This window comes from Faecalibacterium sp. An58 (assembly GCF_002161515.1).
In the GTDB taxonomy this organism is placed as follows: domain Bacteria; phylum Bacillota; class Clostridia; order Oscillospirales; family Ruminococcaceae; genus Faecalibacterium; species Faecalibacterium avium.
The window spans coordinates 1-46,734 of sequence record NZ_NFHX01000018.1 but is presented as its reverse complement, the minus strand read 5'-3'; the positions used below and the strand labels follow the sequence as shown (position 1 = coordinate 46,734).

The following is a 46,734-nucleotide window of genomic DNA, read 5'->3' as shown; positions in this document are numbered from 1 at the left end:
ACCGATAGCAGCGAAAGAATAATCTGATTGGAAATCTGGGTTGTTTGGTCTTTTTACTTGATCTACGTTTGGTTATTTCCGCTGAACCCCAAATGGTTTTTTCAGCTGAACGCTAACACCAGGTATTGAGTTTTAATTTAGGTTTAATATCCCTTTCATAAAGCTTTGCGAACTGCTCGAACGTCATATTGATGTCAGCCCGCTTTGACATTAAAAATTGACGTTCCCATTCCTGCGCTTCTCTTTTGGTCGCAAATCCTCGCTTGAGTTTTTGCTGACGTTCCCCTTTCCAGTCGGTGTATCGAAACTGAACATACCAGGTACCGTTTTTCTTATTTTTAAATGCTCCCATACTTACCCTCCTGTTTCATTTTCGCTGTAGCACAGCTTCTTCATGAAATACTTCCGATTGATTCGGCCTGAGACGGTGATATATCCCATCTGGGCCATTTCTTTGTTTAGTTGGTGAACAATCTTATAGGCGTGAGATTTGGAGATTCCCAAAGTCTCCGCCACCTCGTCTACTCGCATAAAAATCTTTTCTTCGCTCATTTGGATTCCTCCTGTTTTTTGGATGCCGCTGGTTTCCCTTCAGCGGCTTTTGTGGGTTTGGTTCGGTCGGTTTGGCTTCCACCAGGCTGCCGGTAGTGGGCCGGCACTCATTTTTCAATCTCCGATTGACTTACGGAACCTCTCACCCTATCGCCTGCGACGGTTGTGATCTCGCTCGGGCTGTAGCTGGTGGGGAGTCTCTTTTCCCTGTCCTCGTCGCCTCCTCCGGGGACTGCCCGGATTCTTCGGGGTTCGGGTTCGCTCGTTCCTTGCGGAAGTCCTGGCGTCCCCTCCCCGATCTGGCTCTTACAGAGAAATCGTTGTCTGGTGGATCTTCATTCAGTTTTCAAGGTCCAAATACACTAAGCATTTTTGATTATGATCATTATACTATACAATTTTGCTTAAGTCAAGAGGCCAGGCGTGATATATTAAACTTTTTTGTTTCATTTTCTCTTGACTATCTTAAGCATATCTGTTATACTCTGGTTGTAACAAACCGACGAATGGAGATGACTCTCATGGCAATAGGTGAACGCATCCGCTTTTTCCGCATGTTAAGGGGAATGACCCAGAAATACCTCGGAATGACCGTCGGCTTCCCGGAAAAGTCTGCCGATGTCCGGTTGGCCCAGTATGAAAATGGCTCCCGGTCGCCCAAAGCAGACCTGACCGCGGCCCTGGCTGAAGCGCTGGGTGTCTCCCCTCAGGCTCTCTCTGTGCCTGACATTGACTCCTATACCGGCCTGATGCACACCCTGTTCACCCTGGAAGACCTCTATGGGCTCAAGGTCCGCGAACTGGATGGAGAGATCTGCCTCACCGTGGATGTTCGCCAGAACAAGGACGCTGCCCGCCTCCATGAGATGCTGTGCAGCTGGCGGGAGCAGGCTGCCAAGCTTGAGGCTGGTGAGATCTCCAAGGAGGACTATGACAAGTGGCGGTATCACTATCCTGACTTAGATACCTCTTCCATTCGACAGAAGGTCGGTCCGTCTCAGGGACTGAGCGATCTGCTGACAGATGCACTCAAAAATGGAGACTAAACAAAAAAGGTCTAACTGATTCGCAAAAATCAGTTAGACCTTTTTCTTTTGGATGAATGGTTCACACACCTGCAAGCCACCCGTTCCCTGCTGATAAACCCAGCAAGTGCGGATTGGAAGGGTGCTATCATTCTGCTATCAAAATAGAAATTCCAGATGGAAAAAGTGAGTGTTCATGCGGGTTTTTACGCCATCAAAAGCACATTTTAGTTATTCCATCTCGATCGTCGCAGGCGGCTTGCCGGTGCAGTCATAGAACACGCGGTTGACGTGTTTGACCTCATTGACGATGCGGCTGGTAACCGTGCCCAGCACGTCCCAGGGGACGTTGTAGCTCTCGGCGGTCATAAAGTCGGTGGTGGTCACGGCCCGCAGGGCTACGGCGTAGTCATAGGTACGCTCGTCTCCCATCACGCCTACGCTGTGCATATTGGTCAGCGCCGCATAATACTGGCTGATCTCTTTGTCCAGGCCGGCTTTGGCGATCTCCTCACGCCAGATGGCATCTGCATCCTGCACGATGGCCACCTTCTCGGGGGTCACTTCGCCGATGATGCGGATCGCCAGCCCGGGCCCGGGGAAGGGCTGACGGCTGACAAGATATTCCGGCAGACCCAGCTCACGGCCAGCCTGGCGCACTTCGTCCTTGAAGAGGTTGCGCAGAGGCTCCACCAGCGCCTTGAAGTCCACATGGTCGGGCAAGCCGCCTACATTGTGGTGGCTCTTGATGACCGTGGACTCACCGCCCAGGCCGCTCTCCACCACGTCGGGATAAATGGTGCCCTGGGCCAGGAAATCCACATGGCCGATCTTTTTGGCCTCTTCCTCAAAGACCCGGATGAACTCCTCACCAATGATCTTGCGCTTGCGCTCAGGCTCGGTGACGCCGGCCAGCCTGCCAAAATAGCGGGCGCGGGCGTCCACGCACACAAAATTGATATCAAAGTTGGGGTTGCCGGGGCCAAAGACCGCGCAGACCTCCTCCTTCTCGTTTTTGCGCAGCAGGCCGTGGTCCACAAAGACACAGGTCAGCTGTTTGCCCACTGCCTTAGCCAGCATGGCCGCCAGCACCGAGGAATCCACGCCGCCGGACAGGGCGCACAGCACCTTGCCGTCGCCGATCTGCTCCCGCAGGGCCTTGACATTGCTCTCCACAAAGGAATCCATCTTCCAGTCGCCGGTGCAGCCGCAGACGTTGTAGACAAAGTTGCGCAGCATCTTCTTGCCCTCGGCGGTGTGCAGCACCTCAGGATGGAATTGCACCGCATACAGGCCCTTTTCGGCGTTCTCCATGGCAGCCACCGGGCAGTTGGCCGTATGGGCGGTCACCTGGAAGCCGTCGGGAGCCTGCTGGATATAATCGTTGTGGCTCATCCAGCAGATGGTAGAATCGTGCACGCCCTGGAACAGCTTGCTGGAGGTATCCACAAAGACCTCCGTTTTGCCGTATTCACGCTCGGGGGCCCGGCTCACCTTGCCGCCCAGCAGATGGGTCATCAGCTGGCTGCCATAGCAGATGCCCAGGATGGGCACGCCCCAGGTAAAGATCTCGGGGTCGCAGCTGGCCGAGTCCTCCAGATAGACGCTGTTGGGGCCGCCTGTAAAAATGATGCCCTTGGGGTTTTTGGCACGGATCACCGACAGGTCGGTCTTATAGGAATAGATCTCACAGTAAACATTGTTCTCACGCACCCGGCGCGCGATCAGCTGATTATACTGGCCGCCAAAGTCCAGTACGATCACCGTTTCATGCTGCATGCTGTTTCCTCCTGCATTCTCCAGAAAAATGTATCGTTATCGAATAGTATACCATATTTCCAAAAGAAAATCGACTCTTTTCACCGAATTATGGAAAGTTCTCTCCCCACATCAAAACAAAAAGCCCCTCCCTGCCCAAAAGGCAGGAAGGGGCGGATGGCTTAGGGTTTTATCCCCTCAGACCGCAGCAGATCACTCAACGATCTTGCTGACGACGCCGGAACCAACGGTACGGCCACCCTCACGGATAGCGAAACGCAGGCCCTCTTCCATAGCGACAGCGGTCAGCAGCTCAACGCTCATGACAACGTTATCGCCAGGCATGCACATCTCAGTGCCCTCGGGCAGAGTGATGATGCCGGTCACGTCGGTGGTGCGGAAGTAGAACTGAGGACGATAGTTGGAGAAGAAGGGGGTGTGACGGCCGCCTTCTTCCTTGGTCAGGACGTAGACCTGAGCCTCGAACTTGGTGTGGGGGTGCACGGAACCGGGCTTAGCCAGAACCTGGCCACGCTCGATCTGGGTGCGGTCCACGCCACGCAGCAGAGCGCCGATGTTGTCGCCGGCCTGAGCGTAATCCAGGCTCTTGCGGAACATCTCCAGGCCGGTGATGGTGGTGGACAGACGCTCGGGACGGATGCCAACGATCTCCATCTGATCGCCAACCTTGGCGGTGCCGCGCTCGACACGACCGGTAGCGACGGTGCCACGGCCAGAAATGGTCATGACGTCCTCAACGGGCATCAGGAAGTCCTTGTCGGCCAGACGGTCGGGAGTGGGGATGTACTCGTCGACCGCATTCATCAGCTCGTTGATGCACTCGTACTCGGGTGCGTTGGGATCGGTGGAGGTGGACTCCAGAGCCTTCAGAGCAGAACCACGGATGATGGGGGTGTCGTCGCCGGGGAAGTCATACTCGCTCAGCAGCTCACGGATCTCCATCTCGACCAGGTCCAGCAGCTCCTCGTCGTCGACCATGTCGCACTTGTTCATGAAGACAACGATATAGGGCACGCCGACCTGACGGGCCAGCAGGATGTGCTCGCGGGTCTGGGGCATGGGACCATCGGTAGCAGCCACGACCAGGATAGCGCCGTCCATCTGAGCAGCACCGGTGATCATGTTCTTGACGTAGTCAGCATGGCCCGGGCAGTCAACGTGAGCATAGTGACGCTTGTCGGTCTGGTACTCAACGTGAGCGGAGTTGATCGTGATACCACGAGCGCGCTCCTCGGGAGCCTTATCGATGTTGGCGTAGTCCATGAAGTCTGCGTCACCCTTCAGGGCCAGAACCTTGGTGATGGCGGCAGTCAGAGTGGTCTTGCCGTGGTCAACGTGACCGATGGTGCCGATGTTAACATGCGGCTTGGAACGGTCAAATTTTGCCTTTTCAGCCATTGGAATATCCTCCCTTTAAAACGGTTTCTGTTGGTTATAACAGCCTCGCGCCTGCAAGATTGCATTGCAAGGCTATTCTACTAGATTATCCCTATAAAATCAAGAGATTTTCCAGAAATTTTGCTGCTGAACACAAAGTTCAGCCATTTTGCAGCCCTTACTGCTTGGTACGGCCTGCAATGATCTGGTCGGCAATGTTCTTGGGCACCGGCTCGTAGTGAGACGGCTCCATGACATACTGGCCACGGCCCTGGGTCTTGCTGCGCAGGTCGGTGGCGTAGCCGAACATCTGGGCCAGAGGCACCATCGCGTTGACACGCTGGGTACCGGCCATAGCCTCCATTCCCTGGATCTGGCCGCGGCGAGCATTCAGGTCGCCGATGACGTCGCCCAGGTACTCGTCGGGAACGATGACCGCCACCTTCATGATAGGCTCGGTGATGATGGGGTCAGCCTTGCGCATAGCCTCCTTGAAGGCCATGGAACCGGCGATGGAGAAAGCCATTTCGGAAGAGTCGACCTCGTGGTACGAACCATCCCACAGGGTGACCTTGACGTCCACCACGGGATAACCGGCCAGCACGCCCGCCTTCATAGCACCCTGGATACCGTTGTCGACAGCCGGGATGTATTCCTTCGGGATAGCGCCGCCCACGATGGCGTTGACGAACTCGTAACCCTTGCCGGGCTCATTGGGCTCGATCTTGATCTTGACGTGACCATACTGGCCCTTACCACCGGACTGACGAGCGTACTTGGTCTCCTGGTTGGCAGCCTTGCGGATGGTCTCACGGTAAGCAACCTGGGGTGCGCCCACGTTGGCTTCCACCTTGAACTCGCGCAGCAGGCGGTCCACGATAATCTCCAGGTGCAGCTCACCCATGCCGGCGATGATGGTCTGACCAGTCTCCTCGTCGGTGTAGGTCTTGAAGGTGGGATCTTCCTCAGCCAGCTTGGCCAGGGCAATGCCCATCTTCTCGTTGCCGGCCTTGGTCTTGGGCTCGATGGCCACGCGGATGACGGGCTCGGGGAACTTCATCGACTCCAGGATGATGGGATGGTTCTCATCGCACAGGGTGTCGCCGGTGGTGGTGTTCTTCAGGCCCACAACAGCCGCGATATCGCCTGCATAGCAGCAGTCGATATCCTTGCGGTGGTTGGAGTGCATCTGCAGGATACGGCCCATGCGCTCGCGGCAGTCCTTCACCGAGTTGTAGACGGTGGTGCCTGCCTCGACCTTGCCGGAGTAGACGCGGAAGTATGCCAGCTTGCCGACGAAGGGGTCGGTAGCGATCTTGAAGGCCAGAGCGGCGAAGGGTGCGTCGTCGGAAGACGGACGGGTCTCGGGCTCCTCGGTCTCAGGATTGACGCCCTTGATATCCTCGATATCGGTGGGGGCGGGCATATAGTCCACGATCGCGTCCAGCAGCTTCTGGACGCCCTTGTTCTTATAGGAAGAGCCGCAGACCACAGGCACCAGGGTGTTGGCGATGGTCTCCTTGCGGATGGCAGCCTTCAGCTCATCGCGGGTGATCTCCTCGCCTTCCAGGTACTTTTCCATCAGGGCTTCGTCGTTCTCGGCGACAGCCTCCACCAGGATATTGTGGTACTCCTCGGCCTGCTCCTTCATGTCGTCGGGGATCTCCTCGACGCGCATGTCGTTGCCCATATCGTCGTAGTAGACCTCAGCCTTCATGTCCACCAGGTCGATGATGCCCTTGAAGGTATCCTCGCAGCCGATGGGCAGCTGGATCGCCACGCCGTTGGCGTGCAGGCGGTCATGCAGCATCTTGATGCAGTTGAAGAAGTCGGCGCCCATGGTGTCCATCTTGTTGACGTAAACCATGCGGGGGACCTTGTATTCGTCTGCCTGACGCCAGACCGTCTCGGACTGGGGCTCGACGCCGCCCTTGGCAGCCAGAACGGTAACGGAACCGTCCAGCACGCGCAGAGAGCGCTGCACCTCAACGGTGAAGTCCACGTGGCCCGGGGTGTCGATGATGTTGATACGATGACGGTTCTTCTTGTAGGCCACGGGATCCTTCTGGGTCTCGCTGTGGCTCCAGTAGCAGGTGGTGGCTGCCGAAGTAATGGTAATGCCGCGCTCCTGCTCCTGGACCATCCAGTCCATCGTGGCTGCGCCCTCATGCACCTCACCGATCTTGTGGGTGATGCCGGTGTAGTAGAGGATGCGCTCGGTGGTGGTGGTCTTACCGGCATCGATGTGGGCCATGATGCCGATGTTTCTGGTCATCTGAAGAGAAACTTCTCTGGGTGTAGCCATCAATGTACCTCCAGCAGATCAATAGCGGAAATGAGCGAAAGCCTTGTTGGCCTCGGCCATCTTATGGGTATCCTCGCGCTTCTTCACGGCGGCGCCGGTGTTGTTGGCGGCGTCCATGATCTCGGCGGCCAGACGCTGGCTCATGGTCTTTTCACCACGATTGCGGCTGTAAGTGGTCAGCCAGCGCAGGCCCAGGGTCTCGCGGCGGGCAGGGCTGACTTCCAGGGGGACCTGGTAGTTGGCGCCGCCCACGCGGCGGGTCTTGCACTCGAGGCTGGGCATGATGTTCTCCATGGCCTTCTCAAAGACCTCCAGGGGATCGTTGCCTGTCTTCTCCTGGATCATGGTGAAAGCATCATAAACGATCTTCTGAGCAACGCCCTTTTTGCCGTCCAGCATGACGCTGTTGACAAGGCGGGTAACCATCTTGGAATTGTAAATAGGATCAGCTAAGACATCGCGCTTAGCAATGTTACCTCTTCTAGGCATCTTTCTTCCCTCCTTCACAGAATGATATCATCGGTACTCGAAAGTATTAAACTCCCGTTGTGTCACAAAGAGCTGACCTTACATAAACCGTTGCCATCTACCGTGTTACGCGCAGACTTGTTATTTATATATGGAAAGCCGTTTATGGCGGTTCAGGTTTTATTACTTCTTAGCAGCACCGGCCTTGGGACGCTTTGCGCCGTACTTGGAGCGGGCCTGGTTGCGGCCTGCAACACCCTGGGCATCCAGAGTGCCGCGGATGATGTGGTAACGCACACCGGGCAGGTCCTTGACACGGCCGCCGCGGATCAGAACGACCGAGTGCTCCTGCAGGTTGTGGCCGATGCCGGGAATGTAAGAGGTGACCTCGATACCATTCGTCAGGCGGACACGAGCAACCTTACGCAGTGCAGAGTTGGGCTTCTTGGGGGTCATGGTACGGACGGCAGTGCAGACGCCACGCTTCTGGGGGCTGTTCAGATCAGAATACTGTTTCTTCTGAGAATTGTAGCTCTTCAGCAGGGCGGGAGCAGTGCTCTTGGTAGCCAGGACATCGCGGCCTTTGCGTACAAGCTGGTTAAAAGTAGGCATTGTGTTTCTCCTTTCCTATAGTTTTTCCTGCCGGGCGGTCTGCCCGGCACATTTTGCCGCACTTCGCCCTAAAGCGAAGCGCAACATGATTATTGTACACAGAAACACCCGTGATGTCAACAGTTTTTCCAGAAAAATTTTATTTTATACACGGATGTTACTTTGCCTTTCCATTCCCCTCTTCCATGCCAAAAACGCCCCCTCTGCACCGGGGCGCAGAAGGGGCGTTCAGCTATGCTTTTACGGGGTCAGGAAACGGCGCTCACTGGTTGACGACCTTGGCAGCTTCGGCCTCGGCGGTCAGCTCCTGATCCAGTTCCTGCTCGCGGCGGACCAGATCCTCCCGGACCTCCGGCAGGCCGGTACCCGCAGGGATCAGCTTGCCGATGATGACGTTCTCCTTCAGGCCGGTCAGTTTGTCTTCCTTGCCCTTGATGGCGGCCTCGGTCAGCACGCGGGTGGTCTCCTGGAAGGAAGCGGCGGACAGGAAGGACTCGGTGGCCAGGGCGGCCTTGGTGATGCCCAGCAGCACCTGCTGGTACTCCACCAGTTTCAGGTCGGTCTCCCCTGCCTCGATGCGGGCCTTCAGTTCCTCGTTGACGCTCTCCACATCCAGACGGTTGGCCAGAGCGCCGCCGATCAGGTCGGAAGAACCGGCGTCGGTCACCCGCACCTTGCGGCACATCTGGCGGATGATGACCTCGATGTGCTTGTCGTTGATCTCAACGCCCTGCAGGCGGTAGACCTTCTGGACTTCGCTGATCAGATAGTTCTGCACAGCGTCCAGGCCCTTGACCGCCAGGATATCCTGGGGATACAGGACGCCTTCACGGGTGATGATATCGCCCTTCTCCACCCGGTCGCCGGGCATGACCCGTGCATGCTGGGTAAAGGGGATGGAATAGCTCTTGACCACTTCGGCGCCGGTCTCGTCCTTGCCGGTGACCTTGATGACCACGTTCTTCTTGGTGTCGTCCTGCGAGACAACGCCCGAGATCTCGCTCATGATGGCCATGCTCTTGGGACGGCGGCTCTCAAACAGCTCCTCGACGCGGGGCAGACCCTGGGTGATATCTTCCGCAGAGGCGATGCCGCCGGTGTGGAAGGTACGCATGGTCAGCTGGGTGCCCGGCTCGCCGATGGACTGGGCCGCGATGATGCCGACCGACTCGCCCAGCTGGACCGGATCGCCGGTGGCCATGTTGGAGCCATAGCAGCGGGCGCAGACACCGGTCTTGGCCCGGCAGGTCAGCAGGCTGCGGATCTTCAGGTGGGTGATGCCTGCGGCCTCGATCTTCTCGGCGTCGTACAGGTCCATCATCTTGCCCTCGGGCACGATCACTTCTCCGGTGGCGGGGTTGACCACATCGCCCACGGCGTAGCGGCCGATCAGACGTTCACGGAAGGACTCGATCTTCTCCTTGCCCTCGTGGATCTCGGACACCTCCAGGCCATCGGTGGTGCCGCAGTCCAGCTCACGGATGATGACATCCTGGGAGACGTCCACCATGCGGCGGGTCAGATAACCCGAGTCGGCGGTACGCAGAGCGGTATCGGCCAGGCCCTTGCGGGCGCCGCGGGCCGAGACGAAGTATTCCAGAATGTTCAGGCCTTCACGGTAGTTGGCGCGGATGGGCATCTCGATGGTGTGGCCGGCGGTGTTGGCCAGCAGGCCGCGCATACCGGCCAGCTGCTTGATCTGGTTCATCGAACCACGGGCGCCCGAGTCGGCCATCATATAGATCTCGTTGTCCTTGGGCAGGTTGTCGGCCAGGGCCTTGGAGACCTTGTCGGTGGTGGCCTGCCAGATGTCGATGGTCTTCTTGTAGCGCTCCTCCTCCGAGATCAGGCCGCGGTTGAACAGCTTGCCCACCTGGGACACCTGCTTGTCGGCCTCCCCAATCAGTTCGGCCTTCTGGGGCGGGATCACCGCGTCACAGACGGCCACCGAGATGGCCGAGAGGGTGGAGTACTTGTAGCCCTGTGCCTTGATGGCATCCAGCATCTTTGCGCAGACGCGGGTGCCATTGCGGGTCAGGCAGCGGGAAATGATATCGGGCAGGGTCTTTTTGGTGACCCGGAAGCTGATCTCATAGTCCAGCCAGTGGGCGGGATCGGTGCGGTCCACATAGCCCAGGTTCTGGGGCACGGGGGCATTGAAGATGATGCTGCCCACTGTGGTATCCACCAGGCCGCTGCGCTCCACGCCCTCCAGCACCATAGTGCGGCGCACCTTGATGGGGGCGTGCAGGGTGACGATGTGCTCGGCATAGGCCATCAGGGCCTCGTCCTCATCCCGGAACACCTTCCCTGCCCCTTCCTCGTTCTCGCGGACGGTGGTCAGGTAGTAGCTGCCCAGGATCATATCCTGGGTGGGCACGGTGACGGGGGCGCCGTCCGAGGGCTTGAGCAGGTTGCCGGAAGCCAGCATCAGCATCTTGGCCTCGCGGCAGGCGTCCTCGCCCAGAGGCAGGTGGACGGCCATCTGGTCGCCGTCAAAGTCGGCGTTGAAAGCAGTACAGGACAGGGGGTGCAGCTTGATGGCGCGGCCCTCCACCAGCACCGGATTGAAGGCCTGGATGCCCAGACGGTGCAGGGTAGGCGCGCGGTTGAGCAGCACGGGGTGGCCCTTGATGACCGTCTCCAGGCTGTCCCACACCTCGGGGCGGGCACGCTCCACCATCTTGCGGGCGGACTTGATGTTGTTGGCCACGCCCTTCTCCACCAGGTCCTTCATGACAAAGGGCTTGAACAGCTCCAGAGCCATTTCCTTGGGCAGACCGCACTGGTCCATCCGCAGCTCGGGACCGACCACGATGACCGAACGGCCGGAGTAGTCCACGCGCTTGCCCAGCAGGTTCTGGCGGAAGCGGCCCTGCTTGCCCTTGAGCATATCGGACAGGCTCTTGAGGGCGCGGTTGTTGGGGCCGGTGACCGGGCGGCCGCGGCGGCCGTTGTCGATCAGGCTGTCCACAGCCTCCTGCAGCATCCGCTTTTCGTTGCGGACGATGATATCCGGGGCGCCCAGCTCCAGCAGGCGGCGCAGGCGGTTGTTGCGGTTGATGACCCGGCGGTACAGATCGTTCAGGTCGGTGGTGGCGAAGCGGCCGCCGTCCAGCTGCACCATGGGGCGCAGGTCGGGGGGCAGCACCGGCAGCACGGTCAGGATCATCCACTCGGGGCGGTTGCCCGAAATGCGGAATGCCTCCACCACTTCCAGGCGCTTGAGGATGCGGATGCGCTTCTGGCCGCTGGACTTCTCCACCTCGGCGGTCAGCTCGGCGGACAGCTGGTCCAGGTCGATCTCGGCCAGCAGGGTCTGGATGGCCTCGGCGCCCATCTGGGCGTTGAACTCATCCCCGTAGCGCTCCTGCATCTCACGGTATTCCTTCTCGGTCAGCAGCTGCTTTTTCTCCAGCGGGGTCAGGCCGGGGTCCACCACGATATAGCTTGCGAAGTACAGCACCTTTTCCAGCAGGCGGGGGCTGATGTCCAGCATCAGGCCGATGCGGCTGGGGATGCCCTTGAAATACCAGATATGGCTGACGGGGGCGGCCAGCTCGATGTGGCCCATCCGCTCACGGCGGACCTTGGCCTTGGTTACTTCGACGCCGCAGCGCTCACAGATCTTGCCCTTGTAGCGGATCCGCTTATACTTGCCGCAGTGGCACTCCCAGTCCTTGGTGGGTCCAAAGATGCGCTCGCAGAACAGGCCGTCCCGCTCGGGCTTCAGGGTGCGGTAGTTGATGGTCTCGGGCTTTTTCACCTCGCCGTAGCTCCATTTGCGGATCTGGTCGGGAGAGGCAAGACCGATCTTGATCGAATCGAAAACGGTGTTTTCCATGAATCGAACCCTTCCTTAATCTCTATAACAAGTTCCGATGCGAAACAGGCTGTCCTTACTCGTCAAAGTCCACCTCGTCCGACGGCTTGCCTGCGTCGGCGGCGGGCTGATCCTCCAGGGAGGCAGCGTCATCGAAGCCCGAGTCGGCGTCCTTGATGGTGTAATCGTTGAGCAGCTCGCTCTCCTGCACCACGTTCTCTGCGCCGGCCACCTCGCGCATATCGAAGCCGGTCTCTTCCTCGTCGAAGTTCTGGCGCATATCGATCTCGTTGCCGTCCTTATCCTGGACGATGACGTCCAGACCCAGGGACTGCAGCTCCTTGAGCATGACGCGGAAGGACTCGGGGATGCCGGGCTGAGGCACAGGCTCGCCCTTGACGATGGCCTCGTAGGTCTTGACACGGCCCTCCACGTCGTCCGACTTGACGGTCAGGATCTCCTGCAGGGTGTATGCCGCGCCGTAGGCCTCCAGAGCCCACACCTCCATCTCGCCGAAGCGCTGGCCGCCGAACTGGGCCTTGCCGCCCAGAGGCTGCTGGGTGACCAGGGAGTAGGGGCCGGTGGAGCGGGCGTGGATCTTGTCGTCCACCAGGTGGTGCAGCTTGAGGTAGTACATATAGCCCACCGTGACACGGTTATCGAACTTCTCGCCGGTGCGGCCGTCGTAGACGGTGGTCTTGCCGTCGCGGTCCAGCTCGATCTTGGAGAAGTCGATGATGTGGCCCTGCTCGCCCATGATCTTGGGGAGCTTGGTGGGATAAGCGGGAGCGTTTTCGCCGTGCCACATCTCGTGGGCCTGATCAAAGGCATCGCCGATGTCGTTCTCACGGGCGGAGTCGAACACGGGGGTCATGACCTTGATGCCGCAGGCTTTGGCCGCATAGCCCAGGTTGACCTCCAGCACCTGTCCGATGTTCATACGGGAAGGCACGCCCAGGGGGTTCAGCACGATATCCAGGGGGGTGCCGTCGGGCAGGTAGGGCATATCCTCCTGAGGCAGGATGCGGGAAACAACGCCCTTGTTGCCGTGACGGCCTGCCATCTTGTCGCCCACGCTGATCTTGCGCTTCTGGGCGATGTAGCAGCGCACCACCTCGCGCACGCCGGGCTGCAGCTCATCGCTGTTCTCGGGGGTAAAGACCTTGACGTCCACAATGATGCCGTACTCGCCGTGGGGCACACGCAGGGAGGTGTCGCGCACCTCGCGGGCCTTCTCGCCAAAGATGGCGCGCAGCAGCCGCTCCTCGGCGGTCAGCTCGGTCTCGCCCTTGGGAGTGACCTTGCCCACCAGGATATCACCGCTCTTGACCTCGGCGCCGATGCGGATGATGCCCCGCTCGTCCAGATCCTTCAGCGCATCCTCCGAAACATTGGGGATATCGCGGGTGATCTCCTCGGGTCCCAGCTTGGTGTCGCGGGACTCGGTCTCATATTCCTCGATGTGGATGGAGGTGTACACGTCTTCACGGACGATCTTCTCATTCAGCAGGACGGCGTCCTCGTAGTTGTAGCCCTCCCAGGTCATGAAGCCGATCAGGGCGTTCTTGCCCAGGGCGATCTCGCCGTTGCGCATGGCGGGGCCGTCGGCCAGCACCTGGCCCTTCTTGACGCTCTCCCCCACCGACACGATGGGACGCTGGTTGATGCAGGTGCCTGCGTTGGAACGGGCGAACTTGATCATGCTGTATTCGTCCACGCCGCCCTTTTCGTTGCGCACCACCACATGGTCGGCGTCCACGCGCTCCACCACGCCGTCGTTCTCGGCCAGGATGGCCACGCCCGAGTCGGTGGCGGCCTTGTACTCCATGCCGGTGGCCACCAGCGGCTGCTGGGTGACCATCAGAGGCACGGCCTGGCGCTGCATGTTGGCGCCCATCAGAGCGCGGTTGCAGTCGTCGTTCTCCAGGAAGGGGATCATAGCGGTGGCCACAGAGACCATCATCCGGGGCGAGACGTCCACGAAATCCACCTTCTCGGCGTCGATTTCCAGGATGTCATCCCGGCGGCGGGCCGAAACGCGCTGCCGCTTGAAGCGGTGGTTCTCGTCCAGAGGCTCATTGGCCTGGGCCACCACGTATTCGTCCTCCACGTCGGCGGTCATATAGACCACCTCGTCGGTGACCACCTGGTCGATGACGCGGCCCTTCTCGTCGTAGGTCTTCTGGACCCGGCGGTAGGGCGCCTCGATGAAGCCGTATTCATTGATCTTGGCGTAGGATGCCAGATAGGAGATCAGACCGATGTTGGGACCTTCCGGGGTCTCAATGGGGCACATACGGCCATAGTGGCTGTAATGGACGTCGCGGACCTCGAAGCCTGCGCGGTCACGGCTCAGACCGCCGGGACCCAGGGCAGACAGACGGCGCTTGTGGGTCAGCTCGGCCAGGGGGTTGTTCTGGTCCATGAACTGGGACAGAGGCGAGGAACCAAAGAACTCCTTGATGGCGGCCACCACAGGACGGATATTGATGAGGGTCTGAGGGGTCAGGGTGCTCTGGTCCTGGCTCTGCAGGGTCATGCGCTCCCGGATCACCCGCTCCATGCGGGAGAAGCCGATGCGGAACTGGTTCTGCAGCAGCTCGCCCACGCTGCGGATCCGGCGGTTGCCCAGGTGGTCGATGTCATCGGTGGTACCGATGCCGTGGCCCAGACCGTTCAGGTAGTTGATGGAGGCCAGGATATCGGTGACCGTCAGGGTGCGGCCGATCAGCTGGTCGTGGTTGCGGCGCAGCAGTTCCTTCTGCTCCTCGGGGTCGCTGGTGGTGTCCAGGATCTTGCGCAGCTCATCGAAGGAGCAGCGCTCGTTGATGCCGCACTCCTTCACATTGAAAGAGAAGAAGCCCTGTGCGTCCACACAGCCGTTGGTGATCACCTTGACCTTCTTGTCCTCGATCAGCAGGGTGACCAGGTTGACGCCGGCGGCATCGGCCTGCTCGGCCTTGACCCGGGTGATCTTCTCCCCTTCCTCGATCAGCAGTTCGCCAGTCAGGGGGTCCACCACATTCTCAGCGGCCACCTGGCCGGTGATGCGGCGGGCCAGGGACAGCTTTTTGTTCATCTTATAGCGGCCAAAGCGGGACAGGTCGTAGCGGCGGGGGTCAAAGAACAGCATATTGATCTGGCTGGTCGCAGACTCCACCGTGGGGGGCTCGCCGGGACGCAGCTTACGGTAGACCTCCAGCAGGCCCTCCTCGCTGTTCTTGGTGGTATCCTTTTCCAGGGTGGCCAGGATCCGCTCATCCTCGCCAAAGTAACCCAGGATGTCCTCGTCGGAAGACAGGCCCAGCGCACGGCACAGCACGGTGACGGGCAGCTTGCGGTTCTTGTCGATGCGGACGTAGAACACATTGGCTGCGTCGGTCTCATACTCCAGCCAGGCGCCCCGGTTGGGGTTCATGGTGGCGCTGAACAGGTCATTGCCCACCTTGTCCTTGGCCGCGCCGTAGAACACGCCGGGAGAACGGACCAGCTGGCTGACGATGACGCGCTCGGCGCCGTTGATGACGAAGGTGCCCGCATCGGTCATCAGAGGGAAATCCCCCATGAAGATCTCCTGATCCTTCACCTCGCCGGTCTCCTTGTTCAGCAGCCGGGCGGTGACGCGCAGGGGCGCGGCGTAGGTGACGTCGCGGCTCTTGCACTCTTTGATGCTGTACTTGGGCTCTTTGTCCAGGCGGTAATCCACAAAGCTCAGCGCCAGGTTGCCGGTATAATCCTCGATGACGCCGATGTCATGGAACACCTCCCGCAGGCCCTCGTCCAAAAACCACTGGTACGAGTTCTTCTGGACCTCGATCAGGTTGGGCATCTCGATGACTTCGTCGATGTGGGAGAAGCTCATTCGCTCGGTTTTGCCGAGCTTTACGGGCTTGACTTTCATCATAAAATCAACCACTCCTTACTTTTATACTCCACAGGCGTGATAACAAGGCAGCCGCGAAGCCGCCCGATTTCTGGCAGACTCACAGAAACAGCCCCTGCGCAGGCGGAAAGGGTTCGTCGTTTTTCACAAACTTTTGCTTTTGGAGCCCGCCAAAGGATCTGCAAAACCCCGTTTTTCGCGCAGTATTCCATTTTGTGATACTTAGGTAGTATAGCGCAAAAAAATCCTGTTGTCAAGCCATTTTACAGACTTGGGTCAAAAAATTTTTCCGGAGCCTCCCGGTATCCGTACGCACGGCACCGTGTCACGAAAGTGTATTTTGGGGCTTGCATTTTTCGTTTTTCACGTTCCATCCAAAAAAGCCTTTGGTGATTTTGTCGATGTTGCCTCTTGCCAAAGCCGGCAAAAACCGGGCAGGGTCCATTCCCTGCCCGGCTGGTGTCAATATTCTTTTGCCACGTCCTCCGGCTTCAGCCCGTACTCCCGCAGGAAACGGGTCATATCCCCCTCCCCACGGATCAGCATGACCTCCTCAAAGCGCCCGGTGGCCTTTTCCTTAAAGCCGGCGGCCTGTTCGCCGGTGCAGATGCTGCACCGCACCACGGGTTTCCAGCAGGCGGGATCATAGGTCTTTTTTCCGGGAGCCTTCTTTTTCCCAAACAGCATTGCGGCTACCTCCCCATACAAAACAAAAAGGGGCCCCGGTGCGGGGCCCCCCGGATCATCGATCAGACAGGATGGGATTTGTTGGTATAGTCGGCGTGGTCGGCATCCACACCCTGCAGTTTGGCGTTCCGCTTTTCAAAGAACTTGGGAGCCACCTGGGGGAACATGGCGTAGGTCAGCGCGTCCTCCTCCTGGATGGTCCATTTGGCGGCCTCGGCCTTCAGCTTGTCCATCTCGGGCTCCAGGGTATCGGCAAAGCGGCAGGTGATGGGCTGCTCGTCGCCCAGGATCTTCTTGGTGAATTCGGGGCTGATGGGCGCAGGGGTCTTGCCGTAGTCGCCATGGACCAGGCCCTTGAACTCCTTGGTCACCATCTTATAGCGCTCGCCCAGGATGACATTGAAGACAGCCTGGGTGCCCACGATCTGGCTGGTGGGCGTGACCAGCGGCGGATAGCCTGCATCCTCACGGACGCGGGGGATCTCAGCCAGCACTTCGTCCAGCTTGTCCTCCTTGCCGGCGTCCTTCAGCTGCTTGAGCATATTGGAGAACATGCCGCCCGGCACCTGGTAGATCAGGGTGTTGGCATCCACGCCCAGGCTCTTGGGGCTGATCTGGCCGTTGGCGATATACTTCTCGCGCAGCTTCGTAAAGTAAGCCCGGACCACGTTCAGCTGGTTCAGATCCAGGCCGGTATCGTAGTCGGTGCCTTGCAGGGCAGCCACCAGGCTCTCGGTGGGCATATGGCTGGTGCCCATGGCCAGGGGGCTCATGGCGGTATCCACAATGTCGGCGCCTGCCTCGATGCCCTTGATGATGGACATGGACGCCAGGCCGGCCGTATAGTGGCTGTGGATGTCCACGGGGATCTTGACGGCAGCTTTCAGCTCCCTGACCAGCTCATAGCAGGTATAGGGGGTCAGCAGGCCGGCCATATCCTTGATGCAGATGGAATCGGCGCCCATCTCCTCCAGGGTCTTGGCATACTTGGCAAAGGCCTCGTTGGTATGAACCGGGCTGAGGGTGTAGCTGATGCAGCCCTGCACATGGGCGTGCTCCTTGTTGGCAGCCTTGATGGCGGTCTGCAGGTTGCGCGGGTCGTTCAGCGCGTCGAAAATGCGGATGATGTCGATGCCGTTGGCCACCGATTTCTGTACAAAGTACTCCACCGCGTCGTCCGCATAGGGACGGTAGCCCAGCATATTCTGGCCGCGGAACAGCATCTGCAGTTTCTGGTGGGGCAGCTCTTTGCGCAGGATGCGCAGGCGCTCCCAGGGATCCTCATCCAGAAAGCGGATGCAACTGTCAAAGGTGGCGCCGCCCCAGCATTCCACCGAGAAGTAGTTGATCTTGTCCATTTCGGGCAGGATGGGACGCATCTCATCCATGGTCATGCGGGTCGCCAGCAGGGACTGGTGGGCGTCGCGCAGGACGACCTCAGTGACCTTGATGGGCTTTTTCGCCATAGTTTTCACCCTCCCCTTTTCAGTTCAGCGTGACCAGGACGTCGCCCGAGTTGACCACATCGCCCTTGTTCACATCCACAGTGGCCACGGTGCCGTCCTGGGGCGCCACGATCTCATTCTCCATCTTCATGGCTTCCAGCACCACCAGAGGATCGCCGGTCTTGACCGAAGCGCCGGCCTTGACCTTCACATCCAGGATGTTGCCGGGCATGGGGGCCTTGACAGCCACAGCGCCGGCCGCGCCCTTGGGAGCCGCGGGGGCCGGTGCGGCAGCGGGGGCGGGAGCTGCGGCCTTGGGAGCCGGAGCCGCAGGGGCAGGAGCTGCGGCGGGGGCGGCAGCAGGAGCTGCGCCGGCAGTGGTCTCCTCCACGCTGACGCTGTAAGCGACACCGTTGACGGTAATGTTGTAATACTTCATGGATAAACCCTCCTGGATCTTCAATGATCTTATTTCTTCTACTCGTACTCGATTCGTCGGTTACAGCGCCATGTTGCCATGCTTTTTGGGCAGGCGGGAGGCGCGCTTGGTGCGCAGCATATCAAGGGCAGCCACCACGGCGCTGCGGGCGCCGGCGGCGGTGCAGGCCATGTCGGCCGCGCCGGCGGCCACGGCGGCCTGGGCGCTGCACACCTCTTGGGTATAGGCGGCGGCCTTGGCATTGGTGGCGGATACGATGTTGTCGGAGGCGTCGATCTCCTCCTTGTACAGGACCGAGACGGCGGCCGAGGGCTCCAGCGGGCTGACCACACAGCCTTCCACAGCGATCTTCAGGTCAGCGGCTGCCAGGGCGGTATAGACGGGGCCCACCACCTTGCCGGCCAGCAGGCAGACACGGGCGGTGGTGGCGTCGGCATAGGTAGCGGCCAGACGGGCAGCCTCCCGCACACCGCCGGCAATGTCCTCGCTGGTGCTGGGCACAAAGCCGTTGGTGCCGGCAATGGTCACCACAGGCACGCTGAAAGCGTCGCACAGGCGGACGAACCGGGAAGCCTTGGCCACACAGTTGTGGCACAGCTGCTCGCCGGTGGCCACCACGCCCACAGCCTGCCCGCCAATGGTGGCCAGGGCGGTGTAGACGTTCTTGCCAAAGCCTGCATACAGCTCCACGGCGCTGTCGGCATCCACCAGGGCGGCAGCCGCCTTGGCGGGGGTCAGACCCGCCTTGAGCGCCGCAGTGGGCTGCTGGAAATCAAAGCAGGCCGAACCGGCCAGGTTGTTGGCAGGCAGCAGGCCCGCCACATGGGCGGCAGCCTGGGCGGCAGCGGCAGGGTCATCCGCCACCAGAGCGGCCACGCCGGCCTTGGCGGCAGCGGCCGCAGTGCCGGCACTTTCCACCTTATCCCCCTTGGCTGCGGAGGTGAAGGGCGGGGTAAAGAACAGCTCTGCTCCCTTGGCCATGATGCACACATCGGCGTTGGCCGCAGCCAGCGCGCTGGTGCCGCCGCAGACCCCCAGCACCACGGCTACCTGGGGGACCACCCCGGACACCTGGGCAATGGCGCTGTTCAGTTTGGCGCCGGCGGTCAGGGCATCCAGGCCCTCGGCCAGCATAGCGCCTGCCGACTGGTAGAAGGTGACCACCGGGCAGCCGGTCTGGGCGGCCAGTTCCAGCACATGGACCATCTTGTCCACGTCCTTGGCGCCCAGCGCCGCCCCGTCCTGCCAGACCGCGTAGGCCTGCTGGCCGTTTGCACAGCCAAAAGCGGCGCTCACAGCACCCTGCTCATACAGGACGCTGTAAACACCGTCGTCATAAAACTGGGCGAGAATCTCTTTTTGGTTGATCTTTGAAGCCATGATCGGACCTCCCTGCTTCCCTCATGGCGGCCGGTCACCGCCATTTCATTCATAAACGCTACTATTATACTATTTTTTCGGTTATTCTACAAGTACATTTGTGCTCTATGCACCGAAATCTTTCCAGAGGCCCATACAGCCCAAAGCAGGTCCGGGCCGGCAGGTATGCCTCATCCGGCCGGAGATCACCCCTGGCGCTTGGGTCCCCGGCCCGCGGGCCGGCCATGGCCCTTGACGGGGCCGGCATCCCTGCCGGAGGCAGGGGCCCGGTGGCGGGCAGCCTTGGCGGCAGCGGCGGCGCTGCGGGTCTGGGCGCGGCCCTTGGCGGCAGCGGCCCGCAGGCCGGCCAGCTCCTGTTTGGTCAGCTCCCGGTACTTGCCGGGCTGCAGCATCCCCAGCTTGACCACGCCCTCGGCGTTCCGCTTCAGACGGACCACTTCCAGGCCCACCGCCTCGCACATCCGGCGGATCTCCCGGTTCTTGCCCTCTTTCAGGGTGATCTCCATAACGGTGCGGCCCGGCTCATCCACCACCACATTGATGGTGCAGGGCATGGTTTTGGTGCCGTCGTCCAGCACCACCCCCGAGCTCAGCTTGAGGATCTGCTCCTCCCGGGCACGGGGCTGCACCGTGACCCGGTACAGCTTGGAGATGCCTCCCGAGGGGTGCATCATGGCGTTGGCAAAGGCGCCGTCGTTGGTCATCAGCAGCAGGCCCTCGCTGTCCTTGTCCAGACGCCCCACCGGGTACAGACGGGCGGGGATATCCGCCACCAGGTCCATGACCGTCCGGCGGCCCAGTTCGTCGCTGACGGTGGTCACATAGCCGCGGGGCTTATACAGAGCCAGATAATAGAGCTTCTGATCCTTATTGATATAGATCCGCTCGTCATCCACGTGCAGGATATCCTGGTTGGGGTCCATCTTGTCCCCCACCCTGGCCACATGGCCGTTCACTTTGACCCGGCCCTCGGCAATGATCTGCTCGGCGGCCCGGCGGGAGCACAGCCCCTGCTCGCTCATGATCTTTTGGATACGTTCTTGTGCCATAAGTCTTCTCCTTGTGCGCCTCCCGGCGCTCAATAATGTGTGTTTGGGATCATTCGGCCCCGGCGCCGCCGGCCTTTTCGGCCTTCTCCGGCTTTTCGGGGATGAGAGCCAGCAGCCGGTCCACCAGCTCGGGCAGCATGGTCAGAGCCCGGTCCAGGCTGTTGGAGGGATCGGACAGCTGGATGGTGCGCACCAGGCCGTCCTTGATGACCAGGAACGCCACCGGCCGGATGGTGATGCCGGCCCCCGAGCCGCCCCCGAACAGATCCTTCTGTGCAGCGTTCTTGCTGTCAAAATCGGAGCCGCCGCCCCCGACCCCCACCGTGATGCGGGACACCGGGATGATGGTGGTGCCGTCCTCGGTGCGGATCTCTTTGCCAATGACGGTGTTGGCGTCGGCCATCTGGCGCACCTTGTCCATCGTCGCATTCATAAGTCCCTGAAGATGTTCAGCCATACTCTTGGCCTCCTTGTCCTTGCTGTCGTATTGGGATGCGGGGCGGCAGGCGCAGCCCCGTGTTGGATTCAACCGTGTCTCCACAGGTCAGTATAGCACATTTTAAAGGAACACGTCCAGTACCTTTTCCCGTTCAAACAAAAGCAGCACCTTCCCTGCGGCGATCGCCACAAACAGGGCACGGGCCGATACCCGGAAGGAGACCCGGCCCAGAGGCCGCGGGGCCTCGGGGTCGATGCAGGGCACCAGCCGCAGTTCCTCAAAGTCCATATAGATCCAGTGGCTCAGAGCGCCCAGGGCCGGGTAGAGCCAGGCGTTGGCCCTGCCATAGGCCACGGCCGCCTGGGCGGGGTCCTCCCCTGTCACCGGCATAAAGACCCGGATGCGGGTCACCCGCAGGGCCCCGAAGGCCGCCCGGGTCAGCATACCGGCCCCCTCCAGCATGGTGTTCAGCCGATGCAGCGTCAGCTTTGCTTTCTGTTTTGGCTGGGAGGCGGCAGGCTGTTTGAGCGGCTTGCGCGCGGCCTTTCTGGCTTTGCGAGCCTGCAGCTTCCCTTTCAGTCTGCCCCAGAGCCGGGCCAGAAAACCGGGCTTTGCCTCCTCCTGCCCTGCGGCAGCGGGGGGCGGCGCCGGCCAGGTGAACACCGGGAAGGTCAGTCCCAGCGCCCCGGCGCGGATCTTCACTTTGCCCCAGCCCTCCGGGTCGTCGGGGTCTTCTTCCCAGGAGAGGTCGGCGCAGAAGGGGCACAGCAGGATCACAAGGGCCAGCACCAGCACCACGGCCAGCAGGCCAAGCAACAGCAGCCCCAGCCGGACGGCCAGCCACAGCGCCCCCTGCAGGACAGCCAGCAGGATATTCATTGGCTCCCCTCCTTTCCCTCATCCTCCGGGCGGACCGGCGGCAGGTCTGCCAGGCTGCTCAGCCCGAACACCCGCAAAAAGTGGTCGGTGGTCCTGAAGCTCACCGGACGCCCCGGCAGATCCAGCCGGCCCGCCTCCTCGATCAGCCCTTTTTCCAGCAGGCCGGACACGCTGGAGGAGGAATCCACTCCCCGCACCTGTTCGATGAAGGCCCGGGAAACGGGCTGGTTGTAGGCAATGACGGTCAGTGTCTCCATGGCGGCATTGGACAGGGGGACCGCTTTCCGTATTTCCAGGGCTTTGCGCACCCAGGGGCCGTATTGATTTTTGGTGGCCAGCTGCCAGTGGCCCTCCAGGCACAGCAGCTCCAGGCCACTCTCGGGGCGCCGGTACCGCTTTTGCAGTCCCTCCAGGCCCCGGGCCACCAGGCTCTGGGGCAGTTCTAGGACAGCGGCCAGCTTTTCCGGGCCAATGGGGTCGGCATGGGCGAACAGCACCGCCTCCAGCATGGCCTCGATCTCAATTTGCTCCATGGTCATCCTCCTGTGATGGTTCCCTGCGGGGCAGCCGGCCCCGCCGCATCTGCAGCCCGCCATCCTCACGGATCTCCAGCCGGCCCGCCCGCACCAGCTCCAGCACCGCCAGGAAGGTGGCCACGGTGGCGGACACCTCCTGGTCCGGAGCAAACAGCTGGTCCAGCCGGTCCACTTTGCCGGTCGCAAGCCCCCGCAGCACGTGTACCACCCGGCTTTCCACCGAGACGAAGGGGGCCGCCACCAGCGGTTCAAAGGTCTCCTGGCCCAAAGGCTGCGGCCTAGCCCGCCCGGCCATGGCCTGCCAGCAGCGGGCCAGAAGCTGGGGGGAATGGCGCAGTGGGTAGAGGCTATCGGTCTCGAGGCAGGCCGGGGCGCGGACATAGACCGTCACCTGCCCGGCCCGGCCGGCCAGCTGGGCTGCCAGGCGGCGGCAGCGATCGTATTCGATCAGGCGTCCGGTCAGTTCCTGTTTGAGCTGCTCGGCCTCCTGGCTGCGGGGCAGCAGCAGCCAGCTTTTCATCTCCACCAGCCGGGCCGCCATCTCGATGAAGCTGCTGGCCGCCTCCGGCTCCTCCCTGTGGGCCTGGGTCACCACCTCGGTGTACTGGTCGATCAGCGCCAGGATGGGGATATCGTGCAGATCCATCTTGTGGGCCTGCACCAGGGCCAGAAGGAGCTCCAGCGGGCCGTCGAAATCCTTCAGGTGGAAGGTCAATCCCTCTGCCATCCCATCACACCCTTGTGCCTATGCCGGACAGGTAGGAGGCATAGGCCAGCTGGTCCACCCAGCCCGTGCCGTCCACCAGCAGGTTCCATACCTGGTTGTTGGCCCAGGCCAGCGGCCCGTTCAGCGCGCCGTACCACACCACGGCCAGCAGGATGACCAGGATGACCTTTTCGTACTGCATGACCCGGAAGTAGAGCCGCCGGGGCAGCACCAGGAGCAGCACGCGGCTGCCGTCCAGCGGGGGCACCGGGATGAGATTGAATACGGCCAGCCCCACGTTCATCATGATCATGTACTGCAAAAAATAGACCGCATACTGGCTGACGGCATTGGCCGGGGCCCAGTAATAGACCGCCTTCCACGCAGCCATGGACAGGTAGGCCAGCACCAGGTTGGCCGCCGGGCCGGCCAGGGCGGTCACCGCCATCCCCAGCTTCGGATTTTTGAAGCGGCGCGGGTCGATGGAGACAGGCTTCGCCCAGCCTACCCCCGCCACCACCATGCAGAGGGTGCCCAGCAGGTCAAAGTGGCGCAGCGGGTTGAGGGACAGACGTCCCTGGGCCCGGGCGGTGGGGTCGCCCAGCAGCCAGCTGGCCAGGGCGTGGCCCATTTCGTGGATGGGGATGGCCACCAGGGTCACCAGCAGCCGGGTCAAATAATAAATGCCCGTTATGGTCATAAAGAAATTTCTCCTGTTTTATATTTCCCTGCCGGACGGCGCCGCCGCCCGGACGATGTATCTCCATGATACTATTTTTTTCCCCGTGAAACAAGGCCCCGGGCCGCCACTTTGAAAAAACAGCGGCATTTTTTTAAAATGGACTTGCATTTTCGGCTCGTGTCTGGTAGAATAATAGGGCTGATTACACTGTATCGTTTTGGATTCCCTTTTTGATTTCACTTCATAGGAGGTGCGAAAATCATGGCTAAGTGTGAATGCTGCGGCAAGGGCGTGACCTTTGGTATCAAGGTCTCCCACTCTCATCGCCGCTCCAACCGTACCTGGAAGCCCAACGTCCGCCGCGTCAAGGCGATCGTTGACGGTTCCCCCAAGTATGTTTATGCATGCTCCCGTTGCCTGCGCGCTGGCAAGATTACCCGCGCTGTCTAAGTCTGTGGTGTATGTTGCCGGTCACGTTTCCCGTGGCCGGCTTTTTGTTTCTTGTTCCGCTCACGAAAGAGGTGTGTTTTGTATGGCGCTGCCCAGCGACCCCGTCATGCTGCTGAGCGTTATCAACCTGAAGCTGCGTGATTATTACCCCACCCTGGACGCCCTGTGCGAGGATCTGGACATCGACAGGGAAAGCCTGTGCGGCCGGCTGGCCGCCATCGGCTATGCCTATGACCCCGCCCGGAACCAATTCAAATAAACAGGAAGATTCTCTCTGAAGGAGGAACTGCATCATGATGGATGGCATCTATTATAAGGAATGGAGCACGGCCCTGGGCCGGGAGATGGAGTTCAAGGTCTATGGCACCGGGGGCGTGCCGGTGCTGGCCTTCCCCTGTGAGGGCGGTCGTTTTTACGACTGGGAAAACAACGGTATGCCCGATGCCGCCGGCTGGCTGATCCAGCACGGCAAGGTCCAGCTGTTCTGCGCTGACAGCATCGACCAGGACAGCTTCCTGGCCGGTCATCTGTCCCAGCGCCGCCGGGCCGAGATGCAGGAGAAATACTTCAACTATATCACCGGCGAACTGGTCCCCCGCATCCTGGCCCTGAACGCATCCGCCCAGCCTGAGGCCGCCGGCGCCAGGGAGGAGAAGGCGGGCCCTATCCTGTGGGCCATCGGCACCGACCTAGGCGCTTACCAGGCCGTCAACTGCCGCCTGCGCCGCCCCGAACTGTTCTGCGGAGCCATCGGCCTGTCCGGCCGCTACGACCCTTCGCCCTGGCTGGGCGGCTGGGGGGATGACCTGGCCCTGCGCAACGCGCCCATGGCCGCCCTGTCGGTGGGCCTTCTGGACAGCGCCGACAAGGCCGCCCTCCAGAAGGGCCAGTTCCTGCTTTGTGCCGGCCAGGCCCAGGACGGGACCGAACCCGCAGCTCTGGCCTCCACCCAGGCCCTGGACGAGGCTTTGAAGGGGGCGGGCATCCCCGTCTCCACTGAGATCTGGGGCCAGGATGTCACCCATGAATGGCGCTGGTGGGCCCGCGCCTGGGACGTTTTCTCCAACCGTCTGTTCAGCTGAGAAAGAGGAGGTGCTCTGCCATGCCCGCATTCATCATCGGAGCCCGCGGCCATGATTTCGGCCGCCATACCCCCGCAGACCTGCTGGCCGCCATCGGCCAGGCGGGGTTTGCCTGCACCCAGCTGGCCTATACCAAGGCCATCGAAGGGGTCAAGAGCTATGCAGACGTCACCCCCGCCCTGGTGGAAGACACCCGGAAGGCGGTGGAACAGACCGGCGTCCGCATTGCCGTCTACGGTACCTATGTGGAGTTGAGCTATACCGACGAGGACAAGCGCCGGGCCGAGGCTGCCAAGGTGATCGGCCAGGTCGGAAACGCCAAGCGGCTGGGGGCCGGCTGCATGGGCAGCGAGACCACCGCCATGGCCAAGCAGCCCGGCGTCACCCGGAAGGAAGCGCTGGAAGCCCTGCTGCGCAGTCTGGGCGAGATCATGCCGGTGTGCGAGGAAGCCGGGGTCCTGTTCGGGGTCGAGTGCGTCCATCACCACGCCATGAATACCCCCGAGGCCACCAAAATGGTACTGGACACCATTGCCAGCTCCAATCTGCGGGTGATCTGCGACCTGGCCAACTACGTCAGCCCGGCAGAAGCCTCCGTGGACGCCCAGCGCCGCATCTGGGACAAGGTGGGCAGCTGGTACGGCGACAAGATCAGTGCAGTCCACTTCAAGGGCCTGGCCTTTGCGGGGGACACCTTCTTCTCCACCAGCCTGGAGGAGTCGGCCATCGACTACGCGGGGGGTTTTGCCATGCTGCGGCAGCTGCCTCAGGCGTCCCTGCCCGTCCTGCGGGAGGAGGCCGTCCCGGCCCGCGCCGCCAGTGACATCGCCTTTATGCGGCAGTTCTGCGGCAACTGAACCTCTCCCCTGCCTCTGAATCCCAAAAAGACAAGCCCCCTGCCCGGAAAACGGCAGGGGGCTTTTTGGCTGTGTGGGAAAACGGCTTTATTCGATGCCGGTGACGGTGTAGTCCTTGTCCTCCACGGCCTTGGTCAGGGCGGCGTCATCCACAGCTTCGCTCAGGGTGACCACTGCGGTGCCGGCCGTATGGCTGACCTGGGCCGACTGCACCTGGGGCAGGGCCTCCAGGGCTTTTTTGACGGTGGCCTCACAGTGGCCGCACATCATTCCTTCGATCTTGATGGTCTTTTGCATGGTAGTTACCTCCGTGTTGATGGGGCACGCAGTCTGCCGCGGCGCAGGGGCGGGAGGCAGTTCAACGGCCCGGATGGGTTTATCTTTTTTGGCGCTGTGCAAATCGAACAGGTTCAGCCGCAGCGCATTGGACACGACACAGAAACTGGACAGGCTCATGGCCGCCGCACCGAACATGGGGTTCAGGGTGAGCCCCAGCGGAATAAAGACGCCGGCTGCCAGGGGGATACCGATGACATTGTAGATGAAGGCCCAGAACAGGTTCTCATGGATGTTGCGCAGGGTGGCCCGGGACAGCCGGATGGCTGCCGGCACATCCGACAGCCTGCTGTTCATCAACACCACGTCGGCCGCATCGATGGCCACATCGGTGCCGGCGCCAATGGCAATGCCGGTGTCGGCCCGGGTCAGGGCGGGTGCGTCGTTGATGCCGTCCCCGACCATGGCCACCTTGCCCTTTTCGCTCAGGGCCCGGATGACGCTCTCCTTGCCGTCGGGCAGGACCCCGGCGATCACCTGGTCCACCCCGGCCTGCCGGCCGATGGCCTCTGCGGTGCGCTGGTTGTCGCCGGTCAGCATCACCACACGGATGCCCATCTGCCGCAGCTGCCGGATGGCCTCGGGGCTGTCCTCCTTGATGGTGTCAGCCACCGCAATGACACCCAGCAGTTTCTTCTCGCCGCCAAAAAACAGCGGGGTCTTGCCCTGCTCTGCCAGCTGCTGGGCCTGCTGGGCCAGAGCGGCGGGCACCTGGGTCTGGGTCTGGATAAAGCTGAGGCTGCCGCCATAGATGCTGCGTCCCTCCAGCCGGGCGGACAGGCCGTTGCCGGGCAGGGCGGTGAAATCGGTCACGGCAGGGGCTTGCAGGCCCTGCTGCGCGGCATAGGCCAGTACAGCTTTGGCCAGGGGATGCTCGCTCTTCTGTTCCAGGGCGGCGGCCAGGGTCAGCAGCTCCTGCTCGGTGACCCCCTCCACAGGGACCATCTCGGTCACCTGCGGCTCCCCCTTGGTGATGGTGCCGGTCTTGTCCAGGGCCACGATCTGGGTGCGGCCGGCGGCCTCCAGGGAGGCTGCGGTCTTGAACAGGATGCCGTTTTTGGCGCCCATGCCATTGCCCACCATGATGGCCACAGGGGTGGCCAGACCCAAAGCGCAGGGACAACTGATCACCAGCACCGAGATGCCCCGCGCCAGAGCAAAGGCCAGATCCCGGCCCAGCAGCAGCCATGCGAGGGTGGTGATGACGGCGATGGTGATGACGGCCGGCACGAACACCCCCGACACCTTATCAGCGATCTTGGCGATGGGAGCCTTGGTGGCCGCCGCATCGCTGACCATCCGGATGATCTGGGACAGGGTGGTGTCCTCCCCCACCCGGGTGGCTTCACAGCGCAGGAAGCCGGACTGGTTCACGGTGGCCGCCGAGACAGCGTCCCCGGGGGCCTTGTCCACCGGGATGCTCTCACCGGTCAGGGCGCTCTCATTGACTGCGCTGGCCCCTTCCAGCACCACGCCGTCCACCGGGATATTCTCCCCCGGCCGGACCACGAATTGATCTCCCCGGCGCACCTGCTCGATGGGCACTTCCACTTCCCGGCCTTCCCGCAGCAGAGTGGCGGTCTTGGGCGCCAGCTTCATCAGGCTTTTGAGGGCGTCGGTGGTCTTGCCCTTGCTGCGGGCCTCCAGCATCTTGCCCACGGTGATGAGGGTCAGGATCATGGCAGCCGACTCAAAGTACAGCTCCATCATATATTCCATCACCCGGGCGGTATCCCCGTGCAGCTGGGCATCGGTCATGACGAACACCGCATAGGTGCTCCACACAAAGGATGCGGTGGAACCCAAAGCCACCAGGGTGTCCATATTGGGGGACCTGTGGAGCAGGCTCTTGAAGCCGCTGATAAAAAACCGCTGGTTGATGACCATGACGATGCCGGCCAGCAGCAGTTCCACCAGAGCCACCGCCAGATGGTTGCCCGCAAACCAGGCAGGCAGGGGCCAGCCCCACATCATATGCCCCATGGAAAAGTACATCAATACCAGCAGAAAGCCCAGGGACGCGATCAGCCTCTGCTTGAGTTTGGGGGTCTCATGGTCGGCCAGGGCGTCCAGGGCAGCGGCGGCGGGCTGGGCCTGGGCTGGCCCGGCGGCTTTGGGGCTGGCCCCATAGCCCGCCTGCTCCACCGCCCGGATGATGTCCTGGGGGGAGGCGGTGCCCTCCACCCCCATCGAATTGGTCAGCAGGCTGACCGAACAGGCCGTCACCCCCGGCACCTTGCCGACCGCTTTTTCCACCCGGGCGCTGCAGGCAGCGCAGCTCATCCCGGTGATCGTATATTGTTCCATCTTGTTCTCCTCTTGGTCAGGAGGCCGCTTTATTTCATCAGCCGCTGGATCACCCGCACCAGCTCATCCACGCTCTCATAGCGGCCGGCCTCCAGGTCGTCCACCACACAGGTGCGGATGTGCTGGGCCAGCAGTTCCTTGCAGAAGCTGTCCAAAGCCTTGCCGACAGCCGATGCCTGGAACAGAATATCCGGGCAGTAGGCGTCCCGCTCCACCATCCCGCGGATGCCCCGCACCTGGCCCTCCACCCGGTTGAGGCGATTGATCAGGTCCTGGTATTCCTCGGGGCTGCGGTGACGGGTGCGGGGGGTGCCGTGTATGGTGGTCACGGGATAGCCTGCATCCGGCTGCTCAGTCTCGATTTGCTGGGCGGCGCCGGCAGGGATCTTGTTTTCATTTTCCATTTTATGGTCCTCACTTTCCTGTTGTCTGGCACCAAAGGCAGTCCCTTTGGAGGTGCGGCCCATTCCACCGCACACCCCTGGGGGTACTTGTGCATTCAGTATACCATGGAACGACCCACAAAACAAGTGGGAATTTATACCCATACCCCCTATATGTGTGAAAAAACAGTGAAAAAGAGGAGACGCGCCGTGCGTCTCCTCTTTTTTCATGCATCGTACAGGCGCAGGCCGGTCAGGCTTCCTCGCCGTTCTGCTCCGCCCCGGTCAGGGCCAGCTCTTCCTGGTAAAAGACGCCCAGAGGCCCGATGTAGCTTTTCTGCCAGGGCTTGGGCTTGCCCAGATAGTGGATGACCACCGTATTGCGGCGCACCCAGTCCAGGCTGAGCTTTTCGGACGGAGTGGCGCTGCACCGGATGTACAGCCGGTCGGTCATGTTGTAGATCCGGCTGTCCAGCACCAGAGCCCGGTCCCCAAACAGGGCGGTCAGGATGTCCTGGTCGGGCAGGATCAGGCGCTTTTTGTATTTTTCGGCATAAGCCCGGATGTCCTCCAGCCGCAGCGTGCGGCGCAGCTCGGCCAGGTTGAGCATCAGCACCCCCGAATTGAGGTAGCGCACTCCCTCGTCCAGCCCCAGCCGCACCTGGTTGATCCGGTCCAGAAACCTGGTGGTATGGCTGCAGGCCATAAAGGCCGAACCGGCAAAGTCGGAGGTATAGAGGGGCTCCAGGCTGTTGAGCACCACTGTATCCACATCCAGATACAGCACCCGGCCCAGAGTGTCGGGCAGCAGCAGAGGCGCCGCCAGCCGGTAATAGATCTGCAGCGGGTAGCGGCTGGACTCGGGAAAGCCCTCGAACAGTCCATCCGGCACCTGCACCAGGGTACAGCGGTCGGCAGGGCGCAGGATCTGGCGCATCTGCATCGCATCCGCCCCGGTCAGGTCGGAGTGGAGCACATAGATGTCGTAGCGGTCCGCACCCCCATGGCGGAGGATGGTGGCCATGCACTGCTGCCACAGGGGGATGAATTTTTGGTTGATGGAAAATAGTAAGTTCATATCTCTATTGTATCCAGACCGATCGTTTTATATACCTGCGGCCCGGGGCGCAGGCGCCCTCAGGCCCGTCTCTTTTTGGCGGCAGCCTCTGCGCGGGCGGCTTCGGGGCTTGTCTTGGCCGCTTCCAGAAAGCCGCTGGAAGCATAGATGCGGCACAGCCCCTGGCCGATCTGGCGCAGGCTCCGGGCTTCCGCCACCGCCATCCCACCGTCTTTCAGACTGGGCAGATGGCCGGCCAGCATATCCTTCAGCCTGGACTCGAACTGATCCAGAGTGGCGGCCTTGTAGACCGATCTGCCGTCCTGCAGCCAGTTGTCGTACACCGGGATATCCCGCAGCAGGGTGGGGATGCCGCAGGCCAGGGCCTCCAGCACCACGATCCCCTCGGTCTCCTCGTGGCTGAGGAACACAAAGGCGTCGGCCCCGCAGTAGGCGTCGCAGAGTTCCTCCGCGTTGACATACCCCGCAAACAGCACATTGCCGGGCGCCGCCTCCATGGCCTGGCGGATCTCGTCGGTGAGCAAGGCGTCGTCGGTCTGGCCAAACCAGATGAACCGCACCTGGGGCATCCGCCGGGCCAGCTCCACAAAATCCGGCAGGCCCTTGCGCACCATCCAGTGTCCCACCGAAATGACGCACTTCTGCCCTTCTCCCAGGCTGTACCGGGTGCGGAAGCGGGCTGCACGGTCGGCGTCCGGCTTGAAAAAGTCGGTGTCGATGCCATTGGAAAGGGTGTAGATGGGCCGTCCGATCTTGTAGCCCATCAGGATGCGGCGGGAATAGACGCTGGGGGTGATCACCACATCCCCCTGCCGGTAGCACAAAATCAGCCACCGCTTGAACAGGGGGGCCAGCAGGTTGGATCCCAAAAAGCTGTTGCGGAAGTCCTCCATGGTGGAGTGACCATAGTAGACCACCTTGCACCCGCGGGCATGGGCCCGGGCCGCCGCCAGCAGGGCGCTGGGCAGCACCGTATTCAGATGGACCACGCATTCCCGGGCTTCAGGGCCCGCAGGCGGCAGCTGGTCCACCAGGGGCAGGCCGGCGCTTTTCAGGGCTGCGGTCTGGTGTTCCAGGGCCTTGCCCACGCCGCTTTTGCGGACGGTATCGTAGCCGCCATGATAAATGCAGACAGACATGATGTATTCCCTTCTTGTACTGGCAGGCAGCGCCTGCGTAAAATGGTCACAGCAGCCGCAGGATGGCGTTCATGGCCACCGTCAGGCCGGTGCTGTAAGCCGCAATGGCAAAGGGCTTGCAGGTGAGGATGATGAGGGTGAACTGCCGCCACCCCATGGAAGTGGTGCCCGCCAGATAGCACAAAAAGTCATCCGGCGCCACCGGGAAAAAGATGGCCAGGGCAAACCATTTGGCAAAGCTCTTTTTGCCCAGCCAGCCGTCGTATTTCAGCAGCAGCTTGCGGGGGAACATCCGCTCCAGCAGAGGGCGGCCGCAGTACCGCGCCACCCCGAAGGCCGCCATGGACCCCGCGCAGATCCCCAGATAGTTGTAGGCAAAGCCGTACCACGGGCCAAACAGCACCACACCCGCCAGGCATCCCAGCCCGCCGGGCAGAATGGGGATCACCACCTGGATGGCCTGGAACGCCACAAAGGCCACAGCGGCCCATACGCCCAGTCCGGCCACCCAGGCCTGCAGCGCTCCCAGGTCGGTCAGCAGGCCCTTTTGCCAGGCCCATACGCCCAGCCACAGGCACAGGAAAAAACAGGCCCCGGACAGAGCCGCCGGCACGCCGGCGGGCAATCCCCCGTTGAGGGTGCGCCGCCGTTCGATGGCCTCACTGTACACCTGCATGGCCTGGGCGGCAAAATGGCCGGCAGAGTACCGTTCGGCCGTGGCCAGGGCCCCCGCCCGCAGGCTGTCGTTCCGCGTCCCGGACAGCAGCACCTCCAGCGCCTGATGGAAACCGGCAGCGTCCTTCCACTGCCAGCCGTTGACCCCGTTTTCCACCACGCCCTCCAGGCAGGGGTCGGCGCGGACGATGGCAGGCAGGCCACAGGCCAGCGCCTCAAAATAGGTCAGGCCCTGGGTCTCGCTTTGGGAGGCACACACAAAGGCGTCGCCTGCCTGGTAATAGCGCACCACCTCGCCGGGAGGCACCATCCCCGCAAACATCACCCGGTCCACAAGACCCAGGTCGGCGGCCTGCTGTTCCAGCTGGGCCCGCACCGGGCCGTCCCCGACAAACAGCAGCAAAGGGCGTGTGTCCGCAGGTTCCCTGGCCAGCAGGCGCAGCAGCTCCCCGTGGTTCTTCTCGGCAGCCAGGCGGCCCACCGACACCAGGATCTTCTCCTGCTCGGGCAGGCCCAGGGTCCGGCGCAGAGCGGGCTTGTCCTCCGGCCGGATGGGACGGAAAGCGGTCAGGTCGATGCCGGTCGGCACGGTGTAGACCGGGCAGCTGACCCGGTATTCCTGCAGCAGGCCGGTGACCTTGTTGGTGGGCGCCAGGATGGCGTCGCACCGGCCCGACACCAAGCGGGTAAATTCCTTCACCGCCGCCCGGCCGCACCGCTCGCTGGGGATCACATAGCGGGTGTAATCCTCATAGACGGTGTGGTAGGTATGCACCAGCGGGCAGTTGCACCGGCGTGCCAGCTGCCAGGCCGGCAGGAAGGTGGAAAATTCACATTGTGAGTGGATGACGTCCGGGCGCCAGCTTGCCAGGGCTTTCAGCCAGCGGCTCCAGGCCAGCAGCCGCACCCGCGCTCCGGGGTAGACACGGTCGGCGCTCATGCTTCCCAGATAATAGACGCCGTCTTCTTCATAAGACTGATTGGTGGACGACAGGGTCAGCACCCGGACGTCGTGCCCCTGGGCCAGCAGCTCCCTGCGCAGCAGGGTCACCGAACGCACCACGCCGTTCACGGCCGGGGTCCACCAATCGGTGGTGAGCAAGATCTTCATGGTTCAGCACCTCCGTAACAGAGTTTGTCTGAGAAAGCCGCTTCTTCCTATAAAACGAATCAGAAGCCGGACTTTTTGCAAAAATATGGAGAGTCCCAGTCCGTTTTCGGCACGAAAGGGCCGGCGGGCAGTGGGTGCTGTCCGTCGGCCCGATGATTCCGGTTTTATTTTAGCAGGTTTTTGAGCGCTCTGCAAGGCAATTTACCTATTCTTTGCAGCTTTACACCTGTTTTTATAAAATTCCTTAAGATTTTCACATCTGTGCAAAGAGGGTGCAGCCGCCCCGCCGCAGCCAGGCCAGCAGCGCCGCGCAGCCTGCCCCCAGCAGGCCGCAGCAGACGGCCAAAGCCCCTGCCGCACCCAGCACCGACTGCATCCCCCACCAGATCAGACAGAGCACCATCAGGACGCCCCATCCGGCAAACAAGGTCAGCACCGGCGCCGCGCCGCCTTTGACGGCAGCAGTCTCGTTGGTCCAGTGGAGGTTGGGCAGCCGCAGCCCCAGCGCCAGGCCCATCGCCCCGCTGAACAGGACATACAGACCCGCACCCAGCAGAGCCAGCACCCCCTCCCAAAAGCTCCCCCCTGTCACCCACAGCAGGCAGAGCATGGCAAAGGCCGCGGGGGGCAGCGTACAGGCCAGATGGAGGTCCAGCTTGGCCCGCAAAGCCTGCCAGGGGGTCACCGGCAGGCTTTGCAGCAGCCAGAGGGTCTTTCCTTCCAGGGACACCGAAGGCGGGGTCAAAAGGTTCATGGAGGCCACGGCGCACACCGAAGCGCAGCCCAGCGCCGGGCCGTATCCTGCCGGCAGCATCGCCAGCACGGCCGACAACTGTCCCGCTTTCCACAGAGCCGCCGCCCCCATCGCCGGCAGGAACAGACTTGCCAGCATCCCGTTGACCAGATAGCTGGTGCAGCTGCCCAGCCGCCGGAACTCCCGCTCCAGCAGCGCCCTGCGCAGGCTGTGGGCGCGGATGGCCCCGGCCCGGCTGGCGGAGCGGCGGGCTCCCCGGTGGGTGGTCATCAGCCGCAGGTAGCTGCGGCGCAAAACCAGTCCCACGGCGCCCAGGACCGCCAGAGACACCGCTCCCAGAACGGCCAGGGCGGGCAGATCGCCCACCGCAGCCTGCCCCAGCAGATACAGCACCCAGGCGTCGGCCCGCAGGCCTCCGGCAAAGCTGTCCAGATGGGTCATCAGCCAGATCATCCCCTGCTGGATCCCAAAGTGGGCTCCAAAGGCAAACCCCAGCACCAGCACCGCGTACAGCAGGCTGAACAGGGGTTTGAACCGGGTGATCCGCTCTCCCAGCAGGGCCGCGGCCCATCCCGCCAGGCAGGCCGCCGCCAGCACCAGACAGCCCAGGAACACCGTCACCGGCACGAGGGCCAGAGCGGCGCTCCACGGGTGGGCTCCAAACAGCAGGTACACCCCATACGCCGGGACCAGGATCACGGCCAGGTAGCCGGTGCCCGTCAGCCAGACACAGCCCATCCGCACCGCCAGGATCATCCCCGGCGGGATGGGCAGCGAGAGCAGCAGTTCATTGTCCCGGGGGCGGTACAGTTCCCCGTAGGCCGCGAAGGCTCCGCCCATCACCCCCACCAGCCAGGCAGGCACCAGCAAAAGCACAAAATACAGCCAGTCCAGCCCGGCCTGGGTGAGAGGGACGCAGACCAGCCAGGCCAGCAGGCCCACGCTGCCCGCCACGGTGAGCAGCACCAGCACCATCAGCGCCCCAAATCCGATCACACGCCAGCCGGTGCGGCTGCGCCCGGTAGCGGCGTTCCGGCGCAGAAAAGCGGTCATCTCCAGCAGCTGTTTTTTCAGCATGGCCCGCAGCAAGACGCTCATCCCTGCCCCTCCTTTTCCTCGACCAGTTCCAGAAAGACTTCTTCCAGCGAGTCGTCTCCCCGCACTTCCTCCATCGAGCCGGCACGCACCAGTCTGCCGCCCCGGATGATGGCCACTTTGTCACACAGCTTTTCGGCCACCTCCAGCACATGGGTGGAGAAGAAGATCGCTCCGCCCCGGTCGCACAGACGGCGCATCAGCTGCTTGAGCTGGTGGGCCGCCTTGGGGTCAAGACCCACAAAGGGCTCATCCATCAGCAGCAGTTTGGGGTCGTGCAGCAGGGCCGACAGGATGGCCAGCTTCTGCTTCATGCCGTGGGAATAGGCGCTGACCGGTTGAGCCAGGTCCCCTGCCAGCTCAAACAAAGCGCCGTATTCCTCGATCCGCTCTGCCCGCAGCGGCCCCGGCACCCCAAATACATCCCCGATGAAGTTGAGGTACTGGATGCCGGTCATATACTCGTACAGGTCGGGGTTATCGGGGATGTAGGCCATCTGCCGCTTGCAGGCCAGCGGGTCGGTGCGGATGGATATCCCGTCCACCAGGATATCCCCGCCCTCGAACTGCAAGATGCCGCAGCAGCTTTTGAGGGTGGTGGTCTTGCCTGCTCCATTGTGCCCGATGAAGCCGTAGATCTCCCCCGGGCAGATGTGCAAAGACAGGTCATCCACCGCCTTTTTATCCCCATACGTCTTGGTCAGATGCTGGATACGCAGCATAAAGCGCCTCCTGTCCGATGGCAGCTGCCATCATTTAACATTCATGTTAATTGTGAGCCGATTATAGCAGAAAGACTCCGCCCTGTCAACGGGCAGCGTACAATCTTTTTGATATCAAAATCATATCATTTTATTCTGCATCTGTCAAGAGGGCACAAAAAAGCGGCAGGCTGAGCCTGCCGCTTCCTGTCTTTTATTCAGTCGTCACCGCCACCCGGCGGATGCCATAATAGCCAAACAGCTCTGCCGCCGCCGGGCCGATCGTTTCACCGCTGACCGCAATGGGGATAGCGGGCGGGCAGGCCACCGTGGGCAGCGCGCAGACCCGGCCCACCGCCTGCTCCACCGGCACAAGGGCCTGTCGGGCAAACACCGCCTGACGGATGGTGCATTGGGGGCGCGCCTGTTCTTCCAGACGGACCCAGAGGCCGGGGGCCGGCGCATTCCGGCGGAAAGCGCCTTCTGCCGGGGCTTGGACCGCCGCTTTCACCCCCTGCTCCACCCGCTCATAGTCCAGAGGGCGGTTGCCAGGAGCGAACATCAGCACCACATACTGCCCGTCGGCGTATTCGCATTCCACTTTATGGACGCGGAGAAGATCCGCCAAAGCCCGGCCGCTGCGGCCCAGGGCGTTGGCATCCAGCACCAGTTTGAGGGGCTCTGCGGGGCGTACCAAGCCGGGGGCCAGACGAGCCAGGCGGGCTTTCAGGCCGTTCACCGCTTCCACACAGGCAGCCAGCTCTCCCGGCCATGGCCCTGCCAGCGCACCGGCACACAGGTCCAGCGACTGCATGATCAGATAGGACGGGCTGGTGGAGCCAAACAGGCACATGGCGCCCCGCACTGCCGCCGGTTCGGGCCGCAGCAGGCCGTGCCCCAGGTGCAGATAGGCCCCGCCGGTCAGCACCGGCAGGGTCTTGTGGGCCGAGTCGCAGCACAGGTCCGCCCCCTGATCCAGGGCGTGGCGGCTGCCCCCGGGCAAAAACCGCAGGTAGGCCCCATGGGCGTGATCCACCAGCAGGGGCGTCCGATGGGCATGACAGACAGAGGCCAAAGCCCCTACATCCTGCATCCCGCCCAGGTAGTCGGGGCTGGTCAGGTAGACGCCGAAGGGGCTGTTCCCCGTCTGCTCCAATCCGGTCAGGGCCGCATCCAGGGTTTCCGGGGACATCGGACAGGCGCAGAGGCTGCCGCCCTGCCCGTCTGCCGGGGGCCACAGCCAGCGGATATCGAAATCCAGCAAGGCCGCAGCGTACAGCAGAGCCTTGTGGGCATTCCGGGCCGCCAGCAGCACCGGTCTGCCCTGCCCCGCCGGGGCAGCCTGGAGAGCCAGGAACAGCATGGCCCGGATGCACTGGGAAGAACCCTCGGTCCCATAAAAGGTGCCCGCAGAACCGAACAGCCGGGCGGTATTGGTCTCGCTTTGGGCAATGATCCCCTCCGCCTCATACAGCTCGTCCGCCCCGGCGATCTCGGTCAGATCCCAGGCCTCACAGCCCAGCGGGCCGTGACCCTTGTGCCCCGGCATATGCAGCCGGGATATCCCTGCTTCGGCATAGGCCCGGACAAAATCCGCAAGAGGGGTGGCGCTCATTCGCACCCCTCGCCGTCGGCACAGGCGGTGCAGGCGCCGCCCACCTGGATGGGCACCTCGATGCCCTGGGCTGCCAGGTCCTGGTTCTCGGCCACCTGGATCATGATGGCGCATTCGATCCGCTTTTTGAACAGCTCGCAGCCATACTCATACACCCCCGAGATGCTGCCGGTGGCGTGGTAGGCGTTCGCCGCGCAGCCGCCCGAGCAGTACAGCTTGGCCCAGCAGTCCTTGCATTCGGGCCGGGCATAGGCGTTGCAGTGGCGGAACTCGTCCTGGGCTGCCGTGTTGGTGACCCCTTTCCAGATATCTCCCAGCAGGTATTTGGGATCGCCTACAAACTGGTGGCAGGGGTACAGGTCGCCCCAGGGAGTGACGGCCATATACTCGGTGCCCGAGCCGCAGCCCGAGATCCGCTTGTAGATGCAGGGACCGCCGGTCAGGTCGATCATGTAGTGGTAGAAGGTGAAGCCCCGGCCCTCCCGGTCCCGGCGCAGCATCTCCTTGGCCAGCAGCTCGTACTGGTCCAGCAGGACGGGCAGGTCCTCCTGGGTGAGGGCGCAGGGATCGTCGGGCTTGGAGACCACCGGTTCCATGCTCAGCTCGGTAAAGCCCAGATCTGCCATGTGGAAGATATCGTTCGTAAAATCGGTGTTGGCATGGGTGTAGGTGCCCCGGATGTAATAGTTCTTGCCGCCGCGGGCCTTCACCAGCTTCTGGAACTTGGGCACGATGGTATCGTAGCTGCCGCGGCCCGCATAATCCACCCGCAGCCGGTCGTGGATCTCTTTGCGGCCGTCCAGGCTGAGCACCACGTTGCTCATCTCCTGGTTGCAGAAATCGATCACATCGTCGTCGATCAGCATACCGTTGGTGGTCAGGGTGAAGCGGAAGTTCTTGCCCGTCTCCTTTTCGCGGCCGCGGCAGTAGGCCACCAGGTCCTTGACCATCTGCCAGTTCATCAGGGGCTCGCCCCCGAAGAAGTCCACCTCCAGGTTGCGGCGGGTGCCCGAGTTCTCAATCAGGAACTCCATGGCCCGCTTGCCCACCTCCAGGCTCATCAGGGCGCGCTCGCCCTGGTAGCGGCCCTGGGCCGCAAAGCAATAGGAGCAGTTCAGGTTGCAGGTATGGGCCACATGCAGGCACAGGGCCTTGACCACATGGCTGCGGTTTTTGAAATCAAAGGCCATGTCCTCGTAGATATCGGGGCTCCACAGCTTGCCTGCCGCTTCCAGCGCGGCCACATCGTCGATGCACTGATCCAGGTCTGCGGCGGTGACATCGGGGCGGGCGGCGTATTTGGCCAGCAGGTTGGCGGCCAGCTGGTCCCGGGGCATTTCCTTGTACAGGGCAATGACGTCATAGGCCACGTCGTCCACCAGATGGACCGAGCCGCTGCAGGTATCCAGCACGATGTTGTATCCGTTGAGCTTATACTGATGTACCATTCTGTCCTCCGTAAAGCACAAAACAGCCCACAAAAAAATGCCGCCCGGCAAAGGCGGCATCCGATGGGGCCAAGTTTACTTGTTTGCGTTCTCGCACTTCTGGTTTGCCACGCCGCAGGAAGTCTTGCAGGCAGACTGGCAGGAGGTCTGGCACTCGCCGCAGCCGCCGGTCTGGACGCTCTTGGTCAGGTCGCGGGTCGCAATGGTCTTGATTCTCTCCATGGTATGTACCTCTCTATTCTCTATCGTTTACGCTGGAAACTGCGCCGGGCGGGCGCACCCACAGCACGCGTATCTTGTTTGATATGATAACACGGTTTGCCCCTGCTGTCAAGGGCTGCCATCCTCAAAGGAGGGCAGGCCGGCCAGCACGGTGTGGACTCCCAGCTCCCGGGCGCGCTGCAGCAGATACCGGTAGCGGCACAGCAAAGCCTGCCGCTCATAGATCCGCTGTTCCACCAGGTCCGGGTCCACCTCCAGATTGAACATCATGGCGTTGCGGCGCAGGCAGTACAGGCATTCTTTCAGTTCTTCCTCCAGTTCGGGGTGATAGCGCTCATGCTCCATATCCCGGTGCACCCGGGGGGACAGCAGGCTGGCGCGGCTGGCAGCTTCGGACATGGCAGTCTCCTCCTTGCTCTTTTCTCGCAGCTGGGTCGTTTATCCCATTCTACGCTTTGGGGCTGGCAAAATATGCCGATTTTTTTATTTTGGGGGTTGACATTGCCCCTCCCGGCGGCTATAATATAGAGCGTCGGCAGCAAACGCTGGCCCGCAAAACAGAATACGATGGGGATTTGCATAGTGGTAGTGCGGTAGACTCTGACTCTACTTGTGGGAGTTCGATTCTCTCATCCCCAACCATGCCTCGTCCGATGGGACGGGGCTTTTTTGTTGTCTATTTTTCCGCAGCGCCAAAAAGCCCGCCCCGGCGGGAACGCACGGGGCGGGCAGGAAGGTTTTATGAAATCAGAAGGTATGGGATTTATTCGCAGCGAGAATCTCAGAGCAGGGTGATGCGGCCTGCGCCGTAGGGGTTCTCATAGTCCAGCAGATAGCCGGCATAGTCGGCCAGGGGGCTGTTGGCGCTGGTGATGCTGCCGCCGTTGAACAGCATGGCGTAGCTGGACAGCACCAGGTAGTCCTCCGAGACGTAATCCTTGACCAGGGTAGCGCCGTCGAACATGGCAAAGCCGTCTCCCAGGCTGCGCAGGGTGTAGTTCATGCCGGCCATGTTGTAGGTGCGGGCGGGGTCCAGAGGCTCATAGGCGCCGGTGGCCTTGTTGTAGATTTTGATGTTCTGCACACGGGGCGTACCGGTGGCAGGGCCGGTCCAGACGTTCTGGTCGTCGGTCTGGACGGTGTTGGGGATATCGGTGTGGATCTCATAGGTCGCGCCGGCCACCTGCAGGAAGCCGCCGTTCTCCTGGCCCGAGCCGGCGTAGCGCGCGCCGAACTCCAGGGCGTTCTGGATCTGCGCGCCGGTGACCGACATCAGGCAGGCCACGTTGCCGAAGGGGCTGACCGTCTTGCAGGTCATGTAAGTCCAGTCGCCTGCGGGCACGTCGGCGCGGATGCCGCCGCCGTTCATGATGGCGATGTCGCAGTCCAGCTGCTCGATCTCATTGAAGTAGGCATAGATGCCGTCGGCCACCAGGTCGCCCATGTTGGTCTCCTGCGAACGGATCAGGCGGTCGCCGGTGACGGGATCGTTGATATAGAAGTTGACCGGGCTCTCGGCGATCTTCTCGCCCAGCATATCGTCCACGGCGTTGATCCAGTCGGTCTGGAGGATCAGGGTCTCATTGAAGGGATTGACGTTGGTGGAGGAGATCAGCTCGGTGGTGAAGTTGCGGTCGGTGTCGATGGTCATGCGGCCGATATTGCCCAGATAGCAGCCGGTCTGGGTCAGCAGCACGGGGTTGCCCTCGGCATCCCGGACCGTCTCCCCTGCCATGACGGTGTGGGAGTGGCCGTCAATGAAAGCGTTGAAGCCCACCGTGTGCTGGATGACCTCGCGGCTGGTCCAGGGAGAGGAGGAGCCGTCCACACCCAGATGGCCCAGGCCGATGACAAAGTCGGCGTAGAGCCATGCCTCGTCGATGGCCTTCTGCACTGCGTCGTAGAGGGCCTGACCGTCATCGCCGCCGTCGATGCCATAGATGAACTCGTTCTGGCCGGCATCCATAAAGTAGGCCGGGGTGGATTTGGTGATGGTCTCGGGGGTGGTGACGCCGATGAACGCCAGGATGCGGCCGCCGCGCCAGAAGTACTTGATGGAGGGCAGCACCTTCCGGCCGGTGCGCAGATCCTTGAAGTTGCAGCTGATGTAGGGGAAGTCGGCCTCCTCGTTGACGATGGTCAGGATGCGGTCCATGCCATAGTCGAACTCATGGTTGCCCAGGGTGGCCAGGTCATAGCCCGCCGAGTTCATCAGCTTGATGATGGAAGCGCCTTTGTCCATGGCGCCGTAAGCGGTGCCCTGGATATGGTCGCCGGCATCCACCAGCAGCACGTCCATGTCCGCATCTTCGTAGCTCTTTTTGAGAGCTTCGATGTTGGCATAGGTCAGCTCAGGGGCCTCGTTGTCAATATAGGTATGTACGTCATTGGTATACAGGATGGTGATGGGATGCTTCTCAGGCGCAATGAACAGGCCGTCCGCAGCCAGCGGGGCGCCCGTGAGGCCGAGAGCCGCAGCTGCACCCGTGGCAGCGCCGGCGGTTTTCAGGAAATTACGACGCGATATGTAATTTTTCATCGGAACATCCTCCTCGTTCGGTTGTTTGTGGTTTTGGTCAGCTCTGTGCCGCAGGCTATAGAAAATACCCGCAGTACCACTGCTATAACAATAGCATAAACGCGGACCTAAAACAAGACCCAAACCGTCAAAAAACGGTACTTTCTGCCAAAATAGGAAAACATCTTGGGCAGTATCGCCAAAACCGGCCAGAGATTTTCCCCGCCCTGTCCCAAATAGAAAAAAGCGCCCCGCCCGCCCGGAAAACCGGGGCAGGCAGAGCGCCATACAGGCACGATTTATGCGTTGGGACGGGCCGGCTCGAAGTCCACCTTGCCCAAGTTGACGTCGGCGCGGACAATGGTGATCATCAGGCTGTCGCCCAGATTCCAGGACTTGCCCGAGACAGGGTCGGACAGGCGCACGCCTTCGGTCAAAAGCGCGCCGGAGGGGGTCAGGCTGCCCACAGGGACAAAGCCCTCCACGCCGTTGTCCAGCTCCACAAAGACGCCCCGCTGGGTGACGCCCGAGATGGTGCCCTCGCGGCATTCCCCAATGTGCAGGCGGGCGTATTCGGCCTTGTAGCAGTCCTCGGCCCTGCGCTCGATCTGCATGGCCACCACTTCCTGGGCGCTGGACTGCTTGCTGACCTTTTCGGCAAAGTCGGCATAGCGCACCGTCAGCGTCTCCTTGTCGGTGCCGGACAGCAGGTCGGTCAGGATGCGGTGGATGGCCAGATCGGGATAGCGGCGGATGGGGCTGGTGAAGTGAGCATAGTCTTTCAGCACCAGGCCGTAGTGGCCCTTGGGCTGGGCCTGGTATTCCGCCTTGGACATGCACCGCAGCAGGCCGGTGTGGATGATCTTTTCATAGGGGGTGCCCTTGACCCCTTCCAGGATGGCGCTCAGCTCTTTGGGCTGGGGCACCTCAGCTGCAAAGTGGTCGTTGATGCCGCAGGCCTTCAGCAAAGTGTGCAGCCGCTCCAGCTTCTCACTGTTGGGCTCCTCGTGCACACGGTAGACAAAGGGGATCTTGCGGGTGCGGGCGAAATGGGCCGCGCACTGGTTGGCCAGCAGCATGAACTCCTCGATCATGGCCTCGCTCTCCCCCTGCACCCGCTTTTTGACGTCGATGCACCGGCCGTTCTCGTCCAGGATCAGCTTGACCTCGCCGCTCTCGATGTCCATGCAGCCCCGCTGGCGGCGCAGGCCGGCGCGCAGGCCGTACAGCGCCTTCATGGCGGGCAGCTGGGCAGCCACCTCGGCGTATTTGTATTGCAGCTCGGTGTCGGCGGTGCCGGCCAGCAGGGCGTTGATCTCGCTGTACACGCCCTTGACCCGGCTGCGGATCACCGACTTGACAAACTTGTAATCCACCAGGTTGCCCGTCTTGTCCAGGTGCATCAGACAGGAGAAAGCCAGACGCAGCTCCCCTTCGTTCAGGCTGCAGATGCCGTTGGACAGCTGCTTGGGCAGCATGGGCACCACCTGGTCCGCGTAGTAGACGCTGGTGGCACGGCTGAACGCCTCATTGTCCAGCTCGGTGCCCGGCTTGACATAGTGGGACACGTCCGCGATGTGGACCCCCAGCTCAAAGCCATCGGGGGTCTGGTTGAGGCTGATGGCGTCGTCGATGTCCTTGGTCTCGGCGCTGTCGATGGTAAAGATGGGCAAGGCCCGCAGATCCATCCGGCCGGCGGTATCCGCCTCGGAGACCGATGCGTCCTCCAGCTTTTTGGCTTCCTCCCGCACCTTGTCGGGGAAACGGACATGGACATCCCGGTCATACAGCAGGGCTTTGGCGCAGCGCTTGGCCTCCTCACTGGAACCAAACCGCATGGTGACAGCCACCCGGTGGTCCTCCTGGCGGGTGCCGCGGCTGCGGATCTCCACCGCCACCTTGTCCCCGTCCCGGGCGCCGCCCTCGCCGTCCCGGATGATCTGCATCGAAATGGCAGGGCAGGCATCGGGCACGAACACCAGACGCCCGCTGATCCGGCGGGCGGTGCCCACCAGGTCGTTCTTTTCCTCCAGCACGGCCAGGATCTCACCCTCGTCGCTGCCCTCCACCCGGGGATGGGCCAGTTTCTCCACCAGCACCCGGTCTCCCGGCATGGCGCCCTTCATCATCCGGCCGGGGATAAAGATGTCCCCTGTGCCGTCCTCCAGCATGGCAAAGCCAAAATTCTTGCCCAGCTTGACCAGGGTGCACACCAGGGCCTTATCCTTCCGGCCCGAACGCACCGTAAAGAACACGCCCTCGGTCTGGCAGACCACAGCCTCCCGGACCAGCTGGTCCAGCGCCTCCATCACCTTGCGGTCGGCAGCGCGGTCTCCGCCGAATTTGACTTTCAGGTCCCGCACTGTACAGGGCTGCATCTGGATGGCCCGCTCGATCTTGTCTCTCATTGGCATATCAAATACTCTCCTTCACATCCTTCTGCGTACCGCCTGCTGCTTCGGGCGGACGCGCTGCCAGGCCCGGGGCCGTGCCCGGGCACAAAAACAGCCCCGCTTTTCCTGCGGGGCCTCTCTGGCGTGCCGTGCCGGCACACCTTCGGGGAAGCCAGTTTCTGCGCCCTGTATCCCCTGTTGTGGTTTGCGATCCTCGCTGTTCCGTCCGGGTTGCGGTACCCTGAATTTCCGGCGCGCATGCAATACGCTTGAACATTCAGACCGCGGCCCCTGCTCCGCCTCGCCTGTTTCGTCCGCTGGACGCGGCTCGGCTACGCAGCCACAGGACGCGGCAAAGCATGTCAGCCCAGGCGGCTGGACAGCACGCAGGCGGCGATCGCCACCACGAAGAAGATCACACCGGCGATGCGGGTCACTTTGGCCAGCATCTGGTCGGCGGGGCTCAGGCGGGTAGTATTGGCGCCCTGCATCCCGCCGCCAATGGCGCTGGACAGGCCCTGGCCGTGGGTGTGCTGCAGCAGGGTCAGCACAATGATCACAAGTGCAACGATCAGCAGAACAACGCCGCCGACAATCTCATAAACCGTCATGTGTAGAACGCTCCTTTAAACTCCCGGGCAGCCCGCTGGGCCAGCCCCCGAATCGATTTGCATGGAAATACCTTTATAGAATAGCACAAGATCCTGTCAAAAGCAAGATGCTTTGGAGCTATTCCTGTTCCAGCAGCCACAAAGCTTCGCACACCTGGGCAAAGATCCGGGCGCTGGAGCACACGGGGTCGGTCTGGCCGTCCTGCAGCACCACCACCGCATACCGGGGGTCCTCCGCCGGGCAGAACCCCGCAAACCACAAATTCATCTTCTCCTCCCCTTCCGCAGTGAACTGGCCGGTCTGGGCGGTGCCGGTCTTGCCGGCGGCACTGCCATGGATGGGCGCGCCCTGCCGGCCGGTGCCCTCTGCCACCACCCCCGTCAGCAGCTGCTGCAGCCGCTGGGCGGTCCGGGCCGAAAACACCTGCCGGGCAGCGGGGATGGCGCCGCTCTCCACCACTTCGCCGCTCTCTCCATCCAAAACAGCCAGCACAAAGCTGGGGGTACGGCAGACGCCGCCGGCGGCAATGGTGTTCATCATGGCGGCCACCTGCAGGGGAGTGGCCAGCAGCTGTCCCTGTCCAAAGCTGAAGTTGGCCAGCTGCCCCGAGGCCTCCAGCGTCTCCAGGGCGGGCAGTTCCCCTGCCGCCCCCTGCAAGCTGCCCGCCACCGGCGTGTGCTGGCCAAAGCCCACAGCCCGGGCCGCTTCCAGCACCCGCTCGGCTCCCAGCTGCTGCCCCAGACGGATGAAATAGCCGTTGCAGCTCTGCTCCAGGGCGGCAGCCAAGTCCACCGTGCCATGGGCGGTGCCCGAAGCACAGCGGAACACCTGTCCGTCCACCATGGTATAGCCGGGGCATTCCACCACAAGACCGTCCAGTCCCGCCTCGATGGCGGCAGCCGCCAGCACCGGCTTAAACACCGAGCCCACCGCATAGGCCGCCAGGGTGCGGTCCAGCAGAGGGCTGCCGGGCTGATCCAGGCTGGCGGCCACATAGTCCGGGTCGTAGCCAGGCAGGCTGACGCTGGCCCGCACCTGGGCGGTGTCCACATCCAGCACAAGGATACAGCCGCTGGTCATGGTCTGTGCCGCCACCGCCTCCACCGCCCGCTGCACCGGCCGGGAAATGGTCAGCTGCACATCCGCCCCTTCAAAGCCCGCCCGGGTGTAGAGGGGCTGGGTCCCCTCCACCAGACGCCCCTGGCCGGTCACCTCGCAGGTGATGGTATCCCGGCTGCCGCTGCCCGCCAGCTGGCGGTCCAGAGCGGCCTCCAATCCTGCCACGCCCCGCCCTTCCCCGTCCAGATAGCCGATCAGGTGCTGGCACAGGGGCGCCTGGCAATACCGCCGGACCGACGGGTAGGCATAGACCCCCAGCGCGGACACATCCCGGCTGACCTCCAGCAGAAAGGGCGCCGCGGCGTTCCTGCGCTGGTACAGCGCCGCCTGCCCTGCCGGCGTGGCCGCATCGTACAGGCGGACATAGCTGCTCTCCCCCGGCAGACAGAGGGCATACCAGCCGGTCTGCAGCCCGGTGAGGGGCAGGCCCTGGCAGTCATAAAATGTGCCCCGCCGGGCGGGCATACTGAGGGTGACGCTGCTCTGCCCCGCAGCGCGGGCTGCATAGCCGGTGTTGCTGGCGGCCAGATACAGCCTGCACAGCACCACTACAAACAATCCCACCAGCACCCCATACAGAGCGGTGATCCTCCGTACAGACAAAAGCCCGCACCCCCTTTGCAGACAGTGTGGGCCGGACAGGGTCCGGTTATTCGTAAGCGCTCAATAATCCCCCGTGAGGGATAAAGAAAAGAGCTCCCATAAGGAACTCAAATCGGTTAAAATTATTTGAGTTTGCAATACTCGGGTAGGCTTTCGGCCCAGGGGAGCAG

General features: G+C 62.0%; 38 protein-coding genes, 1 tRNA gene and 2 pseudogenes. 6 read left to right on the top strand and 35 right to left on the bottom strand.

Annotation, left to right across the window (positions count from 1 at the left end):
* Positions 1-118 precede the first annotated feature (118 nt).
* Positions 119-352: pseudogene (locus B5G12_RS10455) on the bottom strand (Arm DNA-binding domain-containing protein); the annotation flags it as partial.
* A gap of 2 nt (positions 353-354) precedes the next feature.
* On the bottom strand, positions 355-552 hold the full coding sequence (locus B5G12_RS10450; RefSeq protein WP_087324880.1) for a helix-turn-helix domain-containing protein: 198 nt from the start codon (positions 550-552) through the stop codon (positions 355-357).
* 521 nt (positions 553-1,073) lie between these two features.
* Between B5G12_RS10450 and B5G12_RS10445 the strand changes: the two genes are divergently transcribed.
* Positions 1,074-1,598 (top strand): helix-turn-helix domain-containing protein, encoded by a 525-nt coding sequence (locus tag B5G12_RS10445; protein ID WP_087324879.1) that lies wholly within the window; start codon positions 1,074-1,076, stop codon positions 1,596-1,598.
* Positions 1,599-1,808: 210 nt separating this feature from the next.
* Here B5G12_RS10445 and guaA read toward each other — a convergent pair whose 3' ends face one another.
* The 18 genes and pseudogenes from guaA to B5G12_RS10360 all read right to left on the bottom strand — a co-directional run bounded on the left by guaA (position 1,809) and on the right by B5G12_RS10360 (position 24,084).
* Positions 1,809-3,356: a glutamine-hydrolyzing GMP synthase gene (guaA, locus tag B5G12_RS10440; RefSeq protein ID WP_087230371.1), complete on the bottom strand. Its 1,548-nt coding sequence runs from the start codon at positions 3,354-3,356 to the stop codon at positions 1,809-1,811.
* 192 nt (positions 3,357-3,548) lie between these two features.
* Positions 3,549-4,754: an elongation factor Tu gene (tuf, locus tag B5G12_RS10435; RefSeq protein WP_087230374.1), complete on the bottom strand. Its 1,206-nt coding sequence runs from the start codon at positions 4,752-4,754 to the stop codon at positions 3,549-3,551.
* Positions 4,755-4,911: 157 nt separating this feature from the next.
* Entirely contained in the window at positions 4,912-7,038 is a 2,127-nt protein-coding gene (gene fusA / locus B5G12_RS10430; RefSeq protein ID WP_087324878.1) for an elongation factor G, read from the bottom strand.
* An 18-nt stretch (positions 7,039-7,056) separates the two neighbouring features.
* A complete protein-coding gene (gene rpsG / locus B5G12_RS10425; protein ID WP_087230381.1) occupies positions 7,057-7,527 on the bottom strand; it encodes a 30S ribosomal protein S7 in 471 nt (156 codons plus the stop codon).
* Between the two features lie 162 nt (positions 7,528-7,689).
* Positions 7,690-8,118 carry a 30S ribosomal protein S12 gene (gene rpsL, locus B5G12_RS10420; protein WP_087230386.1) on the bottom strand — a complete coding sequence of 143 codons (429 nt, stop codon included), beginning with the start codon at positions 8,116-8,118 and terminating at the stop codon, positions 7,690-7,692.
* 262 nt (positions 8,119-8,380) lie between these two features.
* Entirely contained in the window at positions 8,381-11,962 is a 3,582-nt protein-coding gene (gene rpoC, locus B5G12_RS10415) for a DNA-directed RNA polymerase subunit beta' (RefSeq protein WP_087230390.1), read from the bottom strand.
* Positions 11,944-11,988 (bottom strand): annotated as a pseudogene (locus B5G12_RS15235) (hypothetical protein); the annotation flags it as partial. The gene rpoC and the pseudogene B5G12_RS15235, both read right to left, overlap by 19 nt.
* 29 nt (positions 11,989-12,017) lie before the next feature.
* Positions 12,018-15,845, bottom strand: a complete 3,828-nt coding sequence (gene rpoB, locus B5G12_RS10410) for a DNA-directed RNA polymerase subunit beta (RefSeq protein ID WP_087324877.1) — start codon at positions 15,843-15,845, stop codon at positions 12,018-12,020.
* Positions 15,846-16,286: 441 nt separating this feature from the next.
* Positions 16,287-16,511, bottom strand: a complete 225-nt coding sequence (locus B5G12_RS10405) for an aspartate dehydrogenase (RefSeq protein ID WP_087324876.1) — start codon at positions 16,509-16,511, stop codon at positions 16,287-16,289.
* A gap of 62 nt (positions 16,512-16,573) precedes the next feature.
* Positions 16,574-17,977 carry an oxaloacetate decarboxylase subunit alpha gene (locus tag B5G12_RS10400; protein ID WP_087230399.1) on the bottom strand — a complete coding sequence of 468 codons (1,404 nt, stop codon included), beginning with the start codon at positions 17,975-17,977 and terminating at the stop codon, positions 16,574-16,576.
* A gap of 19 nt (positions 17,978-17,996) precedes the next feature.
* Positions 17,997-18,395: a biotin/lipoyl-containing protein gene (locus B5G12_RS10395; protein WP_087230402.1), complete on the bottom strand. Its 399-nt coding sequence runs from the start codon at positions 18,393-18,395 to the stop codon at positions 17,997-17,999.
* A 60-nt stretch (positions 18,396-18,455) separates the two neighbouring features.
* A complete protein-coding gene (locus B5G12_RS10390) occupies positions 18,456-19,775 on the bottom strand; it encodes a carboxyl transferase domain-containing protein (RefSeq protein ID WP_087324875.1) in 1,320 nt (439 codons plus the stop codon).
* Between the two features lie 185 nt (positions 19,776-19,960).
* Entirely contained in the window at positions 19,961-20,824 is an 864-nt protein-coding gene (locus tag B5G12_RS10385) for a pseudouridine synthase (RefSeq protein ID WP_087230408.1), read from the bottom strand.
* Positions 20,825-20,873: 49 nt separating this feature from the next.
* Positions 20,874-21,281, bottom strand: coding sequence for a GerW family sporulation protein (ytfJ, locus tag B5G12_RS10380; protein ID WP_087230412.1), 408 nt, complete (start codon positions 21,279-21,281; stop codon positions 20,874-20,876).
* A gap of 102 nt (positions 21,282-21,383) precedes the next feature.
* Positions 21,384-22,142 carry a hypothetical protein gene (locus tag B5G12_RS10375; protein ID WP_087324874.1) on the bottom strand — a complete coding sequence of 253 codons (759 nt, stop codon included), beginning with the start codon at positions 22,140-22,142 and terminating at the stop codon, positions 21,384-21,386.
* Positions 22,139-22,675, bottom strand: a complete 537-nt coding sequence (gene scpB, locus B5G12_RS10370) for an SMC-Scp complex subunit ScpB (protein WP_087324873.1) — start codon at positions 22,673-22,675, stop codon at positions 22,139-22,141. Before scpB ends, B5G12_RS10375 begins: the two co-directional genes overlap by 4 nt.
* Positions 22,662-23,405, bottom strand: coding sequence for a segregation and condensation protein A (locus tag B5G12_RS10365; RefSeq protein WP_087324872.1), 744 nt, complete (start codon positions 23,403-23,405; stop codon positions 22,662-22,664). The genes scpB and B5G12_RS10365 overlap by 14 nt, the downstream gene beginning before the upstream one ends.
* 4 nt (positions 23,406-23,409) lie before the next feature.
* Positions 23,410-24,084, bottom strand: a complete 675-nt coding sequence (locus tag B5G12_RS10360) for a site-2 protease family protein (protein WP_087230423.1) — start codon at positions 24,082-24,084, stop codon at positions 23,410-23,412.
* Between the two features lie 243 nt (positions 24,085-24,327).
* Here B5G12_RS10360 and rpmB point away from each other — a divergent pair, with 243 nt between their 5' ends.
* From rpmB to B5G12_RS10340, 4 genes are all read left to right on the top strand, one after another.
* A complete protein-coding gene (gene rpmB, locus B5G12_RS10355) occupies positions 24,328-24,516 on the top strand; it encodes a 50S ribosomal protein L28 (RefSeq protein WP_087230425.1) in 189 nt (62 codons plus the stop codon).
* A gap of 82 nt (positions 24,517-24,598) precedes the next feature.
* Positions 24,599-24,775, top strand: a complete 177-nt coding sequence (locus tag B5G12_RS10350) for a DUF4250 domain-containing protein (protein WP_087230427.1) — start codon at positions 24,599-24,601, stop codon at positions 24,773-24,775.
* A gap of 34 nt (positions 24,776-24,809) precedes the next feature.
* Positions 24,810-25,598 carry an alpha/beta hydrolase-fold protein gene (locus tag B5G12_RS10345; RefSeq protein ID WP_087324871.1) on the top strand — a complete coding sequence of 263 codons (789 nt, stop codon included), beginning with the start codon at positions 24,810-24,812 and terminating at the stop codon, positions 25,596-25,598.
* 20 nt (positions 25,599-25,618) lie between these two features.
* Entirely contained in the window at positions 25,619-26,455 is an 837-nt protein-coding gene (locus B5G12_RS10340; protein ID WP_087324870.1) for a sugar phosphate isomerase/epimerase family protein, read from the top strand.
* 87 nt (positions 26,456-26,542) lie between these two features.
* On the opposite strand, the gene B5G12_RS10335 is transcribed toward B5G12_RS10340, so the two are convergent.
* The 11 genes from B5G12_RS10335 to B5G12_RS10285 form a co-directional block, all read right to left on the bottom strand.
* Complete coding sequence (locus tag B5G12_RS10335; RefSeq protein ID WP_087324869.1) at positions 26,543-29,098, bottom strand: heavy metal translocating P-type ATPase; 2,556 nt, start codon at positions 29,096-29,098, stop codon at positions 26,543-26,545.
* 29 nt (positions 29,099-29,127) lie between these two features.
* The gene (locus B5G12_RS10330) at positions 29,128-29,502 is read right to left on the bottom strand and encodes a metal-sensing transcriptional repressor (protein ID WP_087230438.1); all 375 of its coding nucleotides are present in this window, start codon (positions 29,500-29,502) and stop codon (positions 29,128-29,130) included.
* A gap of 232 nt (positions 29,503-29,734) precedes the next feature.
* The gene (locus tag B5G12_RS10325) at positions 29,735-30,559 is read right to left on the bottom strand and encodes a glycosyltransferase family 8 protein (protein ID WP_087324868.1); all 825 of its coding nucleotides are present in this window, start codon (positions 30,557-30,559) and stop codon (positions 29,735-29,737) included.
* 59 nt (positions 30,560-30,618) lie between these two features.
* Positions 30,619-31,698 carry a glycosyltransferase gene (locus B5G12_RS10320; protein ID WP_087324867.1) on the bottom strand — a complete coding sequence of 360 codons (1,080 nt, stop codon included), beginning with the start codon at positions 31,696-31,698 and terminating at the stop codon, positions 30,619-30,621.
* 46 nt (positions 31,699-31,744) lie between these two features.
* Positions 31,745-33,484, bottom strand: a complete 1,740-nt coding sequence (locus tag B5G12_RS10315; protein ID WP_242956009.1) for a glycosyltransferase — start codon at positions 33,482-33,484, stop codon at positions 31,745-31,747.
* Between the two features lie 253 nt (positions 33,485-33,737).
* Positions 33,738-35,336: a hypothetical protein gene (locus tag B5G12_RS10310; RefSeq protein WP_087324866.1), complete on the bottom strand. Its 1,599-nt coding sequence runs from the start codon at positions 35,334-35,336 to the stop codon at positions 33,738-33,740.
* Positions 35,333-36,055 (bottom strand): ABC transporter ATP-binding protein, encoded by a 723-nt coding sequence (locus B5G12_RS10305; RefSeq protein ID WP_087324865.1) that lies wholly within the window; start codon positions 36,053-36,055, stop codon positions 35,333-35,335. The genes B5G12_RS10310 and B5G12_RS10305 overlap by 4 nt, the downstream gene beginning before the upstream one ends.
* Before the next feature lie 193 nt (positions 36,056-36,248).
* Complete coding sequence (locus B5G12_RS10300) at positions 36,249-37,649, bottom strand: Orn/Lys/Arg family decarboxylase (RefSeq protein WP_087324864.1); 1,401 nt, start codon at positions 37,647-37,649, stop codon at positions 36,249-36,251.
* Positions 37,646-39,097 (bottom strand): thioether cross-link-forming SCIFF peptide maturase, encoded by a 1,452-nt coding sequence (gene scfB, locus B5G12_RS10295; protein ID WP_087324863.1) that lies wholly within the window; start codon positions 39,095-39,097, stop codon positions 37,646-37,648. The genes B5G12_RS10300 and scfB overlap by 4 nt, the downstream gene beginning before the upstream one ends.
* A gap of 75 nt (positions 39,098-39,172) precedes the next feature.
* Positions 39,173-39,319, bottom strand: coding sequence for a six-cysteine ranthipeptide SCIFF (gene scfA, locus B5G12_RS10290; protein WP_087230457.1), 147 nt, complete (start codon positions 39,317-39,319; stop codon positions 39,173-39,175).
* 108 nt (positions 39,320-39,427) lie between these two features.
* Positions 39,428-39,718 carry a DUF2508 domain-containing protein gene (locus tag B5G12_RS10285; protein ID WP_087230460.1) on the bottom strand — a complete coding sequence of 97 codons (291 nt, stop codon included), beginning with the start codon at positions 39,716-39,718 and terminating at the stop codon, positions 39,428-39,430.
* A gap of 169 nt (positions 39,719-39,887) precedes the next feature.
* Between B5G12_RS10285 and B5G12_RS10280 the strand changes: the two genes are divergently transcribed.
* Positions 39,888-39,961, top strand: a tRNA-Gln gene (locus tag B5G12_RS10280).
* A 139-nt stretch (positions 39,962-40,100) separates the two neighbouring features.
* Here B5G12_RS10280 and B5G12_RS10275 read toward each other — a convergent pair.
* The 4 genes from B5G12_RS10275 to B5G12_RS10260 form a co-directional block, all read right to left on the bottom strand.
* Positions 40,101-41,858, bottom strand: a complete 1,758-nt coding sequence (locus B5G12_RS10275; protein WP_087324862.1) for a bifunctional metallophosphatase/5'-nucleotidase — start codon at positions 41,856-41,858, stop codon at positions 40,101-40,103.
* Positions 41,859-42,136: 278 nt separating this feature from the next.
* Positions 42,137-44,251, bottom strand: a complete 2,115-nt coding sequence (rnr, locus tag B5G12_RS10270) for a ribonuclease R (protein ID WP_087324861.1) — start codon at positions 44,249-44,251, stop codon at positions 42,137-42,139.
* A 341-nt stretch (positions 44,252-44,592) separates the two neighbouring features.
* The gene (gene secG, locus B5G12_RS10265; protein ID WP_087324860.1) at positions 44,593-44,841 is read right to left on the bottom strand and encodes a preprotein translocase subunit SecG; all 249 of its coding nucleotides are present in this window, start codon (positions 44,839-44,841) and stop codon (positions 44,593-44,595) included.
* A gap of 118 nt (positions 44,842-44,959) precedes the next feature.
* Positions 44,960-46,564, bottom strand: coding sequence for a peptidoglycan D,D-transpeptidase FtsI family protein (locus B5G12_RS10260; RefSeq protein WP_087324859.1), 1,605 nt, complete (start codon positions 46,562-46,564; stop codon positions 44,960-44,962).
* Positions 46,565-46,734: the final 170 nt, after the last annotated feature.

What these genes read in the sequence shown, in the direction of transcription:
- B5G12_RS10450 (WP_087324880.1), bottom strand. Translation starts at nt 552, where the DNA reads ATGAGCGAAGAAAAGATTTTTATGCGAGTAGACGAGGTGGCGGAGACT.
- B5G12_RS10445 (WP_087324879.1), top strand. Translation starts at nt 1,074, where the DNA reads ATGGCAATAGGTGAACGCATCCGCTTTTTCCGCATGTTAAGGGGAATG.
- guaA (WP_087230371.1), bottom strand. Translation starts at nt 3,356, where the DNA reads ATGCAGCATGAAACGGTGATCGTACTGGACTTTGGCGGCCAGTATAAT.
- tuf (WP_087230374.1), bottom strand. Translation starts at nt 4,754, where the DNA reads ATGGCTGAAAAGGCAAAATTTGACCGTTCCAAGCCGCATGTTAACATC.
- fusA (WP_087324878.1), bottom strand. Translation starts at nt 7,038, where the DNA reads ATGGCTACACCCAGAGAAGTTTCTCTTCAGATGACCAGAAACATCGGC.
- rpsG (WP_087230381.1), bottom strand. Translation starts at nt 7,527, where the DNA reads ATGCCTAGAAGAGGTAACATTGCTAAGCGCGATGTCTTAGCTGATCCT.
- rpsL (WP_087230386.1), bottom strand. Translation starts at nt 8,118, where the DNA reads ATGCCTACTTTTAACCAGCTTGTACGCAAAGGCCGCGATGTCCTGGCT.
- rpoC (WP_087230390.1), bottom strand. Translation starts at nt 11,962, where the DNA reads ATGGAAAACACCGTTTTCGATTCGATCAAGATCGGTCTTGCCTCTCCC.
- rpoB (WP_087324877.1), bottom strand. Translation starts at nt 15,845, where the DNA reads ATGATGAAAGTCAAGCCCGTAAAGCTCGGCAAAACCGAGCGAATGAGC.
- B5G12_RS10405 (WP_087324876.1), bottom strand. Translation starts at nt 16,511, where the DNA reads ATGCTGTTTGGGAAAAAGAAGGCTCCCGGAAAAAAGACCTATGATCCC.
- B5G12_RS10400 (WP_087230399.1), bottom strand. Translation starts at nt 17,977, where the DNA reads ATGGCGAAAAAGCCCATCAAGGTCACTGAGGTCGTCCTGCGCGACGCC.
- B5G12_RS10395 (WP_087230402.1), bottom strand. Translation starts at nt 18,395, where the DNA reads ATGAAGTATTACAACATTACCGTCAACGGTGTCGCTTACAGCGTCAGC.
- B5G12_RS10390 (WP_087324875.1), bottom strand. Translation starts at nt 19,775, where the DNA reads ATGGCTTCAAAGATCAACCAAAAAGAGATTCTCGCCCAGTTTTATGAC.
- B5G12_RS10385 (WP_087230408.1), bottom strand. Translation starts at nt 20,824, where the DNA reads ATGGCACAAGAACGTATCCAAAAGATCATGAGCGAGCAGGGGCTGTGC.
- ytfJ (WP_087230412.1), bottom strand. Translation starts at nt 21,281, where the DNA reads ATGGCTGAACATCTTCAGGGACTTATGAATGCGACGATGGACAAGGTG.
- B5G12_RS10375 (WP_087324874.1), bottom strand. Translation starts at nt 22,142, where the DNA reads ATGAATATCCTGCTGGCTGTCCTGCAGGGGGCGCTGTGGCTGGCCGTC.
- scpB (WP_087324873.1), bottom strand. Translation starts at nt 22,675, where the DNA reads ATGGAGCAAATTGAGATCGAGGCCATGCTGGAGGCGGTGCTGTTCGCC.
- B5G12_RS10365 (WP_087324872.1), bottom strand. Translation starts at nt 23,405, where the DNA reads ATGGCAGAGGGATTGACCTTCCACCTGAAGGATTTCGACGGCCCGCTG.
- B5G12_RS10360 (WP_087230423.1), bottom strand. Translation starts at nt 24,084, where the DNA reads ATGACCATAACGGGCATTTATTATTTGACCCGGCTGCTGGTGACCCTG.
- rpmB (WP_087230425.1), top strand. Translation starts at nt 24,328, where the DNA reads ATGGCTAAGTGTGAATGCTGCGGCAAGGGCGTGACCTTTGGTATCAAG.
- B5G12_RS10350 (WP_087230427.1), top strand. Translation starts at nt 24,599, where the DNA reads ATGGCGCTGCCCAGCGACCCCGTCATGCTGCTGAGCGTTATCAACCTG.
- B5G12_RS10345 (WP_087324871.1), top strand. Translation starts at nt 24,810, where the DNA reads ATGATGGATGGCATCTATTATAAGGAATGGAGCACGGCCCTGGGCCGG.
- B5G12_RS10340 (WP_087324870.1), top strand. Translation starts at nt 25,619, where the DNA reads ATGCCCGCATTCATCATCGGAGCCCGCGGCCATGATTTCGGCCGCCAT.
- B5G12_RS10335 (WP_087324869.1), bottom strand. Translation starts at nt 29,098, where the DNA reads ATGGAACAATATACGATCACCGGGATGAGCTGCGCTGCCTGCAGCGCC.
- B5G12_RS10330 (WP_087230438.1), bottom strand. Translation starts at nt 29,502, where the DNA reads ATGGAAAATGAAAACAAGATCCCTGCCGGCGCCGCCCAGCAAATCGAG.
- B5G12_RS10325 (WP_087324868.1), bottom strand. Translation starts at nt 30,559, where the DNA reads ATGAACTTACTATTTTCCATCAACCAAAAATTCATCCCCCTGTGGCAG.
- B5G12_RS10320 (WP_087324867.1), bottom strand. Translation starts at nt 31,698, where the DNA reads ATGTCTGTCTGCATTTATCATGGCGGCTACGATACCGTCCGCAAAAGC.
- B5G12_RS10315 (WP_242956009.1), bottom strand. Translation starts at nt 33,484, where the DNA reads ATGAAGATCTTGCTCACCACCGATTGGTGGACCCCGGCCGTGAACGGC.
- B5G12_RS10310 (WP_087324866.1), bottom strand. Translation starts at nt 35,336, where the DNA reads ATGAGCGTCTTGCTGCGGGCCATGCTGAAAAAACAGCTGCTGGAGATG.
- B5G12_RS10305 (WP_087324865.1), bottom strand. Translation starts at nt 36,055, where the DNA reads ATGCTGCGTATCCAGCATCTGACCAAGACGTATGGGGATAAAAAGGCG.
- B5G12_RS10300 (WP_087324864.1), bottom strand. Translation starts at nt 37,649, where the DNA reads ATGAGCGCCACCCCTCTTGCGGATTTTGTCCGGGCCTATGCCGAAGCA.
- scfB (WP_087324863.1), bottom strand. Translation starts at nt 39,097, where the DNA reads ATGGTACATCAGTATAAGCTCAACGGATACAACATCGTGCTGGATACC.
- scfA (WP_087230457.1), bottom strand. Translation starts at nt 39,319, where the DNA reads ATGGAGAGAATCAAGACCATTGCGACCCGCGACCTGACCAAGAGCGTC.
- B5G12_RS10285 (WP_087230460.1), bottom strand. Translation starts at nt 39,718, where the DNA reads ATGTCCGAAGCTGCCAGCCGCGCCAGCCTGCTGTCCCCCCGGGTGCAC.
- B5G12_RS10275 (WP_087324862.1), bottom strand. Translation starts at nt 41,858, where the DNA reads ATGAAAAATTACATATCGCGTCGTAATTTCCTGAAAACCGCCGGCGCT.
- rnr (WP_087324861.1), bottom strand. Translation starts at nt 44,251, where the DNA reads ATGCCAATGAGAGACAAGATCGAGCGGGCCATCCAGATGCAGCCCTGT.
- secG (WP_087324860.1), bottom strand. Translation starts at nt 44,841, where the DNA reads ATGACGGTTTATGAGATTGTCGGCGGCGTTGTTCTGCTGATCGTTGCA.